Origin of the sequence: Frankia sp. BMG5.23 (genome assembly GCF_000685765.2) — a bacterium.
Classification (GTDB): domain Bacteria; phylum Actinomycetota; class Actinomycetes; order Frankiales; family Frankiaceae; genus Frankia; species Frankia casuarinae.
The window spans coordinates 1-57671 of the sequence record NZ_JDWE01000031.1; the positions used below are offsets into that span (position 1 = coordinate 1).

Consider the following 57671-nt stretch of genomic DNA (forward strand, 5'->3'; position numbering starts at 1 on the left):
TTTCACGGACGGCCGCAGCGGCGCCACACCTCATTTCCCCATTCCGGGGGCGCGGCATTGTCTATCGAATGGAGAACCTGTCAAGGGCACTACGTGAACGCCCTTGACAGAACCACCATTCGACAGTTTCTAAAAGCGCCCGGAACGGAGAAAAAAATGGTAGGGGAAGGAAAAGGCCCATCGGCTAGGAATGCCCGCGCGTGTAGTGGCGAGATAGAGCGTCAGCCGCCGCGCATGAGGGGCGCCGCACCAGGTACGGACGTGAGGAGTTGCCGAGCCTCACCCACCGCAACGGGCAGGGCACCCCGAGCGTTCCAGGATGCACACAACAGGCGAACAACCGTTCGGCGTGGTCCCCGGGGTGGCGCGGTCAGGTCGGAGGGGGAGCCCCGCCCGACCGCATACCCACACGGAGCGTCGCGCGCCGCTCAGTCGCCGTAAAAAACGATCTCTGGCATGTCCGTGGCGTACCGTCCGCCGTCCGCCGTGTGTTCCAGTGGCAACGACGTCGAGTCCACCCCGGGATCGTGTCATCTCTCGCCCAGCGCCACGGCCAGCGCGCAATGGAGGGGGTTGGAGGCCACCGGCGTATCGCTTTGAGCGCGGCCGAGGGTCCTCTCATCGGGTCCGGTGGCGCCGGACAGCCAGGGTGGTGCCGAGACCATGGCAGGACGAGCAGTTCCGTGGACGCTCACCCATGCAGGCACGGCACTGCCGGTAGGTGTTCCCGGAGTTGATGTTACGGCGAGGCATGGTGGTTCCCTTCCTAATCGAGCCCCATTGGGATACCCGAGGTTCCGTTGGTGGCATGGCGACGCTGATAGTCAGCGGAAAACACCGCCCATTCCGGGGATAGCTCCCCGTCGCCCAGACGGGCGGGGGTGGGAATGTCGGCTGCAATGTCAAGGCCGGATTCGGTGTGTTGACCGAGTAGCGGGACCGGCATGCTAGCCGGAGCCGGGTAGTCACGGGCAAGCCCGTCGATCACATCATCGTCGATGTATTCCGCGCGGACCCGAAACGGGTCTCGAGTGCCTTCCAGTTTGACGTAGCCGACCCCGGGAAGGCTTTCCGGGATCAGGTCACAGTAGGCGCCCCGGGTACGCATCTTGTCCCCGAGGACCATATCGACCTGCTGCGGTTCATCGAGCCGCATCGCGATGCGGCTCGGGAACAGATTCCGGTAAGGAACCACCTCCTTGGATGGATCTTGCAACGCGACCATCAGACCCACACCCGGAGCCCGTCCCTGAGAAGCGAGGATCTGCACCGCGTTATCCGCCCGTCCCTGGAGTTTCTTGTCTGTCACATACGCTGTGATGAACGCGAATTCGTCGACGAGGACCAGCACAAACGGCATGTCCACCGTCGGAGTCAACCGGCGGGTCACGCCTTTCAACCGGGCAGCACGATCCCGGGTGAACTCCGCCGCATCCTCCAGAAGCTGAACCATCGCGCCCAGGTGACTGTCCTCGTAGCGGGTGAACAGCGCACGCCCCGGGAACAGTTCCATCCCGCCCTTCGGGTCGATCGCCCACACCTGCACCAGACCGGCAGCGATAGCCGGACCCAGCCGGAGCAGGGTCGACCAGATGACCGACCCCTTCCCCGCACCGGTCGCACCCGCGACGAACACGTGCGTGCCGAGCAGACGCAGCAGCCACAGCGCGCCGTCCTCCCGCCGGCCAATCGGCAACGCGGTCAGGTCCACCGCGCCAGCCGAGGCAGGAACCGGCAACCTCGACATCGGCCGGGTGAACGGATCCCGGCGGGTCACGTCCAACCACACGTAACCCGGCCTGTGGGTCCGTACCCGCACGGCCTGACTTCCCAGCGCGTGCGCCAGCGACTCGGAGGCATCCGCCAGATGATCCGGTTTCTGGCCAGCGCGCAGCTTGACCAGCAGCGCATCACGGTAGTCGCTTGATCGGACTTTCCGCAGACCAGGCCAGACCAGCACATCCCCATCCACCACGGCCAGGTCGTGACGGGTCATGAGCCCCCGCCAGCGCGGAGCGTAGCGAACCCAACGCGCCCACCACGAGCGCAGCGGACGCCCCAACCATCGGGCGTAGCTAGACGGGCAGGCCAGCCGCCAGACCAGCGCGGCCACGGTCAGCACCGCCAGCGCCAGCGCGGGCAGCACCCAGCCCACCCGATCGACCAGCAGCAGCGCGGCAAACAGACTGAACGACGTACGAGGGAAACGGGCGATCACCCGGGCGACCGTGACCCCCACCCGGCCCACCAGACGCAGACCAACCCGCCCGGCCGTATCACCCGGACGCACCAGCGGATGCCTACGCGTGTCCCGGTTCACCGGAACGGACCGCGACAAGTCCCCGAGCCGTACCCTCATGATCCACCTCCCTCCCAGCACACCTTGTGAACAGCGACACCATCCGGAGAACGGCACAGAGCCGGACGCCGGCACAGCACACACGGCTCCGGATCCCCCACATCACCGCGAGGGAAATACCTACCCGTTCCCCAATCCAAAAGCGGCATCAGCCCCGACGTCGACGCCGACGCGGCTCAAGCGGGATAGGGTCAGCCGCTTCCCGGGCACGCACCAGCGGAATCGAGAACGGCCCAGGAACCGGCGGAACCGGCGGAACCTCCCCACCGAACGGTAACGGCATCTGATCAGACGACTGCCGACGAGACCGCCGGGCCATCAGCTACCACCCCGCTCACGGCGCGCGGCACGCACGCTTCCATTCCGGGTGACATGGCCATGCGCCACCCGATCATGCGTTTCCTTCTGCCCGCGCATGTCCGCCCGAGAACGAGTCGGCCGCGAGCTCAGCCCGCACACCTCACACGTGTAGGAATACAACTCGGTCATCACCGGGAACCCTTCCGATAGACAGGACGCTGCACCCGACGAGCCGGCACCGTGCACGACGGGCAACGAGAATGCCGACACGCCATCATCGGCCCACACGGGCAGATGAACATACGGTGGCAAGAAGAACAGGTACGAGAAGCCATCGGACATGCACCCTTCCGAAAGCAACCAGCGCACCGGCCGGTTGCAACAGCCGGATAGTCGGCTAGGAATCAGCGTTAAGAGCGGACCGGCAGGCATCGTAAGCCGCCTCATAGTCCGCGTACCGGGCGTGCGCGGCAGCAGCCAGACGCTGATACTCATCGAACGCCTCAGCCGCACGATCACGGGCAGCCGCGTACACGAGCCACGCCCGATCCTCCGCCCGGCACAAGTCGTCCACGGACAGGGTTCCACGAAGCGATCGTGTGGTAGACATGAGAGTGTCCCATTCCTGTCGCAGGGAGATGGACAACAGACATACCCGGGGTGCGGGAGGAGCGGGCAAACTCAGACCCGCACCCCGGGTACGTCGACCCGTACCAGCTAGGAAAGACGCCGGTACTCAGACCACGCCGCATGCTCCACATCCCGAGAGACACGGACCCCCGCCTCAGCGCAGCCCTTCCGACGACGCGCGTCCGCGTCCGCGCGAGCCCGATTCGACCGGGCCAACGCCGCCGCCCGCTGAATATCCCTATTCGAATGCATGCGAAATACACCTTCCTATCGCAGGAGTTACAGAAAACCCGGCCTAAAGTAGGCCATCGAAATGAAGAATAAAACGAGCCTGCCGACGCCACTCCAGTTCCGCCGGGACGCCGGAAATACGAATGATCAGTTGGATCTACCTACGAGAGTTCAGATAAGGAGCGACGCATTCCGCGTGCAGCCACACGCCGTCGGCGTGTGCGGTGGTGTGCTCACCGCAGTGGGCGCAGTTCCCGCCGTTGGAGACGACAGGGATATTCCCGGATCCGACCCGGTTGTTGCCACCGGACTTCTTCTTAGCCATGGGGCTACTCCTTTCGTTGCAGGTCACCGCCGAGGCATGCGGCGCCGTTGCATTAACGGGCCGCCCACCGGCCCGTTAACAGGCTCACCGCAAGCCGCATCCCAGGTGAACTCCGCCGCAATCCAGCGAAGAAGCCAGCCCATCAGTCGCATCCGCCGATGCACACGGCTTTGCCGCGTTTGACCGTGAGAGGCCGTTCCCGTCCGCACCTTTCGCATTTCGGCATCGATGCGCGGGCAGTGGTGCCACCCGGAGTGAGAGTCCGTGCCGCACGATCCTCAGCACGGCGAGCAGCACGGCGATCGCGGTTCTGCCGATTTCTCTCACGTACCTTCTGCTGATCTCTCAGCGCGACCGCCATATCATGGGGAGAGGTTTGCACGAGCCGGGCCAAGAGACCGACACAACTACGGCACCACCGGCCGTCCGGCTGAGTCCGAGTTCCGTTGCACTGCCCGCATGTGGCCATGTCAGCCTCTCACCGGACAGCCACCGGAAGGGAAACTCTTATTCGGACGCATGCGAAATACACCTTTCTGTCGCGAGAAATGCAGAACAGCTCAGGCGCGCGTAGGAACGGGCAGATCAGAGCACGCGCCCAGAACGAGAACGTCAGAGACCGCGACGCCGCCGCTCAGCCCTGACATCAGTGGCAATATCGTCGTACCACTCCTCAAGAGCGTAATCCCCACAATCCCCCGCACGGTCGCCACGCCGCCGCGCTACCCGCTCAACCGCAACCAGATCATCGGCGCTCATGTCCCGCAGAACAGCCGGAGCATCATCCGAGCTCCAATCAGCGATCGCGTCACGGCGCATCTCCGACCGGGATGTATTCTGTCCACCCGGATTCATAACCTCGGAATTAACCCTCCAAGAATTGAACGGCATGGCTACGCCGCCGCCTTCCCGGACCGCGCGCTCGCCACCATCGGGGCGCGCATCCCCCGAGCACGCAGGCTGTAACCCACCCGGGGCGTCTTCCGCGACTGGTCTACATACGCGGTGACCGTCAGCCCGTCGAACTCCACCGGACGAAACGGCGTACCCGCGAGCGTGTCCGGTGGGACCGGCTGCACCTCAGCCGCAAGCTTCACCTTCACCTCAGCCTGACCGGCCCGCAGATCCGGCGCCGCGTCCAGCACCCGCACCAGCCACACCTTCAGTCCTGTCTCCTTGTCCCGCACCTGTGGATCGGACAGACCCGCCTTCACCGCATCGAAGTCACGGTCAGCCTCCACGCCCAGCACAAACGCCCCGTGCGGGAACACATCCCCGAAGCTCACGGGAATCCTCATCGGCACAGCCATGATCGAGAACCCTCCTGTCGATTGGAGGCTCATCCCTCCTGACAGAGATAACTGTACTAGAACAGCTAGGACAGTGCAAGCCCCCCGAGCCTAGGCGCCCGAAAGTGCTGGTGAGGACCCCTATAGCTGAGCTGGGTATGCCACTAGACTGGAGATGTCATCTACTCGGCGTCTACCAGTGAGGAGGTGGACACTTACCGTGAGTATCAATCCTGGGAGTCCAATCCCCGTCTACCAGCAAATTGCCGCAGATTTGAGGGATGCGATCAACGGAGGAGTGTTGGCTGACGGTGACCGTCTGCCCTCCCTGCGGGAGCTCCGAGAGCGCTATTCCAGCGCGGCGGGAACGATCAAAAGCGCGCTTGACGAGCTTGAGAATGAAGGACTTGTCATCGTCCTTCAGGGGCGCGGAACATTCGTTCGATCGCCGAAGCGCCTACGTCGCTATGGATCCCGCAGGCACATCCTCGCTGACCGCCCAGGAGAAAAAGGACCACTCGAAGTAGAGGCAGAGCGCCAGGGTTCCAAGCGAGAGCAGAACGTCACAGACGTTTCCACTAGCGCCGCTAGCGCCGAAATCGCTAAGCGCCTCCACCTTGACCCCGGACATAGTATCGTTACCCGCGAGACGCTGATCAGTGTTGATAGATTCCCAAGTCAAATCGCAACGAGCTTTTTCCCTTTGGAGATTGCGTCCGGCTCGATACTCGAGCGAAACGAGAAGGTGCCGGGAGGTGTACACCGATTTCTCGTGGAAGAGCTGGGAATTCAACTCAACCCCTTCGCGGTCGAAGAGCTTCTAGCGCGCATGCCGACACCGACTGAAAGGCGCACGCTGGCCCTGTCTGCGGGTGCCCCGATCATAGAGCTATGGCGGACCTTCTTTGATCGGAACGAAAGGCCAGTCGAGGTCACACAGTTTCTGCTTGCTGCCGATCGGAACATTCTCGTCTATGAAGTGCCCCTGGAGTAGCTCCGTGCCAACTTTCTTTACTTGTTCAAGGCGGGGGGCTTCGCCCCCCGCAGAGCCTCGCGCCGCGCACGCCACGCCGAACAGGGCCCCCGGCGATCCCGCCGCGCGGCATGGGGCCCCGCCTCCCTCCGGTCGGCACCCCATGGCGCGTCGGCCGCCGCCCCATTCGGCGTGTCGGAGCGTCGCAGGCCGCCCAGGAACGAGACCACCGGAGTACAGCACGGAAGTACAGCAACCCGACCGACCGCGATCACCTCAGGCTGGCCACGACCAGCGAGGCGATGCCCTATTCACCCGCTTATGACCCGTATGCGGGTAGTTCGGGACGAAGAGGTCGTGGGTTCGAATCCCGCCACCCCGACCAGATGACGCGTTGCAGCCCCGTCTCCCCAGCAGGGAGGCGGGGTTTTTGCCGCCCAGGGGGTCGGCCGTTCCTGAACGTCCTACCCGGTTGCCCGTCCACCCCACGGCCGCTCTCCCTTACCCGCGTATCTTCCTCGGCCGCGGGCACCGAGCCGGCAGCCGGGCGCTGGCAGGGCACCGATCGGCCTGCCGTCTTCGGTCGATCGCCGCCCTGCCGCGTTGCGCGGCTAGGATTCGGCGGTCTGATCGAGGCGAAGGCCGAAAGGCTCCCCACGGAAGGCGCATTGTTCAGTTGATCAAATTACCGCAACGGGCCGTGGACTGCAGCGGTACGAAATGACTGCCGTCGCCGCTGATGCGCATGAAATAATAGCAGTTGCCGAGTTGGCCGCGGTTTTTCGCGAGATCAACCGGCTTGGGGAGCAGGCCAGTGCCGTCGTAGTCGTGCACGGAGTGCAGACCCTGTAGGAACGACTGGTGGGTCGGGCAGGCGCCGGCGGCTTGCAGGCCGTGCAGGAACAGATCGGCGGACAACCAACCGAAGACCGCGCTTTCCTGCTCCGGCGGCTGGGTCTGCGGAGAGTAGCGGGTCATCGCGGCGAGCAGCCGCTGATGCGCGGGGGTGTTCAGCTCGAACGGGACGAAGCTGATGTAGATGTTGGTGCCGGCCAGGGCCGGGCCGAGATCGGTCAGCAGGGCCCGATCGTAGCCGAGCGAGAGGAGCACCGTCTTGAGGTTCACGCCGGCGGCACGGGCCGCGGGGAGGATCTGAGTGAGGACGTCCGGGGTGATGACGCCGGTAAGGGTGTCGATGTTAGCCGCCTTCATTTGCCTGGCCAACGCCTCGAAGCTGGTCGTCTCCGCGGTCACCTCGAAGTTTATGTCCACGCTGACACCGGCCGCTTGCAGGCTGTCAACGAGCTGCCGATGATAGTCGTGCACGGCAGCGTTCAACGCTACGTCGACCATGGCGCTCCGGGTTCCCCCCTCACCGCGAATGAAATCCCCCCAGACGGTGGACGACCCGGCCGGGACTGTATAGTGATGCCACGAGACCATGTTCTCGTGCGCGGCCCAGACGGGTTCGGCTCCCAGTCCGACGATCGGCACGTTCAGATCCGCGAGGTACTGGGCTGAGCCGGAGACCGCACCCAGTCCTTCTATGATGCCGAAGACCTCTTCCTTCTGGACGAGCTCGCGGGCCGCGGCGAGGTTCAACTGGGGGTCGGAGACATCATCCCGCCAGCTGTAGACAATCTTCCGCCCGTTGACGCCGCCTGCGGCGTTGGCTTCGCCGAAACGTGCATCGATTCCGGCCCGGAACGCGCGCATACTGTGCGCGAACGGCCCGGTGTCAGGGAAAAGAACGCCGGCCTTGATCTCGGTCTCAGTTATGCCCGGTGTGGCGCAGGCAGCTGTTCCGGTGCGTCCGGTGGAATCCTCCGAAGCGGTGCACGCAACCAGTCCGATCAGGCTAATCAGGATAGAGATCAGTGCAGTCGACCGTAATAACGACGGCCTTCCGGGTAAGAACATCGCAACAGTGCTCCTCTGCGGTATCGGATCCGTCGCGCCACTCACCGTCGACGGCCTCGGCTCGAGCATATCCAGTATTCTCCTGCCGGGCTCCGGCAAAGTTGTCTGTCGGTAATCCAGATTCGTGATCGCGTGGAGCGGTCGTTCGGGTCGGCGGGAGTGGCGGCGTAGTCCTTGGGCGATGTTGATGGTGCCGGCCGGGCGCGGGATGCTGATCCATCGCCGCCGCCTCGTCCCCGCCGCCTGGTCCCCGCCGCCGGCGTCCACGCACCGCCGGGCCCGACCTCCGGCTGCCCGGAGTCGGATAACGGTGGATCGCGACGGCGGTCGTCGGTGCCCGGCCGGCGAAAGGTGCTGCGGGTACGGTCCGCCGTCGGCGGAATCTCTCGGGCGCGCCCGTCGTGCGACGTGCCCGGGAGCCGGGTGCTCTACCGTGTACCCGAGGGGTCATGGGCTCATGATCGATCATTGCCCGCCTACGTTAAGATCGCACCATGGAAAAGGGGAAGCGGGAGACAGTGACGAGATACCGCCGAGTGGTCGTCAAACTGAGCGGTCGCGCGATCGCCGGTTCCGCCGAATTCGGCTTCGATTCCAACGCGCTGGAGCACCTCGCCCGAGAAATCATCGCGGTCCGCCAGTCCGGCGTGGAGGTGGCGATCGTCGTCGGCGGCGGGAACCTCTTCCGTGGTAACCAGTCGGACCGGTGGGGTATTGACCGGGTCGAAGCCGACAATATCGGCATGCTGAGTACGGTCATCAACAGTCTGCTGCTCCGGGGGAAGCTCACCGCGCTGGGTGAGGACAATCTGCGGGTGATGACGGCGGTGCCCGTTCCAGCGGTGGCCGAGCCCTACATCCGGCTGCGGGCGGTGCACCTGCTGGAGAAGGGGGCGACGGTCATCCTCGCCTGCGGCAATGGCCAGCCCTTCCTCACCACCGACTACCCGGCGGTGCAGCGGGCGCTGGAGCTCAATGCCGACGCGGTGCTGGCCGCCAAGGACGGCGTGGACGGCGTCTACGACAGCGATCCGAAGATCAATCCAGGGGCCAGGCTCTTCTCGCACCTCAGTTATGACGAGGTGATCAGCCGCGGGCTCCGGGTGATGGATCAGTCGGCCTTCATCCTGGCCCGTGACTTCGGTATGCCGCTGCATATCTTCGATATCGAACAGCGGGGCGCGATGACGGCGATCTGCCGTGGTGAGCACCGGGGGACGGTTATCTCCTCCTCGCCGGAGAAGTCCGAAGAGTTCGGGAACGAGGTGCTGGCCAGCCCCGCCGAATCGACGGCCTGATCCCGAGGCGCCGGCCATACAATCGATCTCGACGTCGGTCCCGATCTGCCTCTGAGGGGCACGTCGAGGGAGATCGAACCCGCTTCTCGAAGGACGGGCGCGGTTTGTCCGCGCGGCGGCGGACTCACCGCGGTACGCATTACGCCACGTTTCGTGGACGAAGACGACGACCCCTAACCCGGTCCCATCATTCAAGCTTCGTGAAGATACGTTCGTGAAGATACGACCGACCTGGGTTTCCACGGTCGCCGCCGACCGGTCCCCGTCTGCGCGGCTGATCGTCTCTGCCCCGGACGGCTACCACGCCAGGGATCTTGGACGTCAGTAGGAGCGGGCGATCAGGCAGACGAGGTCGTCGGCGTCGCTGCCGGCCTCGGGGATCCCGCCGTCCGGTGTCTGGATGCACCGCACGGTGAGCGCCTCCTCGGCGAGCTCGGCCTCGCCCTCCTCGCCGACAAGGCGCCAGGGGATCCGGGCGAAGCCGGCCTGGGCGGCCCGGGCGGCCTCGGCAACGGTGGCGACGTCCGTCGTCCGGCTCTCGCGTAGGGCCAGCGCCTCGGCGTACAGGTCGGCCTGCACCTCGCCCAGCAGCACCGGCACCCGCGTGGCGACCTCGGCCAGCGGCACCGGCACCTTCTCGGAGGTGTCCCGGCGCACCAGGGTGACGTTGCCCGCGGCCAGGTCCCGCGGACCCACCTCAACCCGTACCGGGATGCCCTTGATCTCCGCGTCGGTGACCCGCCGGCCGAAGGACAACCCGGGACGGGCGTCGACCTGCACCCGAAGACCGGCGTCGGTCAGGGCGGCGGCGATCTGGCGGGCCTTCGCGACGACGGTCTCCTCGTCGCGCACCGGCAGGACCACGACCTGCGTCGGCGCCAACCGGGGCGGGACACGCAGGCCGTTGTCGTCGCCATGTGCCATGATCAGCCCGCCGACCATCCGGGTCGAGCAGCCCCACGACGTCGTCCACGCCAGATGCCGGGCTCCGTCGGCGCCGAGGAAGTCAATGTCGAAGGCACGGGCGAAGTTCTGGCCGAGCTCGTGACTGGTCGCCATCTGCAGAGCCTTGCCGTCGCCCATCATGCCCTCGCAGGTCATGGTGTTGGTCGCGCCGGCGAACCGTTCCCGGCGCGTCTTCACTCCGACGAACACCGGGACCGCCAGCACCTGCGTCATAAAGTCGCGGTAGACCTCGAGCGCGATCCGACGGGCGTAGGCCGCGGCATCGGCCTCGTCGGCGTGCGCGGTGTGGCCCTCCTGCCAGAGGAACTCGCTGCTGCGCAGGAACAGCCGGGGACGCAGCTCCCACCGGACCACGTTCGCCCACTGGTTGAGCAGCAGGGGCAGGTCACGGTAGCTCTGGGTCCACTTCGCCAGGTATTCGCCGATCACGGTCTCGCTGGTGGGCCGGACGACTACGGGCTCCTCCAGCTCCTTGCCGCCACCGATGGTGACCACCGCCAGCTCCGGGCTGAAGCCCTCGACGTGCTCGGCCTCCCGGCGCAGGTAGCTTTCGGGGATGAACAGGGGGAAGTAGGCATTGACGGCCCCGGCGGCCTTGATTCGGGAGTCCACCTCGGCCTGCATGCGTTCCCAGATCGCGTAGCCGTACGGTCGGATGACCATCGTCCCGCGGACGGGGCCGTTGTCGGCCAGCTCGGCCTTGGCGAGCACGTCCTGATACCAGCGCGGAAAGTCGGTCGAGCGGGAGGTGAGTACAGCCACCCCGCCACGATATTGCCTCGACCACGGCTCGTGGCCCCGGGGACCGGCACCTGTTGGGTCCGCCGCCCCGGCGGGCGCCTCGCGCCGGTCGCGGTCGTCTCGGCTGACGGCCCGTCGCCAGAGTGGACGGTCGCTGAGGGGACGGTCGCCAGAGTGGACGGTTCAGGTCCGGCCCGGATCGCCGCCGCGTCCGACTGGCTGCCCGTCGACCCCGCGCCGAGCATCCCGCGAAACCTCCTGGAATACCAGTGAGACGTCCACGTCGCCGTGATGGCTGACCAGCGCGGCCGTGGGGGGGACGAGGATCATCGCGGTGGTCAGGTCGGCAGCGGTGGCTCCCGGGGCGAGGAGCAGCTCGTGTTGGACGAGTAAGCCATCGTTGACGGTGACCACCTCGGCCAGTGACCGTGGCCGTCCCCCGATGACCGGACGGGGTTCTGGTAGAAGATCGTCGTTATCGACGGTGTTCATGTTCTGGTCGTCCTCCGTTGTCGTGTCGCATGTCGTGCCGCGTCTGGTTGGTGCCGCCGGCACGGGGTGCGCAGCGCCGGCCCCGGGTCGTCCGGCCAACCGGACGCGGCGGTACCCGCGGGCCCCGCGCCATGCGGTCTGCGGCTTGCCGGACCCCGCCGATCCGCCGCGTGACGGGACATCGTCGTCCCGCCACGCGGCGGTGGCTGGCCGTGGCGCGCTTCATCGCCGGGCGGGACGGCTCCCGGTGGGCGGGCGCAGGCGGATGCGCTGGTCGGGTGGACTGGTCGGGTGGAACGGACGGGTCGTGGTGCTCTTCGGCTACGCCGTTGCTTCGGCTACGCCGTTGCTTCGGCTACGCCGTTGATGCTGTCAGCCACATCGATGTTGCTTTACAGCAAAGCACGAGAACGCGGGGTTGGCTACCGGCGATCTGTGCTCAGAGTGGACGTCTGGTAACAGAGGACGAAGGTCCTGATCAGCTGCGTAGCGCGGCGCGCGGGTTGGCCGCTTCGCCGGCTCCGTCCCACTGCGTCACAGGGCGCGGCCCCCCGGGCCGGACATGACGCGCGTCGGTGAACTTTCGATGCTTGCTGCGTCGGAAGGTTGACAGCGACGATGCCGCTCGATGACCGTGAATGATCAAGTTCCGGGCGGCTCGGCGTTCTTCCTGTCGGACTCTCGCCTGTTCCTGTCCGTTCTCATTAGGCTCCCGTCCGTTCTTGTCCGCTTCCATCCGTTCTCGTAACGCTCCCGTCCGTGACCGAGGGTCACTTGTCCACGGTGTTCCGGGCGTGGCGTGATGTTCGGGACGATGGGCGAGAGTGACTATCTGCCGATCATTTGATGCGCACAGTCATGATCGGATTGGCCATTGGCTGGCTAACCAACCGCGAAGCCGGTGATATGGATGTGTTCCGGTTGGTGATGGGTCCGCGTTCGCGGACGTTCACCTTGCGTTCATTCGAGGTGGCTTCGATTCTCGTCGGCGCCCCAGTCCAGGGGGCGGACGATTCGGCGCCGTAGCGCGCGAGAACGAAGGGCTGCTCGTGAACCGAGGCAAGCGTCAGGCCGCCATCGGGGCTGCAATGGTGGCACTGCTCACTGTGGCGGCGTGTGGCACCGACGACAACAGTGACTCCGGCGGCACCGCGGCGAAGCCGTCGAACGGGGCGAGCGCGATCGCCTGCGAGAAGGGCTCCATTACCGGATCGGGTTCCTCCGCGCAGAAGAACGCGATGGACGAATGGGTCAAGGCGTACCAGAACGCCTGCGACGGAGCAAAGATCAACTATCAGTCGACGGGGTCCTCGACCGGTCGGCAGCAGTTCGTCGCCAAGCAGGTTTCCTTCGCCGGTTCCGACTCGGCGCTGAAGGACCAGCAGAAGACCGACGCGGACAAGCGCTGTACCCCCGGTACGGCTGTCGACCTGCCGATGGTGGTCGGCCCGGTGGCGCTTATATACCACCTCTCGGGTGTCGACAAGCTCCAGCTGTCTGCCCCGACGATAGCGAAGATCTTCTCCGGCGCCATCACCAAGTGGAACGACCCGGCGATCACCGCGGAGAACAGCGGGGTTACTCTGCCTGACGCGCCGATTGCCTCGGTGCACCGGTCCGACGGTTCCGGCACCACCGACAACTTCACCAAGTTCCTGAAGGGCGCGGCCGGCGCCGCTTGGACCTTCGACTCCGGCTCGGACTGGAAGGCCCCGGGCGGCCAGGGTGCCAAGGGCAGCGACGGGGTGACTGCGACCGTGAAGTCCACCGAGAACTCGATCGGTTATACGGAGCTCTCCTACGCGGAGAACGCCGGGCTGTCCACGGTCGCGGTCAAGAACGGTGCCGGAGAGTACGTCAAGGCGAGCACGGATGGTGCCTCCCTCGGCCTGAGCACCGCGAAGGTTGCCAGCGGTGACGATCTGAAGCTCACCTTCGACTACACCGCGGCGACCAAGGGGGCCTACCCGATCTACTTGGTCACCTACGAGATCGCCTGCACCACGGGTCTCCCGGCCGACCAGGCCAAGCTGGTCAAGTCCTTCCTGACTTACACCGCGTCGGACGCGGGCCAGTCCTCGATCGCCGACCTTGGTTACGCGCCGCTGCCGGACTCGGTAGCGACTCGGGTCCGCGCGGTGGTTGACAAGCTGTCCTGACGTCGATCTGACGCAGCTCCGATCGGACTAGCCGGTGCCCGCGGTGGGGTGAACAGCCCCATCGCGGGCCCGTCGTTCGTTGACGACGACGGTGAGAGCAGCCGGGAACGGCCAGCGCATTCAGACCAGACCAGCAGCACCAGACCAGCAGCACCAGACCAGCCAAGACGGTGACGGCCAGGGCATTTCACGAGCGGGAAGTCGAGTTCGGAGCACCAGGGGAAGAGGACCCATGACGACGGAGCCGGACAGCTCGGCGGACGCCGAGTCTCGGGGTGCCGCTTCGGCGACGGCCCCATCGGGAGGTGATCGGCCGGCCGGCGGGCTGGCGGACACCTCGACAGGCAAGGCCAAGGTCGGCGTCGCTGACCTGATCTTCAAGAATGCCACCCGCACGGCCGGGGTCGGGCTGCTGGTACTGATCGCCGCGATCGCGGCCTTCCTGGTATTGCGCGCCACCGATGCCCTCGGCGCCAATACCGGGAACTTCTTCACCACGGAGGAGTGGTTCCCCAACGCCACGCCGCCGGTTTTCGGCATCGCCGCACTGCTGTTCGGCACGATGATCACCGCTGCCATCGCAATGATTATCGCTGTTCCGGTCGCGGTGGGTATCGCTCTGTTCATCACGGTGTACGCGCCGCGCCGGATGGCCTCCGCCCTCGGCTACATCGTCGATCTGCTGGCGGCCGTGCCGAGCGTCGTCTACGGCCTGTGGGGACTGCTCGTGCTCGCGCCGCACATGAAGGGCATCCAGAGCTGGCTGACCGACTACTTCGGGTGGATTCCGCTGTTCGAGACCGATCGCGGGGTCGGTCGGTCGATCTTCGTTGCCAGTGTCGTCCTCGCGATCATGATTCTGCCGATCGTCGCCGCGCTGTCCCGCGAGGTGTTCCTGCAGGTGCCCAGTGCGCATCGGGAGGCGGCGATGGCGCTGGGCGCGACCCGCTGGGAGATGATCAGAACCGCCGTCCTGCCCTACGGCAAGCCGGGCGTCATCAGCGCCTCGATGCTGGGCCTCGGGCGGGCGATGGGCGAGACCATCGCGGTTGCCCTGGTCCTGCCGGCGTCGTTCAACATCTCCTGGCAGATCCTCGCGCCGGCCGGTAACACCATCGCCGCGAACGTGGCGAACGGATGGGGCGAGGCCAACGACATCGGCCGCGGTGCGCTTATCGCGTCCGGTCTCGTGCTCTTCATCGTCACCATGCTGGTCAACATCATCGCTCGCGCCATCATCGCGCGGCGGCGTGAGTTCTTGGGGAGTGCCGCATGAAAACCGCGACCGTTCCCGGCAGCGCCGTCGCGGGCGGTGAGGACCGGCTGCAGCTGCGGGGCCGGGTCCTGCCCCGCTGGGTACCGCTCGCCGCCGCTGCCGGTGCCGTCGTCCTGACGGTCCTGATCTATCTGGTGACCTCGATCTCCAGCAGGATCCAGTTCCTCCTGCTGGTCGCCGTCTTCTTCATCCTCGCGATGACCGTGGCCTCGACGCTGGTCGAGGGCGCCCGCCGGGCCCGGGACCGGTTCGCGACGAACCTGGTCTACGCCGCCTTCCTGCTAGCGGTCATCCCCCTGCTCGCGGTGCTCGTGAATGTGATCGAGAAGGGTGCGAGGCGGCTGCGCCCCGGATTCTTCACTCACTCGATGAACGGCATCGGTGCCCGTGACGTCGGCGGTGGCATCTACCACGCGATCATCGGCACAGTGGAGCAGGTCGCGTTGGCGAGCCTGCTGGCCGTGCCGTTCGGTCTGCTGGTGGCCATCTACCTGGTGGAATATGGCCGCGGCCGGGTCAGCCGGGTGATCAGTTTCTTTGTCGACGTGCTCACCGGTCTTCCCTCGATCATCGCGGGTCTGTTCATCCTGGCGTTCTGGATCCTCGCCCTTCACCAGGGCTTCTCCGGATTCGCGGGTGCCCTGGCCCTCACGGTGCTCATGATTCCGATCGTGGTGCGCTCCGCCGAGGAAATGCTGAAGCTCGTTCCGGACGAGCTGCGGGAGGCCAGCTACGCCCTCGGGGTGGCGCGTTGGCGGACCATCCTCAAGGTGGTCGTCCCCACCGCGTTGCCCGGGATCGTGACCGGCGTCATGCTCGCGGTCGCCCGCGTTGCCGGCGAGACCGCGCCGCTGCTGCTGACCGTCTTCGGCACGAACCTCATCAACGCCAACCCGTTCTCCGGGGAGCAGTCCGCACTGCCGCTGTACATCTACTCGCAGGCCGGCCAGCCGCAGCAGGCGGCGGTGGACCGGGCCTGGGCCGCCGCCCTGGTACTCATCGTCATCATCATGCTGCTCAACTTCATCGCTCGTCTGATCGCCGGACGCTCGCGGCTGTGATGACCCTGGCTCGGGACGGCGGCATGGCACAGATCACGCCCTATTCCATTCTCACGTCCTATCCCATCCCATCTGATCCGATCATCTGAAACAGCATCCAGGAAGATCGTGAGTCGAGGTAGCCATGGCCACCCGCATCGACGTTTCCGGGCTGACGGCGTACTATGGGAAGTTCAAAGCCGTAGCCGACGTGAACCTGACCATCGAGCCGAAGAACGTCACCGCATTCATCGGGCCGTCCGGATGCGGAAAGTCGACGGTGCTGCGCACGCTCAACCGGATGCACGAGGTGCTTCCGGGGGCCCGGGTCGAGGGGCAGGTACTCCTCGACGGTGAGGATCTGTACGGGCCCGGGATGGACCCGGTGGCCGTCCGCCGCACCGTCGGGATGGTCTTCCAGCGACCGAACCCGTTCCCGACCATGTCCATCTACGAGAACGTCATCGCCGGGCTCAAGCTGAACGGGGTCCGCAAGAAGGCGCTCCTCGACGAGCGGGTCGAGGAGTCACTGCGGGGCGCGAACCTCTGGGAGGAGGTCAAGGACCGGCTGGGCCGGCCGGGCGCGGGCCTGTCCGGCGGGCAGCAGCAGCGGCTCTGCATTGCCCGGGCGATCGCGGTGGAGCCGCAGGTCCTGCTGATGGACGAGCCGTGCTCCGCGCTCGACCCGATCTCCACTCTTGCGATCGAGGATCTGATCGCGAAGTTGAAGTCGAGCTTCACCATCGTCATCGTCACCCACAACATGCAGCAGGCGTCGCGGGTCAGCGACTCGACCGCCTTCTTCTCGTTGGAGAAGACCGGCGACCCCGGCCGCCTCGTCGAGTACGACAAGACCTCGCAGATCTTCAGCAACCCCAAGGAAAAGCGGACCGAGGACTACATCTCCGGACGGTTCGGCTGACGGCCGGCGGGATTGGCGGACAGGACGCGCGGATGCTCCCGGTACCGCGTGGGGCCGGTCAACCGGGGGGGCAAGACCGTGGCTCGGCAGACGAGGACCCGGCGGTTTCGGTAGGCCCGGCGGTCGCGGCGGTAGACCCGTCAGCCGACGGACGTCGGTACCGCGGCCCGTCCGGTGGGCCGCGGAGACGGACGACGGGCACCGGGCCGGGGAGCTGCCCGGCGCTGTTGATCGCGGACGAGGACGTCGACGACGGCATGCTCGACGCCTTCGTCGAGAACGGTGTCGAGGTCAGCGTGGTGGCCGACGGGGCGCTGGCCCTGTTGGAGATCGGTCTGCGACATCCGGCCGCGCTGCTGATCAGTGCCCGGCTGCCCGTGGTGGACGGGGTGACCGTCGTGCGGACGGTGCGTAGCGTGCCCGGTCACGACGACGTGCCGATTCTCCTCGCGGTCGGCCCCGATGACCGGCCGCGAGCCGCCGCCGGACTCGACGCGGGGGCCAGCGCCTGCGTCGGCAAGCCGTACCGGGTTCCCGAGGTCCTCGCGATGGTGGGGTTCATCGGAATCGGACGGGCCGGAACGTATCCGCCTCGGATGCGCGAGCCGGAGGTGCTGCGCGGCGGACGGGTGCAGCTGGACCGCGCGGCACACGAGGTCCGCCTCGACGGGGCCGTGGTCCCGGTCCCGCCGCGGGAGTTCCGGCTGCTCGCGCTGCTCCTGGAACAGGCGGGCCGGGTCGTCCCGCGCGAGACGCTGCTGCGGGAGGTCTGGGGTTCGGCGCAGACGGAGACGAACACGCTCGCCGTGCACGTGCGGCGGCTGCGGCGGCGGCTGGGCGAGACGGCCGGCCAGCCGACGGTCATCGAGAGCATCCGCGGGGTCGGCTACCGCTTCCGCGCCGTTCCCGATCCGGGTTGAGCCCTTCCGCAGGGACGTCAGCTGGGCAGCGCGTAGACGCCCGGCGCCACCCGTACCACGAGACCGTCGTCGATCAGCCCGGCGAGGGCGCGGGTCCGCTGCACCGGATCGTCCCAGACCTGGTCAAGGATCTCCTGACCCACCGCCGGACTGGCGTCACGCAGGACGGCGAGCAGCCGGCCGCGGACCTGGCGGTCGGTGCCGGCGTACCCCTGGGGCCGGCGTGCGGGTCCCGCGCTCGGCGGGCTGCCCGCGGACACCCACGCACACCGTCCCAGCAGGGGGCAGGCGGCGCAGCGAGGCGCCCGGGCAACGCAGACCAGCGCGCCGAGCTCCATGAACGCGGCGCTGGCCCGGGCGGCCGTCTCGGTGTCCGGCGGCAGCAGCTCCGCGATCTCGACCAGGTCGCGGCGGCTGACCGTGGCCGGCGGGTCGGCTCTTCCCTCGACGGCCCGGGCGAACAGCCGGCGCACGTTGACGTCAACGACCGGATGACGCTGGCGGAAGGCGAAGGCGGCAACCGCCCGCGCGGTGTACGTCCCGATGCCGGGCAGCGCGAGGAGATCGTCGAGGTGTTGGGGGATCTCGCCGTCGTGCCGTTCGACGACGACGGTCGCCGCCTGGTGCAGCCGCAGGGCGCGCCGGGGGTAGCCCAACCGGCCCCACGCCCGGACGGCCTCCCCGGCCGGCTCGGCGGCGAGCGCGGCGGGCGTCGGCCACCGGTCCAGCCACGCCTCCCAGACCGGCAGCACCCGGCTGACCGGGGTCTGCTGCAGCATCACCTCGCTGACCATGATTGCCCAGGGGCTCGTCAGGGGACGGCGCCACGGTAGGTCTCGGCCACAGACGGCGAACCAGCCCAGGACGAGATCGGCCAGTGGTCCGGACGCGCTGCTGATTCCGGCTGGGCTGGCTGGGCCGGCTGGGCTGGCTGGGCCGGCTGTGCTGGCTGTGCTGGCTGGGCTGGTCATTCCCGCCATCGTGCCAGGCGACCAGGCCGGCCGGAGGCGGCAGGCGGCCTCCCGTCGCCTTCGGCTACCACACGTAGCATTACCGTGTGTAGCGTTACTATACGTAGCGTTCGAGAATGCTTGACTCGGCGAGCCGGGAGAGGCCCTCGCGGACCGCTCGGGCGCGGGTCTCCCCGACGCCGTCAACGGCCTGCAGATCGTCGACCCCGGCGGCGAGCAGTTTCTGCAGGGTGCCGAAATGGTCGACGAGCCGGTCGACCACCATCCGTGGCAGCCGGGGCACCTTCGCCAGCATGCGGTAGCCGCGTGGACTGATCTGCCGGTCCAGGATGTCCGCCCCGCCGGAGAATCCGATCACCCGGGCGAGGACGGTGAGATCGAGCAGGTCGGTCGGAGACATCGCGGACAGCTCACCCAGGACCTGCGCGGGCGTCCCCGCCTTCGACCCGATCGGCAGATAGTCGCGGACGGTGAGTTCACGCTCGGTCTCGACCCCGGCCATCAGCTCCTCGAGCTGCAGGGACAGCAGCCGGCCGTCGGTGCCGAGTTCGACGACGTAGCCTTCGATCTCGTCGGCTATGCGGCGCACCATCTCCAGCCGCTGGCTCACCGAGATCGCGTCGCGGACCGTGACGAGGTCCTCGATCTCCAGCGCGGACAGGGTGCCCGCGACCTCGTCTAGCCGCAGCTTGTAACGCTCGAGGGTAGCCAGGGCCTGGTTCGCCCGGGACAGGATGGCGGCCGAGCCGTCCAGCACGTACCGCCGCCCGGCGACGTACAGCGCGATGATGTGCATCGACTGGCTGACCGAGATGACGGGGAACTCGGCCTGCTTGGCGACCCGCTCGGCGGTTCGGTGCCGCGTGCCGGACTCCTCTGTCGGCACCGTCGGATCCGGCACCAGATGCACCGCCGCGCGGACGATGCGCTGCAGGTCGGACGACAGCACGATCGCGCCGTCCATCTTGGCCAGCTCGCGCAGCCGGGTCGCCGAGAACTCCACGTCGAGCTCGAAGCCGCCGGTGCACAGACCCTCGACGACCTTGTCGTGGCCGAGGACGATCAGTGCGCCGGTGTGCCCGCGCAGGATGCGTTCCAGGCCGTCGCGAAAGGGGGTTCCGGGCGCGACCGCGGCCAGTGTCGCCCGGAAGATGTCGTCTCCGGGTGGTCCTGCCATCAGGCTCCCTCAGCTCCTTGGCTTCCCCCACCGTCTCCCATTACCACTGTCGTGATGCTATCGGGGCGACGGGAGCCGGTGGGGTCCACCTCATCGTGAAGTACCGATATGGTTAGAAAAATACACACTTTCTATGTTTCATGCATTTTGCTGATCGCGCCGATCAGGTCGGGTACCTCGGTGACTTTCATGCCGTCCGGAGCCGGGCCGGGGTCCGCCGGAACGAGCGCCCGGCGAAAGCCGAGCCGGGCCGCGGCGGCGAGCCGTTGGCGTACCGAGCCCACCGCGCGGACCTCCCCGGCCAGGCCGACCTCGCCGATGGCGACGAGATCGGCCGGCAACGGACGGTCCCTGGCCGCGCTGACGATCGCCAAGGCCGTCGCGAGGTCCGCCGCGGGCTCGGCCAACCGAACCCCGCCGACGGTCGCGGCGTACACGTCGGCCCGGCCGAAGCGCACCTTCGCCCGGCGCTCGACCACGGCGAGAATCATCGCCACCCGGGCCGGATCGAGCCCGGACACGGCGCGCCGGGGGATCTGCGCCGAGGTTTCCGCCACCAGGGCCTGAACCTCGGCGACGAGTGGCCGTCGGCCCTCAACCGTTACGGTGACACAGGTTCCCGGCACCGCCTCCAGCCCCGCGCCGCTGGACCGGGACAGGAACAGCCCGCTCGGGTCGGCGATGCCATGGATACCGGAATCGTCCATCTCGAAACAGCCGACCTCGTCGGCTGGTCCGTACCGATTCTTGCCCGCGCGGACCAGGCGCAGTGCGGAGTGCCGCTCGCCCTCGAAGTGCAGCACCACGTCGACCAGATGTTCCAGGAGGCGTGGTCCGGCGACCAGGCCATCCTTCGTGACATGGCCGACAAGCACCGTCACGAGTCCCAGCGCCTTGGCCGTCCGGATCAGGGCCGCGGTGACCTCACGGACCTGGGTGACCCCGCCCGCGGCTCCGTCCACCCCGGCCGCGGAGATGGTCTGCACCGAATCGACCACCAGCAGGGCCGGTGAGACCTCCTCGACGTGACGCAGGACGGCGCCGAGGTCCGTCTCGGCGGCGATCCACAGGTCCTCGTGCAGCGCACCCGTCCGACCCGCCCGCAGCCTGACCTGCGCCGCGGATTCCTCCCCGGTGACGACCAGGGCGCGGGCACCGGCGGCGGCGCTGCGGGCCGCGACCTCCAGTAATAGGGTGGACTTGCCGACCCCCGGTTCCCCGGCGAGCAGGATCACGGCGCCGGGAACGAGGCCGCCGCCCAGCACGCGGTCGAGTTCGTCGATCCCGGTCGGACGACGCCGCGTCGCGGTCACGTCAACGGACATGACCGGCAGAGCCGGTGCCGTCACTGCGGCGGACGAGGCGGAACGACCCCCCGCGACCAGGCCGGCCCCCCGGCGTGGGGCGGGGGCCTGGGCCTCCAGCGTGCCCCACTCCTGGCAGCGCGAGCATCGTCCCGCCCACCGCACGGACTCCGAGCCGCAGCTGTTACACCGGAACCCGCCTGAGGCCGCACGACTCGACGGGCGACCGCCGGCCGACGGGCGAGTGGATGCCATGGACGCAACGTTAGTCCGCTGGTCCGACATGTCGGCGACAGCGGCGCGCGGAATGGGTTCCCGGGCGTCGGGTACCCGCGAATGGGGATACCCCGGCCGGATCCCGCTGGGCGGGTCAGCCCAGCGGCGGGTCAGCCCGCGGTGGTGGCGCCGGCCGCAGGGCTCGCGGCGGGGGCCGACGTGACCCGGGAAGCGGCAGTCGACGAGGTCGTGCCGACCGTCGAGGCCGGCGTGGCGCCGGCCGACGGCGAGGCGGACTGCCCTGCCCGCGGCGTCCCGGTGACCGCGCCCGGAGCCGCCGAGGCGCCGGGCGCGGGCTGCTCTACCGGGACGTCCAGGGTGATGCTGCCGGCCTTGGCGAAGGTGATGGTGACGGGCACCTGGGACCCGATCAACAGGTTCTGCTGGACGTTCTGCAGGGTCGGCGCGGAGCCGTCGGCAATGAAGATCTTTCCGGAACCGGGTGGCAGCTCGGCGGGGCTCGGGACCCTGCCGCCCGCCGCCAGGGGGGAGGACACGCCGATGATGGTGTCAGGCTCGGTGCCCGCGTTGAAGAACGCCGAGACGATCTGTGCGGAGTCTCCCCGGGACAGCGGGCCTGCCACATAGACATTGCGTAGCGTGATGCTGCCGACGGCGCTCGAGACGCTGTTGGTCGTGGTCCGGGCGAGGTTTGTCACCGCGTCGTTGCCGGAAGCGCAGCTTGCCAGGCCAGCGGACCCGACCACCGAGGCCAGGAGCGCGACACCGATCCGGTGGGAGGCGATGCGCCGCCTGAAGGTGGACTGTCGGCCGGCGTCGTGGCCCGACTCCGGGGCGGCGGACGCCCCGCCGACGGCGGGTGTGGCTGACGTGAAACGGGCACCCAGACGGCGGCTCACAGCTCGGTGGCTCCTCCTGCGCGAGACCGGTGCCTCGGGTGCGCACCGGTGCTGGTTGACGGTCGCCCCGGGGAGCGACCACCGGTGGCGCCGCCTCCACCGCCGGCCGTCGTAACCGGTGCGGAGGGGTCACCCCCGGTGCCCGGATGATTCGGTCTAAGACGGTCCGTCTCCCGACTCACCCGTGCGGGGCTAACACTAGCCATCCCCCGGCATCACGTGCGGCGGCTGTGGGCGGTACGAGACCCGCGGATCCGGCCCAGGAGCACGCTCGGGCCGGATTTCGGCGCCCTATCCGGGCCGGCTGGCCTGGGCGATCGGTCCGAGCGACCCCGGACGTGGGCAGCATCACGGCGTGGGGGGAGTCACGACCTGTCGGGCGACCCGGCGAGCGCCGTCCGTTCCGTGGCGATAGCCCATTTTCATGACGAGATGACCGTTACATAGCGATGTGTCGCGATGTGTCCGGTGTGCCGCGGCGGGACCGGTCGGGTGGATCGGGTGGATCGGGTGGGCCGGGGCCCGGGCGGGACCCCGTGCCGGCCCGCGCCGGGGGTTCGCCATGCGGCCCGCGCTCAACGTACAGCCAACATCCGCCGGATCGTCACCCATTTTACCTGGTAGGACATCTTCGATGTCGGTGCGCGGCGATCTGACGGGTGGCTGGGCGGATCTGTAGTCCCTGGGTGTCCGTCCTCCGGAGCGGGTGGCCGGAAGGCGGCGCCGGGTCCCTCACCCTGGCGTTGCTGGTCTTGAGTACCTGCAGCGTGCGTCTGACCTGCGGCGATGCGTGCGTGTTACGCTGGTAGAGGCGGAAGGGGCACGTGACACATGGCGTTCCAAGTCGGCGAGACCGTTGTTTACCCGCATCATGGTGCTGCTCTGATTGACGCGATTGAAACTCGCGTCATCAAGGGCGAGGAAAAACTCTATCTCGTGCTGAAGGTCGCTCAAGGCGATCTGACTGTCCGAGTTCCGGCCGACAACGTCGGCATGGTCGGGGTGCGTGACGTCGTCGGGCAGGACGGGCTGGAACGGGTGTTCGAGGTGCTCCGCGCCCCGCACACCGAGGAGCCCACCAACTGGTCACGACGGTACAAGGCAAATCTTGAGAAGCTCGCCTCCGGCGATGTGAACAAGGTGGCTGAAGTCGTCCGTGACCTGTGGCGACGCGATCGCGAACGCGGTCTTTCCGCGGGCGAGAAGCGAATGTTGAGCAAGGCCCGGCAAATCCTCGTCAGCGAGCTTGCGCTCGCCGAGGGCACCAACGAGGACAAGGCGGAGGCCATGCTCGACGAGGTTCTCGCCGGATGATCGTAGGCTCGTTGGCGCAGGCGTAATTCGTCCGGCCGACAGGCGATCTATTCGGCACGGCATGATAATCCGGAAAGGCATTCTCTTTCCGGGAGACCGCCGTCCCGAGCGCGTTGCCGACTCAGGTTCCGGCTGAGTGGGCGTCGAGACGGTGGTGGGCGGTGTTGCGCCCACCGGCGGCTCGCGCCGAGCCGGCTGGATCGGCCAGGCCCTCGTGGCGGATGGCACACGGGAGGTCCTGTGGTGGGCGAAGGTCACCGGTTGCCGGTGGCGAGCCCCCGGGTGGCGGCGATCGTGCCGGCTGCCGGCCGGGGTGAGCGGCTGGGGGGAGGTACTCCCAAGGCGCTGCGAGCCCTCGGGGGCAGGCCCATGCTGGTGCGCACGGTGGAATCGTTGCGTCGCTCCAGGCTGGTGACGCAGATTGTCGTCGCGGCGCCACCGACGCTGGTCGATGCCGTGGCCCAGTTGCTTGGCGGGGACGTGTATGTGATCGCCGGAGGCGCCGAGCGGGTGGATTCGGTCCGCCGCGCCCTGCGAGCCGTGGACGACGACGTCTCCGTGGTACTGGTCCACGACGCCGCCCGGCCGCTGACGCCCCCCGAGCTGGTCGACGCGGTGGCGGCTGCGGTGCTCGACGGACATCCCGCGGTGATTCCCGTCGTGCCGCTGGCCGACACGGTCAAGGAGGTGGACGCCGACGGGCGGGTGGTGCGTACCCCGCCGCGGGACGGTTTGCGAGCCGTGCAGACCCCGCAGGGATTCCGCCGCGACGTGCTGAGCGCCGCGTATGCGCTCGAGGACATCGCTGTGACCGACGATGCGGGCCTGGTGGAGGCTCTGGGAGTGCCGGTGACGACCATTCCCGGCGCGCAGGAGGCATTCAAGGTGACTCGACCGGCGGATCTCGTGCTCGCCGAGGCGCTACTCGCCCGCTGCGACCCCGCGGACGACGCCCGGTCCGCGGAGGCCCGGTCCGCGGAGGCCCGGTCCGAGGAGCCTCAGTTCGCGGGTGCCCGGTCCGCGGACGCCCGGTCCGAGGAGCCTCAGTTCGCGGGTGCCCGGTCCACGGACGCCCGGAGTGGCGGATGACCGGCGGCCCGCGGTGGGACGAGCCCGTCGTGGACGCCGCGCCCATCAGCCGGCAGGCCCCCGCGTCCAGCTTGGTGAACACGGTGATCCTGCCCCGGGTCGGCGTCGGGGTCGATGTGCATCCGTTCGCCGCCGGCCGGCCGTGCTGGGTGGCCTGCCTGGAATGGCCGGGGGAGACCGGGCTCGCCGGACACTCCGACGGGGACGTCGCCGCACACGCGGCCTGTGACGCACTTCTCACCGCCTCGTGCCTCGGTGATCTGGGTCGGGTGTTCGGCACGGACCGACCGGAGTACGCGGGTGCGTCGGGCGCGGTCCTGCTGGCTGAGACGGCTCGGCTTCTCGGTGCCGCCGGTTGGGCGATCGGCAACGTCTCGGTCCAGGTCATCGGGAACCGGCCCAGGATGGCCGGGCGTCGCGAGGATGCGCAGAAGGCGATGTCCGTGGCCTTGGGCGCATCGGTGAGCCTGTCGGCCACCACCACCGACGGACTCGGCCTCACCGGGCGGGGCGAAGGCTTGGCCGCCATCGCGACCGCGCTCGTCATCCGCGCCTGACGGCGGGCCCGTCAGGCGGTGATATGCCGTTTTGTCATCGACTGACTGCGTGCCGGCGCGGAGATGAGAGGGTGGGCCGACCCTGGCCCCTCCCCGAGGAGTCTGATGGCTGACCGCCTTCCCGAGCCGGTGAGGGCCCTTGCCGACGCCCGGACCTACGTCGTTCTGGCGACGATCCAGCCCGACGGCTCGCCGCGGATGACCGTGCTGTGGGTGGACCGCGACGAGGACGAACTGCTGCTGTCCACGGTGCGGGGACGTGCGAAGGAACGCGACATCGCAAGGGATCCGCGGGTCGGACTGATGTTCCTCGACCAGGGCGATCCCTACGGTTACGTCGAGGTCCGCGGGACCGCGACCCTGACCGAGGAGGGCGGCCGGGAACTGATCGACCGGCTGTCGGTGAAGTACACCGGAGACGTGTACCGGTGGGATGATCCGGATGAGGTCAGGGTGGTCGTCCGGGTCGTGGCGGACCGGGTACTGACGGTCGGCTGACCCTCCCCTTGGGTCCCGTCGATCGAGCGGGGGCCGTACCCTTGACAGATGGGTCTCCACCTCTACGACACGCGCAGGCGGCGTGTGCGGCCATTCGAGCCGCTACGCCCCGGTCACGTGGGCGTCTACGTGTGTGGGCCCACCGTGCAGGCGGCCCCGCACGTGGGCCACATCCGCACGGCGCTGCCCTTCGACCTGCTGCGCCGGTGGCTGGTGCAGTCCGGCCGTTCGGTGACCTTCGTGCAGAACGTCACCGACATCGACGACAAAATCATCATCAACGCGGATCGGGACGGCACCTCGGTCTGGGAGCTCGCCACCCGGCAGACCCGCGCGTTCGACGACGCCTACCGCACTCTCGGGATCCTGCCCCCGACGATCCAGCCGCGCGCCACCGGTCACATCCCCGAGATGATCGCGCTGGTGTCGGCCCTCGTGGAGGGGGGCTACGCGTACGCCAGCGGCGGTTCGGTCTGGTTCCGGGTGGGTGCGTTCGCCGACTACGGAGCACTGTCCCACCAGCGACCCGACGCGATGCAACCGTCCGTGGAAGCCGAGCCCGGCAAGGCCGACCCCCGCGACTTCGCGTTGTGGAAGGCAGCCAGGCCCGGTGAACCGTTCTGGTCGTCCCCCTGGGGTGACGGCCGGCCGGGCTGGCATCTGGAATGCTCTGCGATGGCCGGAAAATACCTCGGCCCGGTCTTCGACATCCACGGCGGCGGACTCGACCTGGTTTTCCCGCACCACGAGAACGAACGGGCCCAGACGGTCTGCGCCGCCACGGCCCGCCCGGCGTCGAACGCGGCTTCGGCCGATTCGCCCGGCCCCGGTGGTGGCGAGCCCGGTGGTGGCGAGCCCAGTAGCGGCGAGATGGCGCGCTACTGGATGCACGTCGGCCTGCTGACGACCGGCGGGACGAAGATGTCGAAGTCGTTGGGAAATTCCGTCCTGGTGGCCGACGCCCTCGACGCGGTCCGTCCGCAGGTTCTGCGTTATCACCTGCTTTCCGCGCACTACCGGTCCACGCTCGAGTACAGCGCCGAGGCACTGGCGGAATCCACCGCGGCCCACGACCGGGTGGAGACCTTTGTCCGCAACGCGTTGGACATCCTCGGCGGGCCCGGGGAGGCGGCGGCACTGGCGGCCGACGAGGTCGTCTCGTCGGTGGCAGGGGCGCAGCCGACGGTGGCCGGAGCCCGGCCGGTGCCGGTTCCCGGGCCGGGTGGTGAGTCGAGGCTCACTCCGCGGCGGGCCTGGTCCGATTTCACCATCGCCATGGACGATGATCTCGCCGTCGGGCGTGCGCTGGCGGCCCTGTTCGGCGCGGTGAGTCAGGGAAACCAGGTGCTGTCGAAGGCCCACAGCCGGGAGCTGGCCGGGTGGGTGGACGTGACCCGCCGGATGCTGAACATCTTCGGTCTCGACCCGCATGAGCAGTGGCCCACCGCAGGTGCCGAGTTCAGGCCGGCGCTGGACGGCGCGATGCAGGTCGTGCTGGATCTGAGGTCCGCGGCCCGGGCCCGACGGGACTACGCGGAAGCCGACGCCATCCGGTCGAGACTGGCAGCCGCCGGCCTGATCGTGGAGGACACTCCAGAGGGCCAGCGCTGGCATCTGGCCTGATCCGATCGGCGGGTCGCCTGCCGCCCCGGACAGCGGCAGGCGACCTGGTAGATCAGCGGGCGCGCAATGTGATGCGCGTCCAGGCGCCCAGGTAGACCCGGTCCCCGTCACGAAGCGGAACGGGCTGGCCGGGCTCGATGGGGTCCGGTTCGTCGTTCAGTCGGGTGCCGTTGGTGGAGCCCGGGTCGCGGACCGCGTAACCGCCGTCGGGCAGCAGTTCGAACAGGGCGTGGCTGCGGGAGATCCCTGGGTCCTCCGGCGCTCCGGACAGGTCGATGTCGGGATGGATGCCACGGGACTCGCTGCGCCGTCCCACGAGCATCTGAGAGCCGGCCAGGGCGAAGACCCGACGAGGGTAGAAGGTCGGGAACGGGACCCGGTGGTCGTCGCCGCTGTCGTAGTACTCGCGCTCCGCCTCGACGATGGCCTCCCAGACGGTGCTGCCCGCCGACGCGCGGTCCCGGTCCCATCCGGCACCACGCCCGGCGCCGGCCCGCGGGTCGTCGAGGACCGCGTCACGGGGGTCGACGTGGCCGCCGCGGGTGCCGCCGAGTTCCGGATCGCCCAGTCGCGGATCGCCCAGTCGCGGATCGCCCAGCCGCGGATCACTCAGCCGCGGATCACTCAGTCGCGGATCACTCAGCCGCGGGTCGGCGCCGGGCCGAGCGTGCCGCGGGTCGGTCGTGTGCCGCGGGTCGGTTGTGTGCCGCGGGTTGCCGCCCCGGCTCTGGGTGACCCGGTCGCCGGCTGGCGCGGGCGGGGCGGAGGCGTCCATGCCCAGCGGGTCCGCACCGTAGCCGTACTCGGCGTCGCGCCGGCTCCGGCGGTGCGTGTCCGACTCGCGATCAAGGTCGCCCCGCGGATCCGGATATCCACCCGGCGTCCGGCTGTCGCGGCCGGTGGGGTAGCCGCCGCGGTCGGCCCGGTCGTCATGGCCGCGGCTGTAGGGGTCGCGGTCGTAGGGATCGCGGGGATCATCGCGGGGATCGAGGTCGGGGTAGCCGCCCGGGACGCGCTCCTCGCGGCTGTCGCGGCCGACGGGGTAACCGCCACGGTTCTCCGGCGTGCCCCAGTCCCGGCCGTAGGGATCGCGCCCGTGGTCGATCCGGTCGTCGGGGGCCGGCCGCTCGTCACGCCCGCGTGGGTAGGGGGCACGATCATAGCCACCGGGCGGGCCGTAGGGGTCCTCCTGATAACCGCGGCCCCCCCGGGACTGGTCGGGGTAGCCGTCGCGGCCATACCCGCCATACGCGTCGCCGCCGCGCGGGTCGCCGCCGCGCGGCGGGTCCGTCACCCCGGGCAGGTCGGCTGGCGAACGGCGGATGCCCAACGGGTCGTAGCCATCTGGACCGTCCGCATCCGGGCCGGTCTGCTCGGCTGGCCCACGCCGGCGGTTCCCGTCAGCCGAGCGGCCGGGGGCATCTGCTCCGTAGGGAGCTCGCCCGCCGTCCTCCGGACGGTATTCGTACCTCTCCTGACCACTCATGATCCCAATTCCGCACCGATCGCAGTAGTCGGGTCGTGAGACAGGTGCCCCGTAGGGCATCGTGCCCTCACCTGATCACCGGTTCACCCGGAGGGTCCTCGTCGACCGTGTGTCAAGGACCATCTCATCGATCTCATCGATCTTCTTGACGTTCTTCTTCAACCGAACCGTACCTGTTGTGGCATTGTCGACGTGAACCACCTTCTGTAGGAGGCGGTAGGTGTCTCCGTTGCCGGAGGCGAGCGCCAGCTGAGCGCCGCGTCCGAGCAACAGTGTCGCAGTCGCCTCGTCGTCGGCCCGACGCGCCTCCAGACCCCGTAGCACCGCGGCCGCGAGTTCCGCCTGGTCGGTGTAGTGGGCGACCGGGTCGTTGATCCGGCTCCACTGGGTCTCATCGTCCGTCCAAACCGCTCGGACCAGCGCCTTTGACGTCACCCGGCCGTCGACGACGAGGCTGACCCGCGCCGCCAGCGCCTCGGTTCCCAGCGCGCGGGCGGGCACCTGGACATTCAAATGGTAGTCGCGCGACTCGATTCCCCACGCGCCGGTACGGTACCGGAAGGTACTCGTTCTGGTAGACCTCCGCGGCGAAGGCGCTCATCAGTCCTCCACCCGGGCGGCCACCACCGTGATGTTGTCGTGTCCCCCGGAGTTGATGGCGAAGTCGACGAGGTGGCGGGCGACGTCGATGGCCTCGCAGTGGGGTGGGAGCTGGTTGACGAGCGCGGCCATCACGTCTGGCCGGGACGCGTAGTTCCACAGCCCGTCGCTGCAAACCAGTACCGTGGCCGGCGCCTCGATCGGGAACATCTCGGTGTGCGGCGCGACGTCCTCGACGTCGCCGCCCAGCCAGCGGGTGAGGGTGTGCGCCCGCCGGTGCGTCTCGGCCTCGTTGGCCGGGATGAGCCCCGCGCGCGCGGCCTCGGCCGCCCAGGTGTCGTCGGCGGTCAGCCGCTCGCACCAGCGCGGACCGAGCAGGTAGACCCGGCTGTCGCCGACCCAGCCGACTGTGACCATGCCCGGCCCGTCCGGGGTCGGCGGGGTGACGATGGCCGCGGCGAACGTGCACGACGGCGCCATCCGCCCCTCGGCCGCGCTGAGTTGGGCGATGGTCGCCTGGGCCGCGTCGACGGCGGCGTGCAGCGCGGCCTCGGCGTCCTCCGGGGAGAACCCGCCGACAACCGCGCGGGGCGATGTTCGCGGCTTCTTGTAGTCGGCATACGACGGTTCGAGGATGTCGAGCATCTCCTCGGCCCGGCTGACGCCGCGCGACGGGCGGGTGCCGTGGTGGACGGGGCGCCCCGGGCCGTGGGCACGCACCGCATCCGCGAGGACGGCCATGGCCGCGGCCGCCGCGGCGGCCGAGGCCTGCCCGGAGCCCGGAGTGGTCGATACGCCGTCACACACCACCGCGATCAGCGTGCCGTACACGACGGCCAGGCCCATGGCGTCCTCGTTGGTGGTGTGCCGGACGCCGCGGTCGCACACGCCGGCGAGCTGGCCGAGGTCGACCTCGCTGTGGTCGGCGTCGCCGTGGCCGGGGTGCGGACCCTCCAGCCCGTGACCACAGACCTCGCAGTACCGGTCGTCGGCATACACCGGTGCCGCGCACACCGGGCAGCGACCCAGGTCGTCGTCGAGTTCGAACGGCCCGCTCCCGGTGATCTGGTAGGCGACCGTGGGGGCGTCGTCATGCGGGTTGAGGTCCACCGTCATGCCGCCGGGAGAAATCGGACGCGGCCGGAAACAGCCGGGAGAACGCATGCGGGCGGTGTGCGCAGAGCCATGTGCTGGGTGCCTCCTGCCCCTGACGATCGGGTCGTCGATGCTCGCCGTGGCCGTCTCGGGACACCGACGGCGCGCGCCCGATGATCGACCGAAGTGGTCGCACTCGTCGAGCTGGTCATCACACATTCATGGAGATGTATTCTCCCAGCTTCCCCCACGGCACGTCGAGGGTGTAAATCGCCGTGCCGGCGACCTGATCCGACGCGCCCGCCATCGTCGGCGGGCGACTCTAAAAGAGCGTAAAGGCCGGGGGTGGATGGTGGCAGGGCCCCCGCATCCCGGGGAACCCCGGGCCTGCCGATCGGCGTGGTCACGCGGCCGCCGCTCATGACCCGCACCTCCGCTCGCGTCGTCACGTCGTCTCCCCGGGTCCGCCTGGGCCGCCGGGCCGGGAGGTGGCGCTCAACGTTCTATGCCGGGCATTCTCCAGGAATGTCACCGCCGCGGCGGTGACACCGCCAGGTCGGGGAGCACACCCGCCGAACGCCCGCGACGGCGTGCCGCGCGGCCCGGCAGCCGTGACGAGCGCGGTACCGTAGGCCTCCACTCCGCCGAGCATGGTGAGACTGGCATCGAGATCGTCGATGTTGATCAGGTGGCTCCCCGCCTTCGCCATGGGGCACCAGCGGTCTTCGGCCCGCGACCACCCGGCGGCGGGTGGAAGAACGATGCGCACCTGACCCTCCTGACGCCGGTGAGGAGCGGCCGGACCACATCAGGTCGGGCCGTGGGCCTGCCGGCCCTCAGGATAGGGCGCCGGGTCCCCGGAAACGGCCATGTCGAGGTATGCCCATGGCAGAGCTCCTCCGCCGAGTTCCCGCCGAGCTCTCGCCGAGCGCGCCCCGACACGCCGGTGTCGTCCGCCGTATACCGTGGTCACATGGTCATTCCCCGGGCGTGTACTGGTCGGTGGTCCTGATGGCCGGCGCCGCTCGCCGGGACAGCGGGATCGCCCGCGGCGGTCAGGGCGGTCGGGCCGCCAAGGCCGGTTCCCACCGCAAGGGGGCCTCCACGGGCAGCGGCGGTCACGGCCGCAAGGCGCTGGAGGGCCGTGGGGCCACTCCGCCCGCGCAGCTGCGCCCCGGCCATCCCGCCCAGCGTCGTGCGGCGGCGGCTGCGGCGGCCCGTTCCGCCTCGGCCGGAGCCGAGCGGGGTCGAGCGGCCGCCGGCCGGCGCGGGGATGGTGGCCGCGCCGTCGCAGCTGCGGCCACCACCGGGCCGAGCGCCGTGGGGGGTTCCGCGGGGGCCGGGCGCCCACGGCGGACCGAGGGCGACGAGCTGGTGGTCGGGCGCAACGCGGTGGTCGAGGCGCTGCGGGCCGGGGTACCGTCGTCGACCCTTTTCATCGCCGGCGGGCTGGACTTCGACGAGCGGCTCGCCGACGCCCGCCGGCTCGCCGGGCGGGCCGGGATCGCCGTGGCCGACGTCGGCCGCACGGATCTCGACCGGATGTGTGGCACCGCTCCGCATCAGGGTCTCGCCCTCGTGGTACCGCCGTTCCGGTATGCCCATCCGGATGATCTCCTCGCCCGCGCGCGCTCGTCCCCTCCGGGTCTGCTGGTGGCGTTGGACGGGGTCACCGATCCTCGCAACCTCGGGGCCGTGGTGCGCTCGGCCGCCGCCTTCGGTGCCCACGGCGTCGTCGTTCCGGAGCGTAGGGCCGCCGGCGTGACCGCCGCGGCCTGGAAGACCTCGGCGGGGGCTGCCGCCCGGCTGCCGGTGGCGCGCGCCACCAACCTCGCCCGCACGCTCGTCTCCTACGCGGCGGGCGGCCAGTTCGTTGTCGGTCTGGCCGCGGACAGTGAAGTGAGCATCGACGAGCTCACGATGGCGACCGACCCCCTCGTCCTGGTGATCGGTTCCGAGGGACGCGGGTTGTCCAGGCTGGTCGAGCAGCGCTGCGACGTGAGGGTCCGGATCCCCATGGCGGGTGCGGTGGAGTCCCTCAACGCGGGGGTGGCCGCCGGGATCACGCTGGCCGAGATCGCCCGCCGCCGTCGGATCGGCTGAGCCGGCCGATCGGTGGGTCCGCCGGGTCTCCGCCGGGCGGGGCCGCGGAAGTTGAGCTGGCCGACGTCGCCGTGACCGGGAAACCGTGACCGGGAAACGTAGCGCGCAGCCCCGTGTCCCGGACGGGACACGGGGCTGCTGACCGCGCGCCGATCAGTACCGGCCGGGCGCGGACGGTGAAGGCTGGCGCGGGAAGTCGGGCAGCTCAGATCTTGTGACCCCAGCACGGCTTCGAGGCGTACCAGGGGCTCGTCCCCTGCTGGGCGTACAGGATGCGGGCGCGCTGCCACTGCTCGGCGACGCTGGCGTGCTGCGGCAGACCCTTGCCGCCGACCCCGTGCCAGGTGCTGGGCAGAAACTGGAACAACCCGCCGGCGCCGATGGAGTTGACCGCGCGGGGGTTCCCCCCGGACTCACAAGGGATCACCTTGGAGAGGAAGTGGTCGGCGTTCGTCGACGCGCTGGCCGGTTGGGACAGCGCGAGGCCACCGCCGATCGAGGCCGCGAGAGTGGTGGCGGCGATCAAGGCCCGGGAACCGAGCCTGATGCGGTTGAGACCACGAGCGAGCGAACGAGCGTTGGACATTGAGTTGCCCTTCCCCACGCCTGCGAGGTGAGCTGTCGGGTTCGGGCTGGGAATGCCCGGCCGCGCATCGCGGCTTCACCCCGAGGACGTCTTTTATCGGCGCCCGGAATTGGTTCCCCCGCTCCTGCCAAAGGTTTGATTCTCGTCGAGCGGGGGCAGGATTCGGCGTGCCGCCCGACGCATGCCATCAGGTGACGGCACGGCAACGAACATAGCTGAGAGTGACCCGGGAAAAACAAGAGTACGTGAGGATGCACACAGTGCACCCCACTTACTTGTCCCGATCTTTTTAATGGTGTTTCGCGCCCGCGTGCGCGCCCGATCCTAGAGGTTGTTCAGTGGGCTGAAAATCCCCAGTTCGTGGCTGGGTCGTCACGCTGACGGTAAACAATACGCGATGCGTGGGGAATCTGTTCCGCCGCGTGGCGATCGAGCCTCCACTACCCGCTGCCGGCAGTCTCTAACCAGGTTCCGAAAAAATCTGTGTCGACGTTCCGGCGGACCCGCACCTATCGCCTGCTTTCCGGACTATACGGCACGAGGGAACCATGTCATATGTCGGATCTAACAGTCCGTGTCGGACACCCGGTCCCGGCGCTGCGCCGTCGGCACGTCGGCACGTGGGCACGTCGGCATGCCGACGTGCCGCCCGCGGGGCGGGTGCGTTCGGGTTGGTCAGCGGTTGTAGGACCAGGCCGAGCCGGTACCCCGGTACTGCTCCACCGGGATCGGTGTGGTTCCGGCCCGCATCCGATCCGTGTAGAGCTGACCGTGCAGGTGATCGATCTCGTGAGCGACGAGCCGCGCCAGCCCCTGCCGATAGACGGTGATGTGCCGGTTGCCATCGATATCGGTGTGTTCGACGTGCAGCTCCAGCGGCCGGGGGACGAGGCCACGGACGTCGAAGAAGCTCAGGCAGCCCTCGTACTGCTCGTCGGTCTCTCGGGAGGTCTCGATGACGCTGGGGTTGAGCAGCGTGAGCGTGTCGCCGCCCGCGGTACGCACGATCGCCGCGGCGCGGTTGATGCCGACCTGCGGCGCGGCGATGCCCAGGCCCTTGCCGAAGGTGTGCAGGGCGGACACCCGTTCGAGGGCGGAGGACAGTTCGGCGACGACCCGGCGCGCGTCTTCGGCCTCGTTGGGCAGAGCGAACGGGCGGGCCGGCTGCCGCAGGATCGCCTCACCCTCCTGCACGATGCCGACGGCCGCCATCTGATCGCTGGGACGTGTTCCGGTCTCCGTGGCCGGATCACGTTCCGGCACGGTGGCCCGGAAGTTCCATTCCAGCCGGTAGCGGGCGTGCAGCGGCGGCTCGGTGGTCGACCAGGTGAAGATCCGCCGGTCGCCGGAGTCGGTGCGGGCGACTGCGGTCCGCAACGGGAAGGCATCGGCGGTCATCGACGTCTCCATGCCCCAGACCACGGGATCCAGCTCGGCCGGAAAGTCCAGCCGCACCGAGAGGAAACTCGTCGGTACCCGCACGGCACGCTGGAACCACGGCCCCCACTTCTCCCTGCTTACCTGGTAGCTGTAGTTGATCCACGCCGATTCGCCGGGATAGAGCGGAAATCGTCCTCGGCTGTTCTCGAAGAGCAGCCAGACCTCCTTGAGCGCGTCCCAGTCGGTCTTGACCTGCCAGGCCATCTGCTCGCCGCCACAGTGCGCGCTGAGCTGGAGGTCCTCCCAGCGCAGCGGATCGGATCGGTACAACCGCGCGGAGCGTTCCGGATCTCCCGGGAACCGGTCGACCGATATCCGCATCAGATACCGGGTTACCGGTTCGCTGCCGGCGTTGAGAAGACGTCTTCGCTGGTGGGCGACGTACATGCTGTCGTCGTAGCGGAGTTCGGCCCGGTCCTCCTCGACGACCAGGCCCCCCGGTCCGGGGGGGAGCCGGCCCGGGCTCTCGGCGACGACGGGGCCGGGGGCCGGGGCCGGGTCGACGGAGGGGGTCGCGACGTGGGCTACCGGCGTCGGGCCGGATCCGGCCGGAACCGTTGGCGGCCCGGGCGGCTCGCGCACGTCCCGTGCCGCCTCCCACGGCCGTGCGGCCAGGTGGAAATAACTGCCCGGGATGCGCAGCGCGTCGGTGATGCGTTCGATCAGGGAGAGCCGGGCGATGTGGTCCTCGCCCTGCATGATCCGGCTGACCCTGCTCTGGCTGAGCCCTTCCACCGGAGATGCGATGCGATTCTGGCTGGCACCGTCGTACTTCTTCATCAGCCGGAACACCGTGCGGAAGTCCCGCGTCGCGCACGCCGCCCGGAAGTCCTCCCGGGCCAGCAGCCTGGGCGATACCCGGTAAGGTCCAGATTCGTACGACATCGAAACGGCCTTCCATGTCGGTACGGTCGGTGAAGGCCGGAGTGAAATCGGGCGATCAGTCCTCCGTCAGTCGACACATCAGGATAACGACGCCATGTCAAACGGGCACAGATGTCCGGCTGAATGCTCGACTGTCGGGTATCCGATAGCGCGGGATCGGCGGTTTCCCCGATCTTTCCGGGTTTTTGTGGTAAGGCGGATGTCGTGTCTGACTCCTTGCGGACAGCGACGGCTGCTGGTGGCGTGCTGTCGCCGCCGGCCGGGGTGACAGGAGGCGCACCCGCCGCCTGGAAAGAGCTCGTTCCACCCAAGGAACTAGGTCTTCGTCCCGTGGCGATCCGGGCTGCCCTAGCGGCGCGATCCGGGCCTGATGCCCACCGATGCCGCCTCGCTCCTCGATGTCCGACGGCCCGTCGCGGCGGACAACTGTGGAGGGTTAGGCACGGTTTGGCGGCCGTAAACCGGTTCGCCTCCCAATATCTTCGCTTTCGGCCATCTATTCGCGATCTTCGGCGTTTCGCGCCGGGACATCCTCGGCCAAGGCCGTGCGGATGCGACCGCCGAGACGGCCGGGTAGTTCGGTCAACGGGGTCCAGCGGTAGTCAGGGAGCGACCCAACCACAACTGATCAACCAGATGTGGGGGGTCAAGTTTCCGAGACTCGTGGCCCATACGAGAAAGGCATGCCTGACTGACGTTTCCGGATCCCGGTCGCCTGCGTCAGTCTTGGTGGCAGGCCGGTCCCGCCCCGCGTCGAGCCGCGACCTCCGCCGGGCGGGGCCGGCGTGATGCCGAGCCGCGGCCGGGCGCGACGCCCAAGACCTCCGTCGGGGGGCTATGGACAGGTGGCCCTGCCCTGCCCAAGCAGGGCCACCCTCGGCCTCCGTTCAGCCCTCGCCGGTGAAGTGCAGAGTGACGCGATGCCGGTCCGACGGCCAGGCGGGCACCTGGAGAACGCTCCGGTGGGCTGTCTTTCCCCGCGGCGTCATCGCGACTTCGACCGAGCGCTCACCCGCCGGGATGAACACATCTACGCCGGTGATGAAGCCGATCCCGAAATACGCCGGAATCGGCATTGTGAGGTGGGTGACGCCGTCGGAATTCCGGTCGAACAGGTAGACGCCCAGGGCCAGTTTGGACCGGGGCGCGTCGGCGGCGTTCAGCACGTTCTTCCCGTCGATGCTGAGGACGTCGTCGGCGTTCCCCTGGTCCCCCCACCATTCGAGCGGGCGTTCGACGACCAGATCGGTGTGCCCGGGACCGGTCTCCATCCCGCCGCCGATCTCCTGGCCCGGCTGGCTCGTCAGCAGACGTACGAGGTGATCGTCGCGGCGGAACGGCTGGTAGTAGAAGTGGTGGTCGGGTTCCCCGCCGCGTACGATCACGAACTCGTAGGTGGAGGCGCCGTCACCTCGGAACGGACCCCAGGATCCGTCGCCGGAGAGGTGGAAATAACCTTTGAGGCTGTTCGCCCCCCGCCGACCCGTCCGTGGGTCGACCCGGTGAACCTCCAGCCTGGCGTCCCGCACACCGACATTCATCGGATAGCGCAGGGCCCGGCCGGAGATCTCGATCGGGCCCTGCTTCGGCACCACGTCGGTCGTGTGCGGAGTGGTTCCGGTGAGAAACCGGTACATCTCCCTGAAGGTGGCCGTCGAGGTCAGGAGCTGGGCGCGGTCCTGGTCGACGAACCGCACGTTGACGGCCCCCTCGACGCGCCGGGTCGGATCGTTCTCGCCCCAGACCGCCAGGGTGGGCACTCCGGCCGGGGGTCTACCCGCGAGCGAGCCTCCGACGGTGACGTAGTGCGCGACCCGGTTCGCCCGGTCGGATGAGCTGGTCAGGTACCGCTCGCTTAGCGCGGCGCCCTCGAGATGTGCCACCAGATCGAGCTTCTTCGCCCCGGTTGCCTTGAGGATACTAGCGATCTTCGCATCGAGGTCCGGAAGGACCTCCTCGACGGAGTTGGCCGAGGACGACGCATCGTAGTCGAAGGCCTCGACGTAGTCGACGGGATAGCCGTTTGCGGTGAATCGTTGCGCCGGTGTCTCGAAGAGGCTGCCCGACCCAAGGCTGCCGTGCACGAACAGGATCGGGAGGCGAGAGGCGTCCGGGGCGGCGACCGCGGCCTCCGCCAGCTCCCGCGCGAGCGCCGGGGAGCGTCCCGCGCCGGACTCCGTGCCACCAGCGCCGGAACAGGCGACCGCCAGTCCGGCGATGGCAAGCGCGCTCAGCAGGTGGAAGTAACGGCGGCGAGCCACTCGACGTCCCTTTCCCTCGGGATATCCGACGGCCACGCACCGGGCCACCGTCAGCATTTCTCCTGTCGGTTACACCTCGGTAGCGGCGCACCACTGGATCGGACGTTCTGCGCGTCCGACACGTCTCGTGCCAGAGCACAGTACATCGGGCCGGCGCATGTGACGGCCAGGCCCTCGTGAGCTTCGGTGCGGACGCGGCCGTTCCCCTGGTCAAAAACAAGGTGCGGGCCCGGCCGGTCGCCTGTCATCATCTCGGCATGGACAGCGTGGCCGGCGGGGTTCCGCATCAGGAGATACGGTCGCCTGGCATCGGTTCCCGTGGCGCCGGTCAAAACGGCACCGGCCTGGACGATGTCGGCACCGCCGTGGACAACCTCGTTTCCCGCCGGGTGGAGCGGCATGCCGCCCTGCGTTCCTATCTGCGTTTCGTCGCGACCTTCAAGGGGCCGGCTCTCCTGGTCGTCGGTGTCTTCGTCCTGTCCAACAGCCTGCTCGCCGTGATACCGGTCCTCATCGGCCTTCTCGTGCAGGCTCTCGCCAGCGCCCCGGTACAGACCCACGACGCGTACCTGTACGCCGGCGTCCTTCTCGCGTGCAACATCGGCCATGACCTGACCTGGCGTGGTGCCGAGGTGCTGTATCTCCGGCTACTCAACCACCGGGGCTACGAATACGAGAACATTCTCTTTGGAAATGTCATAAACGAGCGATATCCATACTTCGTCGGCAAGTTCACCGGAAAGATCAGCAGCTATGTGAGCACGCTCGGCCGCGAGTTCCGAGAGATCCTCGAGACGGCGTGCTTCACGTACGTTGAACAGCTGGTCAAGGTTCCGGCGATCCTAATGATCATGTTTTCGGTTAACCTTTACTCGGGCCTGACCTTCCTGGGTTCCGTCGCGATCATGCTTCTTGTTGGCAGGCACACCGTCCGTCGTTCGGCCCGCGCGGAGAAGCGGCTCGCGGACGAGGTCTCGGAGATGGACGGTTACGTGATCGACGTCATCTCGAACTTCGTGAGCGTGAAGTCGTTCCTCCAGGAGGAGGCCGAGTACGAGCGGGTCCGCCGGCGTCGTCGCCAGGTCATCGCCGCCGCGTATCGCTCGTCCTTCTGGAGCATTGTGTTCTGGACCTCGATGAGCCTCGTGGTCCGGTACCTCGTCTGGCCGGTGTCGATCGTCCTCAACCTGTATCTATTCCTCCACGGTGAGATGAGCCTGGCCCAGTTCACGACCTTTCTCTCCGCGCTGGTCCTCTTCTCCGACTTTATCTGGGGGACGGTGTGGGAGATTGCGCAGCTCAATCTCCGACTCGCCCGCATCGAGGAGGCCTACCACTACCTCTTCGCCGGTCGGAACATCCTGTCAGCCGGTCCGGATAATTCGGCCAGTCCGGATAATTCAGCCGGTTCAGCTGGTTCAGGCCGTCCTGCGGTTCTTCCCGCGGTTTCCGGTCGGCTGCAGTTCCAGGGCCTGTCGTTCGCCTATCCCGAGAACGACCGGAACCTCGTGCTCGCGGGCATCGACCTGGCCATCGAGCGGGGCGAAAAGATCGGCATCGTGGGTCGCAGCGGAAGCGGCAAGACGACGTTCATCAAGCTGTTGCTAGGCTACTACCCGCTCCCACCGGGCATGGTCGCCGTGGACGGTGTTCCGGTGTCCAACCGCCAGCTCGCTCGGGGTATCTCCTACGTTCCGCAGGACACCACCCTCTTCCACCGGTCCATCCGGGACAACATCGTCTACGGGACCGCGGGCCCGGTGACCCAGGCGCAGGTGGAGGCGGCGGCGCTGCGGGCCCACGCGCACAGCTTCATCTCGCGGGCGCCCGACGGTTACGACACCGTCGTCGGGGAACGTGGCATCAAACTCTCGACCGGGCAACGGCAGCGGATCGCCATTGCCCGCGCCTTCCTGGACGACAAACCCATCCTCATTCTGGACGAGGCGACGAGCGCGCTGGACAGCGAGAGCGAGGTACTCGTCCAGAACGCACTCGAGAACCTGTGGCGAGACAAGACGGTGATCGCCGTCGCGCACCGGCTGTCGACCCTGCTGCACATGGACCGCATCGTCGTCCTCGACGACGGCCGCGTCGTGGAGCAGGGGTCCCATCGCGAGCTGCTCGAGCGGCGGGGGCGCTACCACCGGCTGTGGCAGCGGCAGAGCGGAGGAATGATCCCGGTCGAGTAGTCGCCGGATGATGGTGACCACCCGACCACGACGAGCGGGTATCCTCTCCTGCCCCCTACAGAACCGTTGACGGAGCCCGCGCAGGGCTGTTAGCTTGCCCAAACGAAACGAAAATCGTTTTCGTTTCGTTTGAGTCAACGGGGGCATCCGCTGTCCATCGATCAACCTACGTCGGTACGTGCCACGCCGACGCCATCCGTGGGTGCCGCGGACGCGGTACGGCTGCGGGCGGTGGCGGCGCTTCGACCCGCCCGCGGGATGCCCGCGGTCACTGCCTGCGCCGTGCTGCCGCGCACGGCGCGCGGCGCGCGCGGCAGATTCTTGATCACTCTGCTCGCCCTGGTGCTGGCGACACCGATCGTTGTTGGGGCAGCGATCGGCGTGGGTTCGGTATCGGTGCCTCCCGGTGAGGTGTGGTCCAGCGTCGTGGCTCATCTGACCGGCAACGGTGCTCAGTCCTCGATGATCAACGATCAGATTATCTGGCAGGTGCGGACGCCGCGGGTGTTGCTGGCGTTCGTGGTGGGTGCGGGCCTGGCCGTGGCCGGAGCCGTGCTGCAGGCGGTGGTGCGTAACCCCCTCGCCGATCCGTATGTGCTGGGCGTGTCCTCGGGTGCCTCCGTCGCCGCGGTCGCTGTCCTCACCCTGGGAGGGGTCTCGTCGTCGGGGCTTGCCGCGGCGGTGGGGGTGTCGGGGGCGGCGTTCATCGGTGCCGTTCTCACCCTGGCTCTCGTGATCGCGTTAGGGCGTAGGCGCGGTTACCTGGACCCGCAACGGCTGCTGCTCGCGGGGGTGGCGCTGACCTATCTGTTCCAGGCTGGCACCAGCTACCTGCAGTTGCGGGTCGGCTCGAACCAACTCGCCGCGGTGCTGTTCTGGCTGCTGGGAACGGTGTCGGGGGCCGAGTGGGACACACTGGGGCTGCCCGCGTGCATCGTCGTGGCCGCGACGCTGTGGCTGCTGGCGCAGGCCCGGTCGTTGAATGCCTTGCTGCTCGGTGATGAGGCCGCCGCCTCGCTGGGGATCCCGGTCAGCCGGCTGCGGACCCAGCTGCTGATCGTCACCGCCGCTCTGACAGCGTCCGTCATCTCCGTCGCCGGCGGTGTCGCGTTCGTCGGCCTCATTGCGCCGCACTGCGTGCGGATGCTTATCGGGTCGGACCACCGGCGGCTGCTCCCGGTAACGGCGCTGCTGGGCGGAACGTTCCTCGTGCTGGCCGATCTCCTCGGCCGGGTCGTGGCCCGGCCGTTGGAGCTGCCGTTGAGCATTATCACCGCGGTCGCCGGGGTGCCCTTCTTCCTCGTGCTGCTGCGCCGGTCGGGACGGGCGAGTGGTGCCTCGTGACGGGCCTTCGCCTGGAAGGTCTGGGTGTCGTCGCCGACGGGGTACAGATCGTGCGCGACCTGACGGTCGGCTGTCCCCCCGGCGCCTTCGTCGGCCTGGTCGGTCCGAACGGCAGCGGGAAGTCGACCGTGCTGAAGACGGTCTACCGGGTGGTGCGGCCGACGTCCGGTGCGGTGCTGCTCGACGGAACTGACCTGGTCAGGGACCTCACCCCGCGCCAGTCGGCGCGGCGGGTCGCGGCCCTGGCGCAGGAAAGCCCCGATGGCTTTGACTTCACCGTCCTTGAGGTGGTCGCGACCGGGCGGACCCCCCACCAGAGCGCGTGGAGCCCGACCTCGACCGGGGATCATGAGATCATCTCGGCCGCGCTCGACACCGTGGGCATGGCCGCGCACGCCGGGCGGGCGTTCGCGTCGCTGTCCGGCGGCGAGAAGCAGCGGGTCCTGCTGGCGCGCGCCCTCGTGCAGGCACCGTCGGTGCTGATCCTGGACGAGCCGACCAACCATCTGGATATCAGCACCCAGCTGAGCCTGCTGGAGTTGGTGCGCTCACTCGGGATCACCGTGCTCGCCGCGTTACATGACCTCAACCTCGCGACGGCCTTCTGTGACCGGCTCTATGTCCTGCACGACGGCGCGGTGATCTGTTCGGGCAAACCGGAGGACGTCCTGACCGCCGACCTCATCGGCCGCGTGTTCGGGGTGCGCGCCGACCGGAGCGTCCACCCGGTGACCGGCCGCCTCCAGCTCGCTTTCTCCAGTCTTCCCTTCCCCAGCCTGCCTTCTTCCAGCCTGCCCGGAACAGACGAGCCGGCCCCGGTGGTAGCTGGCGCGGAAATCCCGATAAAGCAATGACCCGATGAAGCAATGGAAGGAGACAGAACCCGATGAAGAAACTCGGCGCCGGCGTCGCGGTCGCTGCCCTGCTCGTTGTTACCGCCGGTCTCACCGGCTGCGGGTCCGGTTCGACCACCGGCGCGGGCAGTGCGAGCGCGGCCGATGCCCGGTCGGCCCCGGCCGGTACCCGCTATCCCGTTGAGGTGGCGAACTGCGGCCGGACCCTGCACTTCGACGAGGCCCCGGCGCGGGTCGTCTCCGGGTGGACCACCAGTACCGAGCTCCTCATCGAACTGGGCCTGACGGACCGGATTGTTGGCCAGTACAACACCAGCAGCGGCACACCGGCGGCGAAGTACGCCAGTGTGGAGGCGAAGCTACCCGCCCTCGGTACCGGCGCACCGACCCGGGAGGCGCTGCTCGCCGCCCGGCCCGACCTGATCTGGGCGGATGGCAGCTATCTGTTTGACGGCCGGCAGCTCCCCACGATCGCCGAGCTGGCCGCCCAGGGCACCCAGGTGATGATTCTCAGCGGGTTCTGCACCGACGACGCCACCAAGGCGACGGTCCGTGACGTCGATACCGACCTGACCGCGCTCGGCATGATCTTCGGCATTCCGGGCCGGGCCAGGCAGGTCCAGGCCGACATCAACGAACGGCTCCGCCAGGTCGCGACGAAGATCCAGGGCAGGGACCCCGTCCCGGTCGCGGTGGTCGCCACCTACCAGGGAACCGTCTACACCTACGACGGCGTCTACACCGACATCGCGCGGCTCGCCGGGGCGCGGAACATCTACGCGGGCACCCTGCCCAAGGGCAAATACTTCAGTGAGCTGTCGGTGGAGGACCTCATCAGCAAGAATCCCGGCACCCTCGTCTATCTGCTCAGCGGCAGCGAAACCGAGGCCGAGGCCCGCAAGTTCCTCACCTCCCGGCTCCCGACCGTGGCGGCAGTCCGCAACAACCGTGTGTTCTTCCTCCCGCAGTCGGACTCGGCCAACCTCGCCGGCGTGGAAGGCGTGACAAAGCTGGCCGCCGCGCTGCACGCCTGAGCCGCAGACCCAAAAATGTGGAATGTGGGACGACCTGAGATGAGTAACAACCTGAGATGAGTACGGTACCCGCCTTCCGGCTTTTCCTGGCGAGCCGGGCTGTCTCCTGGGCGGGTTCGGCGATGACGCTCGTCGCGCTCCCGGTGCTGCTTTTCCAGCGCACCGGGAGCGGCACGCTCGCGGGCGTGCTGGTCGGTCTCGAAGCGGTGCCCTACCTCGTGCTCGGACTGCCCGCTGGTGCCCTGGTCGACCGCTGGGATCACCGGCGCACGATGGTGGTCACCAGTTGCCTCAGCGGCCTGACGATGGCCAGCATCCCCGTGGCCAACTGGGCGGGTGTCCTCACCACACCCCATCTGCTGATCTCCGCGGTGCTTGTCGCATCGGTCTTCGTGTTCTTCGATGCGGCCAGCTTCGGCGCAGTCCCGGCGATCGTGGGACGGGACGCGGTGGCCGCGGCGACCGGGGCGATGGTGTCGGTGAGCACCGTTGTCAACCTGGTCGGGCCGGCCGTCGGCGGGGTGGCCGCGGCCACGGTGGGCGCAGCCAGTGTGCTCGCCCTCGATGCGCTCAGCTACCTGGTCGGTGCCATCCTGCTCTCCCGGGCGCGCTGGGCCGTGCCGGCCGCAGCCGACCGGAGCAGGGCCGACCGGAGCGGGCCGGCTGGCAGCCGGGTGAGCCGGACCCGTCGCGACATCGCCGAGGGCCTGGGTTACATCCGGGGGCATCGCCTCATCCGGACTCTGACCCTGCTCGGGGCCGGCAGCAGCCTGTCCGGGGGCGCGGTCACCGGCCTGGTCGTCGTCGTCGCGGTACGGCAGTTCGGCCTTCCCGACGACGACCCGCGGATCGGTCTCCTCTACGTCGCCGCCGCGCTCGGAACGCTGATCGTCAGCCAGCTGCTCAGCCGCGTGCACCGACACGTCCCCACCGGAACGATCACACTCGGTGCGCTCGGAGCCAGCACGCTCGCCCTGATCGGCTGGTCTCTGAACACGGCGTGGCTGCCAGGGATGGGCATCCTGCTGCTCTGGCAGGCCAGCACCTCCCTGGTCATCCTAAACGGCATCGTCGTCCGGCAAGCCGTCACCCCCCTACGCCTGCAGGCCCGGGTCAACACCACCGCGAGGATGATCGCCTGGGGCGGAACGCCGCTGGGTGCCGTGCTCGCCGGCATCCTCGCCGATGCCTGGGGCACCCGGGCCGCTCTGCTGACCGCCTCGGCCGGCGTCGGCCTGGCGCTGGTAGCGGGCCTGATGGCAGGCCTCGGCCACACCGGCAGGCTTCAGGACCTGATCAGGGCCGACGAGGCACCGGCCAACCCGCCGCAGGCCGGGCCCGGTGGGCCGGACGCCGCGGTCCGGGCGGTGACAGCCGCCGAATGAGCCCCCGAACGAGCCGCCCGGCGGATGTGTGGATATCAGCCCATCCCCACGTCGCTCGTGCTAGCGTTCCTTTTGAAAACGAAAACCGTTTTATTGCGAAGGAGGTGAAGCATGGCGGAGATCTCGTTCGAGGAGCTGGCCGAGGCGCCGGTCCTCGCTGCCCCGCAGGACCCGACCACGCACGCGCTCGTCCAGAGCCCGTTCGCGTGGGACGACGAGGAGTAGTGCCGCCGGTTCACTGAAGGCGCCGAGCGCACCTTGGTGAGCCAGTGCAAGCCGTGACCGTCGGTGCCGTCAGTTTCTCGGACGTCCTCGACGGTCACGGTCTCTACCGGGTTCATCCCGGCCCGCGCGCGACCCGTGCCGGCCATGACCCCTGCCGGCCGCAACCAGCCCATCACGACCAGCCCATCACGACCAGCCCATCACGACCAGCCCATCACGACCGCGACACACCCGATGAGGAAAGCCGACGTGTTCTCTCCTGGCCACCATCTCTACCGGGCCGCCGACGGGAGTTGGCGTTACAGCGCCCCCGGGGACGTCTTCGTCCGAATTGGCGGCGAGGACCGCCTGCTCGCCCTCGTGCGGAACGTCGCGGCCGGGGCCACCCAGCTGCCCCTGCCCGATGCGGACCGACCCGCCGTCGAGCGCATGACCGCCGCGCTCACCGATCGCGGCGTGTTCGTCGGCCCGGGGCGTGCGGGGACCGTTCCGGCTGGCTGGAAGGTGCACCTCGACGGCGACAGTCCGGTCGTCGGGAAGCTCACCGAACTCCTGGGCGACATCATCGATGACGTCGAGTGCACCGTGGGCCCGGCGGACGAGGCCGCGGTAGCCGGCTCGGACGCCGTCGTCAGCTGCGCCCGGTGGCTGCCGGACTCGCACTGGTGCCGGCTCGATCAGTGGTGCGCGGCGCACCACACGCCATGGCACGGCTGCTACGCCGAGGGCGACACGTTCGTCGTGGGACCCCTGTCGATGCCGGGCCGTACGGCGTGCTACCGGGACACCAGAGGACGTCGGCTCGCCGCGGCCGCTCTCCCCGACGAGCTGATCGCCCACTGGGCTTACCTCGATTCCGACGCGGTCAAGCCGCCGGCACCGTTCACCCCGGCAGCCACCGCGGTGCTGGCGGGGCTGCTCGCCGCCGACCTGCGGGCGCTGGCGGCGGGAAGCACCGTGCCCAGCGAGGGGCACCAGCTCGTCGTCGATCCGACCACGGCGTCGATCAGCCGGCATCCGGTGCTTCCTCTTCCCAACCTCGCGGTCAACCCGGTCTAGGCGCCGGGGCATGCACGCCATCGACGCGAACCAGGCCGTACCGGCGGCGGACGGCGTCCTGCTGGCGACCGACGTCTACCGTCCCGACCGGCTACCCGCCCCGGCGGTGGTCACTCGCACCCCGTACGGTCGCGGTTCGCTGCTGGCAAACGGCGTCGGGTGGGCGCGGAACGGACTGGCCTACGTTGCCCAGGACGTGCGGGGGCGCTATGGGTCGGGCGGAACCTGGACCCCGTATCAAGGGGAGCGCGCCGATGGCCGGGCGTTGGTCGAATGGGTCCACCGCCAGCCCTGGTGCGATGGGAACGTGATCCTCGCCGGAGCCTCCTACGGCTCGTTCACCGCGTGGGCAGCCGCCGTCACCGTTCCCGAGCTCGTGCGCGCAGTGATCAGCGAGGTACCCGCCGCGGGTCTGCGGCCCGCCAACGTGGACCCGTCGGGGATCCTGCGGCTGGCCGAGTACGCCGGCTGGTGGGCCGAGCACGCCGAGAGCCGCACCAGCAGGAACGGGCTGTCCGCGCAGATGCTGGGCTGTGAGCCGGACCTGCTGCGGCACCTGCCGGTAGCTGACCTCGGCCGGCACCTCTGGGCACGGGTGCCACGCTGGTGGAGCGCCATAGCCCCGGCTCTGTCAGCCCCGGCTCTGTCAGCCCCGGCTCCGTTGACGACCGGCGACAGCCCGGCACCGCATGACCGTACTGGCGACGACCTCGGGGAGGGCATCAGCACGCAGGAACTGGCCCGCTGCTCGCTGCCGTCCCTGCACATCGGCGGCTGGTACGATCTCTTCCTGCCACAGACGCTGTGGCAGTGGGAAACCGCGGGCCGCGACCGCGCTCCGAACAGGCCCGCCCGGGGCCTGGTGATCGGGCCGTGGGGGCACGAGCTGTCGACCCCCGCTTCCAGCTCGGCGGGTGGGCGGGAGCACGGGCCCGCCTCGCAACTGCCGCTGGGACGCCTCCAGGTCGCGTGGATCTTTGACGTGCTGGCCGGCCGGGATGCGTCGATCACCAAGGTGTTCCTCGTCGAGGGCGGACGCTGGCTGGATCGGTGGCCGGCGTCCACCGCCACCCTGGGCCTGCAGGCCAGCGCTGACGGGTCACTCCTGCCGAACCCGCCCGAGCGGCCCGCCGAGCACCGGTTCACCTACGACCCGCTCGACCCCTTCCCCAGCCTCCCGCGGGACTGCGACCGTGCCCCCCTGGACGCCCGCGCCGACGCCGTGGCATTCCGGACCCCGCCACTGACGACGCCGACTGCCATCGTCGGCGCACCCACCGTCACGATGGCCGCAGACACCACGGGCCCCGGCACCGACTGGATAGTCCGGCTGGTGGAGCGGCTCGGTGACGGCCGGGCCTTGGAGGTCACCAGCGGCGCCGCTGCCGTCGGGCCCGGCGCGGCCACGGTGTCGATCCCGCTCGGCGCCACGGCCCTGCTGCTCCACCCCGGCAGCCGGCTGGAGCTGCAGGTCACCAGCAGCGACTTCCCGCGGCTGGCCCGCACCCCCAACACCGGCCAGGACCGGTACACCACCAGCGCCACCCGGATCGCCACCCAGACCATCCACACCGGTCCAACCCGCGGCTGCCGGGTCGACCTGCCCGTGCTGGAGCACCCGTGAGATCAACCACCCCCGCGCCGGCCGAACGGCGTCTCGTCGACCGCCGACTCGGCGTCCTCACCCAGATCGTTCCCTACCAGCCGAGCCCCGCCATGCCGCGTTGCTGGGTCGGCTGGAGCGCCCGTGCCGCCGACACCCGTGCGTTCGCCACCTGGTCGGCCGAGCGGTTTGGCTTCGGTGCCGCCCTGGGCGATCACGACCGGGCGCGCCGTGCCGCGGTCGGGGAGGCCGTGGAACGGTACTGCGGCAACGCCGTTCCCGACGCCCTGGAGATCGCCTGCTACGACGATCTCGCCAGGGCCGGGCGGCCGGCTCTCGACCCGGCGACCCTGGCGCTCTATTCCGACCGGCAGTACCGCGCCCGCGGGTTCCCCTTCCGGCCCTTCACCCGCCAGACACCGGTGGCCTGGGTGCCCGGCCGCGACCTGTACGCCGGGGGTCCGGTGCTGGTGCCCGCGTCGATGGCCTACCTGAACTACTTCCGCGGCGCGCACGCCGACGAGGTGGCCACCCACGCCATGCTGTACGCCGGCATCGCCACTGGCGAGAACCGTGAGCACGCCGAGCGTTTTGCGTTGGAAGAGCTCTTCGAACGCGACGCGAACACCATCTGGTGGGCCAGCGGCGCCGCCGGCTGGGCCGTCGCCGATGCGGCTGAGCTCCTCGACCGGCACGACATCGCCCACGGAGAGGGCACCGGTCGCACCATCCGGTTGTTCCAGGTGCCAAGCCAGTTCCCGGTTCCGGTGCTCGCCGCCTTCCTTGAAGAACCGGGACGGGGGCTGATCGCGTACGGCACGGCATGCCGGGCGGACCCGCGGGAAGCGGCGACGAAGGCGCTCGTCGAAGCCTTCGCCATGCTGGAACTGACCGCCGAGCTCGCGGACGGTGACAGCGCGCACTGGCGAGCCGTCGCCCGCGGCGAGATACCCCCGCACACGTACCTGCCCTACCGCGCCGACCGGCGGTACGCGGATGACATCCGGCCGGATTTCCGCGACCTCGTCGACCTGCCCGCGGTCGCCCAGCTCTATCTGGATCCACGAATGCAGGGCCGGCCCCTCGACCGGCTCCGCGACGACACCCGCACCACCCGGCTCGCCGACATCCCCCGGGCCGACGGGGACGCCAACGGGGGCACAGCCCATCGACGCTACCTCGACATGCTCGCGACGCAGGGCCTGTCCGCCGTGTCAGTGGACGTCACCACCCCGGACGTGCGGGCGGCCGGCCTCACCGTCGTGCGGGTCATCGTCCCCGGGCTCTACGGCAACCCGCCCGCGGCCTTCCCGTTCCTCGGCGGCGAGCGGCTCTACGACGTACCCGCCCAGCTGGGCCTGGCTGCCGGAAAGATCACCGAAGACGCCCTTTATCCGTACCCGATCCCGCACGTCTGAGGAGCACCCATGGACCTCGCCGCGATCCTCGCCCCCCGAACCGGGATCATCCGCCGGATCGAACGCAACGCCATTCCCGCCACCCTGCCGCCCGAATTCACCATGTACACCGCCGTTCTCTCCGACACCACCAGGTTCTCCGCCTGGGCCAGTGACTTCGCCGGAGCCGGCTACGCCCTGCTCGACGACGACGCCGCCCTCGGGCCCGCCGTCGGCGAGGCCGTCGAACGCTACTGCGGGAACCTCGTCCCCGCCGGACTGCGCCGCGCCACCCACAAAGAGCTCACGGCGGACCGCGCCACCGTGCTTGACCCGCGCTCGGTAGTGCTGTACTCACCCGCCCAGTACGCCGGGCCCTACTTCCCGTTCACCGAGTACCGCGAGGATCTCGAGCTGGAATGGACGTCCGGCACCGACCTGCTTGCTGGCACCCCCGTCTGGGTACCCGCGCAGCTCGTCTGGGTGTCCTACGCCCACCAGGCCCAGGCCCGCGGGTTCCCCTACCTCAGCCCGGTCCTCAGCGCCGGCCTGGCCGCCGGTATGGACCAGCGCTCGGCGCAATGGTCGGCGATCTGCCAGATGATCGAACGTGACACGCTGACCATGGCCTGGCACGGCCGCCGGCCGCTGCGGGCCATCACCCCGCCCCCCTGGATCGCGCAGCTTGCCATGGGCGCGTACGGAAGCATGACGACCCGGTTCGTCGAATTCCCGAACGAGTTCGGCCTCGTCGTCGTCGGCGCCCTGGTGCACGACACGGCGACCGGCTACCTGACCATGGGAGCAGCGTGCCGGACCACCACCACGCCGGCGCTGCGCAAGGCCCTTGCCGAAGCCTTCCAGCTGCAGATGTTCGTCGCCGACCTCGACGACCCCGACGGCCCCTACATGCGCGCCGCACGCAACCCGCACAGCCCCCTCAAGCCGTGGCGAGCTGACCGACGGTACCTCGACGACTGCCGAGACGACCTGGCGGACGTCGTCGAGTACTGCACCCACCTCCAGCTCTTCCTCGACTCTCGCCTGCAGGACCGGCTGGAGGCCGAACTCGCCGAGGCCCTCACCGGCACGATCGGCTGGGAGACCCTCGACCGGGACGCCCGGCACGCCGGAGTCGACGACCCGACGGTGCTCGCGCGCACGCTCGCCGACGCCGGCCACCCGGTGACATCGGTCGACGTCACCACCGAAGACGTGCGCCCCACCGGCATGCGGGTCGTGCACACCTTGGCCCCCGGCCTGTACTCGAACACCTCTGTCGGCCTTCCGTTCCTCGGCGGCGCCCGGCTGGCCAGGCAACTCGCCGCGGCGGGCACCACCCGGCGCGACCTCCCGCTGCCGCATTAGCGCATTAGCGACGTAACCGAAGGGACGAGTGTGGCCGAGGACGTCACCGCGCTGGAGCGTATCCGGCGGGTCCAACAGGTCCTCAATGGTCCGCCGACCCGGCAGGTGATGCTCGACGGACTGCGCGCCGCCACCTGCCGGATTCCGCTGCCGGCACCGCGCGCGGACCTGCCGGTCGAGTTCGGCCAGGTGCTCGCGGCACGCAGGTCCTGGTACCGGTTCGATGCCGAGGCGCCGACCGCCGAGAATGTCTCCTCGCTCCTACGCTGGGCGGTGGGTCCGCAGCGGGATGTCCGACTGCCCGACGGCAGTCAGCACCGGATGTGGATGGCGCCGTCGGCAGGTGGCCTGCATTCACTGTCCATCTATCTCGTCATTGCGCGCGGTGCGCAGCTGCCCGGCGGCGTGTTCCGGTACGACGCCGAGGACCACTGCCTGCAGACGTTGCGGTCCGGCGAGCCGACGGCGGCGTTGCGTTCGGTGCTGGTCCAACCCGAGTTCGCCGAACGGGCGCCCATGGCGGTCGTCGTAGTCGCCCGGCTCGACACGACTCTCGTGAAGTACCCGGCACGCCATTACCGCACCCTGCACCTCGACGCGGGAATCGCCGTGCAGAACCTCTACCTGGTCGCGGCCGCACTCGGGCTGGCCGGATGCGCCGTGACGGCCTTCGACGACCAGGCCCTCGCCGAGTTGCTGCGTCTGCCCGACACGATGTTCCCGACCGTCGTGTTCCCCGTCGGCCGCCAGCCGGTCCGACCGCCAACCAGGCATGCGAGCTGACTACATTTCACTATCGCCGGCCGCGCCGGCCGCCGCGGCCGGACGTGGGCGGACGTGGGCGGACGAGGTGCCCAGGCCCGTGGGGCCGCCGAAGGGCCGTACTCCCGCCGCTGGGTGGTACCGCAGTTCGGACTCCTCGTACCGATGCGTGCCCTCATGCCAGCGGAGGATCCCGGCCAGCCAGTTCTGGAGTTCCCGCGCGTAGCCCAGCAGCGCCTGCCGCGCCGACGCGTCCAGGGCGAAGCTGTCGAACAGCGCCGGAAGCTCGTGCGCCACGATGTGCTCGAACTGGCGTATCCGGGAGGTCATCAGATCGTTGACCACCGCGAGGGCACGCTCCCGGTCGCAGTCGAGGAAGTTCTCGACGACGAGGACACAGTTGTGGATCTCACCCTCGAACTGGATCTCCTTCTGATAGGAGAAGACGTCGTTGAGGAGACAGGCGTAGTCCGCGGCCGCGTTCTCCAAGGCCTGGATCGGCCGGGTGCGGTAGATCTCGGGTGGCACGGTCTGTTCCTGGGCCAGCCGGGCCAGCCGGGCCAGGCTCATCGTCAGATCCGAACCGAAGGTCGCCCGGCGCATCTCAATGTAGTCGATCGGGTCGGGAATGCGATTCTGGGCCTGGTTTGCCAGCTCCCACAGCCAGCTGTCGATCATAACCTCGACGGTGCCGCGGAACGTCTCGCGCGCGCCTGGCGCCATGGTCTCGGTGGTGCGCGTCCACAGGTCGGCCAGACCGCGTTCCAACGCGTTGGCCGGCACCGCGGTGACGGGGGAGTCCAGCGGCATGAACTCCGACAGCCGGGCGTTGCACACCTTGGCCCCGAGGATGTCCCGGGTGCGGCCGAAGATTACCGGGTAGTAGTCGTCGGCGTAGGTCCCCCAGGTGAGCCAGTCCGTCGTCAGATTCAGTTCCGGCAGGGTCGCGTCCGGATGGATTCCGGCCGAGCACAGCGCGAAGTCGAACGCCCGCAGTTTGTGTTCGTCCCAGATGCCCGGAATCGGGTCCAGCATCCCTACCGCCCGGGCCCAGATGATGTTTTCCCGGCGGGAGGCGTCCAGATGTGGGCTCTGCCCGGTCGAGAAGGGCATGCAGAAGTCGGGATGGCGCAGCGGCCCGACGATCTGGTGCGGGATGTGCGTGAAGGAGCGGATCCGGCGCGGTGTGGTGGTGACGAGGGACGGCACAATCCGGGCCGCCGAGGTACCGAGACCGGTGAGTCCGAGGAGTCCGCTGAGCTCGCCGCTCTCAGGCGCCACGGCCCGGTTCATGTACCGGCTCGAGCGCAGGTGCCATTCGTGGCCCCCTGACTGCCAGTCCTGCAGACCCTTCACGTACGCCAGGACCTCCAGCCGGCTCCCCGGGTCGACACCGTGCTCCTCGAGGACCGCCGGCAGTTCGGTGACCGCGGTGTGCTCGAACTGGTGCAGCCGCGAGGTGAGCAGGTCGTTGACCGTGTCGGCGGCCTCCTGGGTTCCACAGCCGAGGAAACGTTCGATGACGAGCACGCCGTTGCTGAGCTCGCCCTCCTCTTCGACCTCGCGCTGGTAGGAGAACAGGTCGTTGCGCAGATGCACGGCGTCGGCGAAGGTGTCCCGCAGTACCTGCAGCGGCCGGGTCGCCGCGACCTGGGCCGGCACCTCGGCGTCGGCGGCGTGCTCGACGAGGTTCGCCGACCAGGGCGCGCCGCCGACCTTGCGCCGCATCTCGACGTATTCGATCGGGTTGGCGAGCCTGCCGGCGTTGATGTTGGCTAGTTCCCACAGGGACTCGTCCAGCAGGTTCTTGGTGCTGACCGCGAACCGCCGCCGCCAGTCGGCGGAACGCTCCGGGACGGTCCGGGTCCACAGGTCGGCGAGTCCGCGTTCCACCGGGTTGGTCGGCGTCTCGGTGATCTCACCGTCGACGGGCATGAAGGCGGGCAGGCGGTCGAGGTAGGCCCGGGCGCCGGCCATGTCGTGGGACCGCTTGTACAGCTCCAGGAAGTGGTCGTCGAAGTAGAAAACCCAGACATACCAGTCGGTGACCAGATCGAGTTTTCGGCTGACGGAGTCCGGATGGGTGTATGCACAGAGCAGGGCGTAGTCGTGTGCGTCGAAGTCGGCCTCGGTCCAGATCGCGGTTCCGTGCTGCGGAGAGTCGATCATCTCCATCTCGTCGGCCCAAGCCCTGCTGTGCACGCGGGCCTGTTCCAGGTTCGGATTGAGCCGTGCCGGATAGGGCACGTAGAACTCCGGTAGCGTGAAAGGCTGCATGACCCGCTGGTGAACCCTTCTCGGTCACGGGCTGGACGGCCGGCCCCGAAAGTCGGCCGGATACGGATCCTTATCCGTATCCGGCACCGGTGCACCTTCCCCGGGGAACCGGCCCCGGGGAAGGTGCACCGGGTCTGCCGAGGTGGCAGCGGAGAAGTGAACGTTCGGGGCGGCCGGGAGAGATCGGGCCGGGATGCCGCGGAGCCCCGCGGAACCCTTCCGGAACCCAGCGTGATCTCATGTGATCTCATGTGATCTCGCGTAATTCCGCGTAATTCCGCGGGTTCCGGGTGGTCCCAGCGGCTCGCGCGGCCGGGTGTCACCGACCGATCTCGACGTTCTCCAGGATACCGAGCGCGTCGGGGACGAGCACCGCCGCGGAGTAGTACGTGGTCACCAGGTACGAGATGATGGCCTTGTCGCTGATACCCGCGAATCTCACGGACAGGCCGGGCTCGTATTCGTCCGGCAGGCCGGCGTGGTGCAGGCCGATCACCCCCTGGTTCTCCTCACCGGTGCGCAGCGCGAGGATGGACGTGGTACCGGTCCCGCTGATCGGAATCTTGTTCAACGGGAGCAGGGGAACGCCACGCCAGGCCGGCACGTGCTGGTCGTGGAGGAGGACGGTGGCCGGGTAGATGCCACGGGCGGTGCATTCCCGGCCGAACGCGGCGATGGTCCGCGGGTGGGCGAGCAGGAAATGTGTGCTGCGTCGGCGGCTCAGCAGGTCGTCGAGATCATCCGGGGTAGGCGGACCGCTCCGGGTGTGAATACGCTGACGGAGGTCGGCGTTGTGCAGCAGCCCGAAGTCGGGGTTGTTCACCAGTTCGTGCTCCTGGCGTTCGCGCAGGGCCTCGACGGTGAGCCGGATCTGGTGCTCCAGCTGGTTGTGCGGTTCGTTGTAGAGGTCCGCCACCCGGCTGTGGATGCGTAGCACGGTCTGGGCGACGCTGAGCTCGTACTCGCGGGGGGCCAGTTCGTAGTCGACGAACGTCCCCGGCAGGTCCGGTTCCCCGGTGTGCCCGGCGGCGATCGCGATCTCCGCTTCGCCCAGGCGGTTGCTCGGGGGCTGGAGCCGGGTCCGGTACTCGTCGAGGTGACGCCGCAGCTCGTCGGAGGAGTCGGCGAGTTCGGAGAACTGCTGGCGCGACAGGACGAGGGCCGTCGTACCGGTGAGTGCGCGGGCCGTGAACTCCCAGGTCAGGTCCTCCTCGACCAGCGCCTCGTCACCGAAGTACTCGCCGTCGGCGAGTACGCCGAGTTCCCGCTCGTCGCCGTACTCTCCGAGGCCGAACCTGCCGACCTTACCGTGCGCGATCAGGAACACCTGGTCGGCGGCCTGACCGCTCTCCACCAGCACGTCTCCGGCAGCGAATTCCCGTTGGGCGAAGCGGTCCGCGAGCGCATCGAGCACCTCGCCGTCGAAGCCCCGCAGGGCGGGCAGCTCGCCGAGTTCGCGCGGAACGACCCGGACCTCGGATCCGGTGGTGGTGAACGTGAGGAGTCCGTCCCCGAGTACGTAGGTCAGACGGCGGTTGACCCGGTACACGCCGCCGGACGCCTGGACCCATGGCAGTATCCGCAGCAGCCACCGGGAGGTGATCTCCTGCATCTGCGGAACGGACTTGGTGGTCGTCGCGAGATTGCGCGCGGCCGCCGTGCTCAGACTCAGCCGGGGCTCTTCGCCGCCGGCATCCGTACCGGCCTGCACGGGTTCGGTCATGACAGACTCCACCTATCTCTGGTTTTCGCAGGGGCAGTTTTCCCACTGGGAGTGGGGGTTTACACTGGGGGTATGGGGGTTTTCCCGGAGTGCGGTTTCTATTGACCCGACGCACATGTAGAAGGCGCGGCCTGTGCACGGTCATAGGAATGTGCGGGCGTGACGGATCCCGGCGGCTGGCCGCCGACCGCAGGTACATCGAACCGACACGAAATGCGGGACGTCGAAGTTCCGATGCTGCGCTGGGTGAGTCCCGCCTTCCCTGAGTAGCGATGACATCTATGGGCGCTCCGTTGGTGTAACCCCCCCCATGGCGTCGAGTCAACAGGAGACCTGCGCTTGTCTCGAACGGAACGCGCGTCGTCTCGCCGCGCATGGGAAGCCTCCCGCATCGATCCCACGGGCGGCAAGCACTTTGCGGAACCAATCAGATCTGGTCCGGGCAGACCGGCCTGCTCTAGTCCTCGGCCCGGCCCGGCGACCACGCACCGTAAAGGGCGGCCAGGCGTTTTCTCGATCGTTTTCCCGGTGTCCCGGACGAACTGTCGGTACGCGGCGGACAGGAGTACCGTCCTCCTTTTCCGCTGGTTGATCCAGTCCGCCGGTGGATCAAGCGCCGATCGGCGCCCGTGTCCCGACCGTGGTGATATCGGGTCGAAATCTGGTCCGGCTGGCGGTCGGAGCGTTCGCGGAGTCCGCGCGCAAAATTCCTTCGGTGATATTCGTTCGCGCCGCGGAACATAGCCAATTTCCGGGGAACCCGGGTGGGAGCGCCGTCGTCTCCCTCGAGTGCGGCGTGCGGGTATTTCTTCACCCCCTGCGGTGGGCCGGAAACGTCACGGCGACGGGGACGGAGACGGCGCGTGGCGTCCCACCCGGTCCAGACCTGCCGCGCCGGCCCGTCCGCGGCAGATCCGGACCGGTTGCGGACTTCTCACGACACGCCGTAGACGCTGACCGCTTCTCCTGGTCAGGGCCTCGGCCCGAGTGCCCGTCCCGGGCCCGCAACCGCGGCCTGGTCCGATCATCCGCCGGATGCGGCGGCCCAGCGGCCCAGCGGCCCAGCGGCCCAGCGGCCCAGCGGCCCCGGCGGGGCCAAAGGCCTGGAGATTGCGGGACCTGTGGCCATTGCGGGACCTGTGGCTATGGCCGAAAAGGGGTATCCGTCCGCCCGGCACGGCTGGTCGGATGATCGACCCGAGGCGCATCGTATCGAGCCGGTCCTGCCGACCGAGGGAGCCATTGCCTCCCGGCAACGGCGCCGGCCGAATCCCGCGATGCGAGGGGCATGCCTCGGCCGGTCGCCTTCGGTTCAAGCTTCGACTCAAGCCTGGACGCCAGGAATTATCACTATACGTGTCTTTGGGAGGGTATCGGCGTTATTCCGTCGTACGCGCCGGTCGGCGTGACCGGTGCGGCGTGACCGGACGGCGCAGGTGCTCCCAGGCATCAACTCACCGTCATCGCGCCGACGGGTTACTAGGAATTATGAGCTACTCATGGGGCCGTTTAGGTGGCTACTTCGTACTGGCCCTGATTGGGGACGTCGGTAGGCGGCGAGCTGCCCCGGCCGGATCGGGGCACTCTCGGTACCCCGATCCGGCCGGGGCAGGTTGACGAGCCCAACGTGCCGGTTGGGCCCCGCCGGTCGGGCGTCCTCGATGCCGCGCGATTTCGAGTGCCGTCTCGGGGCACGCCGACATCGAGGTCTCGATGGGCGGACCGTGATGAGGAGGACATCATGCCGATCAATGACGCTGGGTTCGACGGCGGCCGAGCGGCGCAGTTCTCCCACGACGACGTCGTGGGAGTCCTGCTCGAACAGCACGCCCGCATCCGCGAGCTGTTCGCGGACGTGAAGTCGGCGGCGGGCGAGCACAAGCGCCGGGCGTTCGACGAGCTGCGGGCGTTGCTCGCCGCGCACGAGACCGCCGAGGAGATGGTCGTGCGGCCGGTTACGAAGAAGATCGACAGCCGGGTGGCCGAGGCGCGCAACCACGAGGAGGACGAGGCCACCCGCGTGCTGCTGGCGCTGGAGAAGATGGATGTCGGTAGCGCCGAGTTCGATGCGAAGCTGGCGGACTTCGAACGGGCCGTTGTCGACCATGCCGAGCATGAGGAAAACGAGGAGTTCCCCCGGGTGCACGCGGCCCGCGACGCCAGGCAGCTGGAAAGCATGGGCCGTCGGCTTCGGACGGCGGAGAAGTTCGCTCCCACCCATCCGCACCCGTCAGCCGCCGGTTCGACCGCCAAGCAGTGGACGGTAGGTCCGATCGCCTCGGTCATCGACCATGTCCGGGATGCCGTGACGCGGCGGGGTGCCGTGGACTGACGCCGTGCTCCTGCCACCCGCGTCGCGGTGTCGTCGTCGCCACGGACCCCCGGGTCGGGGCCGGCGGCGGACGGTCGCGCGGCGTCCGGGACCATCCGCGGTTCGGTGGCCCCGGGCGTCAGCGCCGGCACGGCAACCCCTCCGGAACAG

Annotated in this window: 43 protein-coding genes, 1 pseudogene and 1 riboswitch; of the genes and pseudogenes, 25 read left to right on the plus strand and 19 right to left on the minus strand. The window is 68.8% G+C overall.

The genetic code is table 11. From position 1 onward, the window contains the following. Positions 1 to 766: 766 nt before the first annotated feature. The 3 genes from BMG523DRAFT_RS14440 to BMG523DRAFT_RS14445 all read right to left on the minus strand — a co-directional run bounded on the left by BMG523DRAFT_RS14440 (position 767) and on the right by BMG523DRAFT_RS14445 (position 5155). Positions 767 to 2290 (minus strand): FtsK/SpoIIIE domain-containing protein, encoded by a 1524-nt coding sequence (locus BMG523DRAFT_RS14440; RefSeq protein ID WP_160323718.1) that lies wholly within the window; start codon positions 2288 to 2290, stop codon positions 767 to 769. Between the two features lie 1387 nt (positions 2291 to 3677). Beyond that, positions 3678 to 3845, minus strand: coding sequence for a hypothetical protein (locus BMG523DRAFT_RS25345; protein WP_160323719.1), 168 nt, complete (start codon positions 3843 to 3845; stop codon positions 3678 to 3680). Between the two features lie 893 nt (positions 3846 to 4738). Next, positions 4739 to 5155 (minus strand): hypothetical protein, encoded by a 417-nt coding sequence (locus BMG523DRAFT_RS14445; protein ID WP_011438625.1) that lies wholly within the window; start codon positions 5153 to 5155, stop codon positions 4739 to 4741. A 199-nt stretch (positions 5156 to 5354) separates the two neighbouring features. Here BMG523DRAFT_RS14445 and BMG523DRAFT_RS23225 point away from each other — a divergent pair, with 199 nt between their 5' ends. After that, on the plus strand, positions 5355 to 6128 hold the full coding sequence (locus tag BMG523DRAFT_RS23225) for a GntR family transcriptional regulator (protein WP_160323720.1): 774 nt from the start codon (positions 5355 to 5357) through the stop codon (positions 6126 to 6128). Between the two features lie 651 nt (positions 6129 to 6779). Here BMG523DRAFT_RS23225 and BMG523DRAFT_RS14450 read toward each other — a convergent pair. Further along, on the minus strand, positions 6780 to 8072 hold the full coding sequence (locus tag BMG523DRAFT_RS14450) for an ABC transporter substrate-binding protein (RefSeq protein WP_235463155.1): 1293 nt from the start codon (positions 8070 to 8072) through the stop codon (positions 6780 to 6782). A 449-nt stretch (positions 8073 to 8521) separates the two neighbouring features. Between BMG523DRAFT_RS14450 and pyrH the strand changes: the two genes are divergently transcribed. Continuing rightward, entirely contained in the window at positions 8522 to 9325 is an 804-nt protein-coding gene (gene pyrH / locus BMG523DRAFT_RS14455) for a UMP kinase (RefSeq protein ID WP_023840711.1), read from the plus strand. Between the two features lie 321 nt (positions 9326 to 9646). On the opposite strand, the gene proS is transcribed toward pyrH, so the two are convergent. Continuing rightward, positions 9647 to 11053 (minus strand): proline--tRNA ligase, encoded by a 1407-nt coding sequence (gene proS, locus BMG523DRAFT_RS14460; RefSeq protein ID WP_011438621.1) that lies wholly within the window; start codon positions 11051 to 11053, stop codon positions 9647 to 9649. A 162-nt stretch (positions 11054 to 11215) separates the two neighbouring features. Then, on the minus strand, positions 11216 to 11524 hold the full coding sequence (locus BMG523DRAFT_RS14465) for a hypothetical protein (protein WP_023840709.1): 309 nt from the start codon (positions 11522 to 11524) through the stop codon (positions 11216 to 11218). Between the two features lie 1049 nt (positions 11525 to 12573). Here BMG523DRAFT_RS14465 and pstS point away from each other — a divergent pair. The 5 genes from pstS to BMG523DRAFT_RS14490 all read left to right on the plus strand — a co-directional run bounded on the left by pstS (position 12574) and on the right by BMG523DRAFT_RS14490 (position 17841). Continuing rightward, a complete protein-coding gene (gene pstS / locus BMG523DRAFT_RS14470; protein ID WP_011438619.1) occupies positions 12574 to 13683 on the plus strand; it encodes a phosphate ABC transporter substrate-binding protein PstS in 1110 nt (369 codons plus the stop codon). A 232-nt stretch (positions 13684 to 13915) separates the two neighbouring features. After that, positions 13916 to 14959, plus strand: a complete 1044-nt coding sequence (pstC, locus tag BMG523DRAFT_RS14475) for a phosphate ABC transporter permease subunit PstC (protein WP_011438618.1) — start codon at positions 13916 to 13918, stop codon at positions 14957 to 14959. After that, the gene (gene pstA / locus BMG523DRAFT_RS14480) at positions 14956 to 16020 is read left to right on the plus strand and encodes a phosphate ABC transporter permease PstA (RefSeq protein WP_043591392.1); all 1065 of its coding nucleotides are present in this window, start codon (positions 14956 to 14958) and stop codon (positions 16018 to 16020) included. Before pstC ends, pstA begins: the two co-directional genes overlap by 4 nt. A gap of 124 nt (positions 16021 to 16144) precedes the next feature. After that, entirely contained in the window at positions 16145 to 16921 is a 777-nt protein-coding gene (gene pstB / locus BMG523DRAFT_RS14485; protein ID WP_011438616.1) for a phosphate ABC transporter ATP-binding protein PstB, read from the plus strand. Between the two features lie 227 nt (positions 16922 to 17148). Continuing rightward, positions 17149 to 17841 carry a response regulator transcription factor gene (locus BMG523DRAFT_RS14490; RefSeq protein ID WP_308726834.1) on the plus strand — a complete coding sequence of 231 codons (693 nt, stop codon included), beginning with the start codon at positions 17149 to 17151 and terminating at the stop codon, positions 17839 to 17841. A gap of 17 nt (positions 17842 to 17858) precedes the next feature. Here the strand turns inward: BMG523DRAFT_RS14490 and BMG523DRAFT_RS14495 are convergent, their stop codons facing one another. The 4 genes from BMG523DRAFT_RS14495 to BMG523DRAFT_RS14510 all read right to left on the minus strand — a co-directional run bounded on the left by BMG523DRAFT_RS14495 (position 17859) and on the right by BMG523DRAFT_RS14510 (position 22429). Next, positions 17859 to 18821, minus strand: coding sequence for an A/G-specific adenine glycosylase (locus BMG523DRAFT_RS14495; protein WP_043591394.1), 963 nt, complete (start codon positions 18819 to 18821; stop codon positions 17859 to 17861). Between the two features lie 88 nt (positions 18822 to 18909). Then, complete coding sequence (gene disA / locus BMG523DRAFT_RS14500; RefSeq protein WP_011438613.1) at positions 18910 to 19989, minus strand: DNA integrity scanning diadenylate cyclase DisA; 1080 nt, start codon at positions 19987 to 19989, stop codon at positions 18910 to 18912. Between the two features lie 131 nt (positions 19990 to 20120). Beyond that, positions 20121 to 21548 (minus strand): DNA repair protein RadA, encoded by a 1428-nt coding sequence (radA, locus tag BMG523DRAFT_RS14505; protein ID WP_198030928.1) that lies wholly within the window; start codon positions 21546 to 21548, stop codon positions 20121 to 20123. Positions 21549 to 21679: 131 nt separating this feature from the next. Beyond that, positions 21680 to 22429: a hypothetical protein gene (locus tag BMG523DRAFT_RS14510; RefSeq protein ID WP_011438611.1), complete on the minus strand. Its 750-nt coding sequence runs from the start codon at positions 22427 to 22429 to the stop codon at positions 21680 to 21682. Between the two features lie 831 nt (positions 22430 to 23260). Here BMG523DRAFT_RS14510 and BMG523DRAFT_RS14515 point away from each other — a divergent pair. The 5 genes from BMG523DRAFT_RS14515 (at position 23261) to BMG523DRAFT_RS14535 (ending at position 27510) form a co-directional block, all read left to right on the plus strand. Beyond that, positions 23261 to 23743: a CarD family transcriptional regulator gene (locus BMG523DRAFT_RS14515; RefSeq protein WP_006545253.1), complete on the plus strand. Its 483-nt coding sequence runs from the start codon at positions 23261 to 23263 to the stop codon at positions 23741 to 23743. A 243-nt stretch (positions 23744 to 23986) separates the two neighbouring features. Then, positions 23987 to 24832, plus strand: a complete 846-nt coding sequence (gene ispD / locus BMG523DRAFT_RS14520) for a 2-C-methyl-D-erythritol 4-phosphate cytidylyltransferase (protein WP_051623887.1) — start codon at positions 23987 to 23989, stop codon at positions 24830 to 24832. Positions 24833 to 24906: 74 nt separating this feature from the next. Then, positions 24907 to 25389: a 2-C-methyl-D-erythritol 2,4-cyclodiphosphate synthase gene (gene ispF / locus BMG523DRAFT_RS14525; protein WP_035729408.1), complete on the plus strand. Its 483-nt coding sequence runs from the start codon at positions 24907 to 24909 to the stop codon at positions 25387 to 25389. A 105-nt stretch (positions 25390 to 25494) separates the two neighbouring features. Further along, complete coding sequence (locus BMG523DRAFT_RS14530; protein WP_011438607.1) at positions 25495 to 25887, plus strand: PPOX class F420-dependent oxidoreductase; 393 nt, start codon at positions 25495 to 25497, stop codon at positions 25885 to 25887. Between the two features lie 48 nt (positions 25888 to 25935). After that, a complete protein-coding gene (locus tag BMG523DRAFT_RS14535) occupies positions 25936 to 27510 on the plus strand; it encodes a cysteine--tRNA ligase (RefSeq protein WP_011438606.1) in 1575 nt (524 codons plus the stop codon). A gap of 52 nt (positions 27511 to 27562) precedes the next feature. Here BMG523DRAFT_RS14535 and BMG523DRAFT_RS14540 read toward each other — a convergent pair whose 3' ends face one another. The 4 genes and pseudogenes from BMG523DRAFT_RS14540 to BMG523DRAFT_RS14555 form a co-directional block, all read right to left on the minus strand. After that, positions 27563 to 28996, minus strand: coding sequence for an FHA domain-containing protein (locus BMG523DRAFT_RS14540; RefSeq protein WP_235463157.1), 1434 nt, complete (start codon positions 28994 to 28996; stop codon positions 27563 to 27565). A gap of 75 nt (positions 28997 to 29071) precedes the next feature. Then, positions 29072 to 29551 (minus strand): annotated as a pseudogene (locus BMG523DRAFT_RS14545) (hypothetical protein); the annotation flags it as partial. A 45-nt stretch (positions 29552 to 29596) separates the two neighbouring features. Next, positions 29597 to 30712, minus strand: a complete 1116-nt coding sequence (locus tag BMG523DRAFT_RS14550) for a PP2C family serine/threonine-protein phosphatase (protein WP_023840700.1) — start codon at positions 30710 to 30712, stop codon at positions 29597 to 29599. A 424-nt stretch (positions 30713 to 31136) separates the two neighbouring features. After that, positions 31137 to 31460, minus strand: a complete 324-nt coding sequence (locus BMG523DRAFT_RS14555) for a hypothetical protein (protein ID WP_133057045.1) — start codon at positions 31458 to 31460, stop codon at positions 31137 to 31139. A gap of 242 nt (positions 31461 to 31702) precedes the next feature. Between BMG523DRAFT_RS14555 and rlmB the strand changes: the two genes are divergently transcribed. Beyond that, complete coding sequence (gene rlmB, locus BMG523DRAFT_RS14560; protein ID WP_011438601.1) at positions 31703 to 32794, plus strand: 23S rRNA (guanosine(2251)-2'-O)-methyltransferase RlmB; 1092 nt, start codon at positions 31703 to 31705, stop codon at positions 32792 to 32794. Between the two features lie 205 nt (positions 32795 to 32999). Here rlmB and BMG523DRAFT_RS14565 read toward each other — a convergent pair whose 3' ends face one another. The 3 genes from BMG523DRAFT_RS14565 to BMG523DRAFT_RS14575 form a co-directional block, all read right to left on the minus strand. Beyond that, positions 33000 to 33380, minus strand: coding sequence for a transglycosylase family protein (locus BMG523DRAFT_RS14565; RefSeq protein ID WP_011438600.1), 381 nt, complete (start codon positions 33378 to 33380; stop codon positions 33000 to 33002). A 2-nt stretch (positions 33381 to 33382) separates the two neighbouring features. Next, a riboswitch (cyclic di-AMP (ydaO/yuaA leader) is annotated at positions 33383 to 33558 on the minus strand. Positions 33559 to 34055: 497 nt separating this feature from the next. Beyond that, on the minus strand, positions 34056 to 35705 hold the full coding sequence (locus BMG523DRAFT_RS14570; RefSeq protein ID WP_011438599.1) for a peptide deformylase: 1650 nt from the start codon (positions 35703 to 35705) through the stop codon (positions 34056 to 34058). An 887-nt stretch (positions 35706 to 36592) separates the two neighbouring features. Beyond that, positions 36593 to 37966, minus strand: a complete 1374-nt coding sequence (locus tag BMG523DRAFT_RS14575; RefSeq protein WP_035941453.1) for a lipase — start codon at positions 37964 to 37966, stop codon at positions 36593 to 36595. A 176-nt stretch (positions 37967 to 38142) separates the two neighbouring features. Here BMG523DRAFT_RS14575 and BMG523DRAFT_RS14580 point away from each other — a divergent pair, with 176 nt between their 5' ends. The 11 genes from BMG523DRAFT_RS14580 (at position 38143) to BMG523DRAFT_RS14625 (ending at position 51210) form a co-directional block, all read left to right on the plus strand. Beyond that, positions 38143 to 40158, plus strand: coding sequence for an ABC transporter ATP-binding protein (locus BMG523DRAFT_RS14580; RefSeq protein ID WP_023840696.1), 2016 nt, complete (start codon positions 38143 to 38145; stop codon positions 40156 to 40158). Between the two features lie 198 nt (positions 40159 to 40356). Beyond that, on the plus strand, positions 40357 to 41502 hold the full coding sequence (locus tag BMG523DRAFT_RS14585; RefSeq protein WP_011438596.1) for an iron ABC transporter permease: 1146 nt from the start codon (positions 40357 to 40359) through the stop codon (positions 41500 to 41502). Then, positions 41499 to 42356 carry an ABC transporter ATP-binding protein gene (locus tag BMG523DRAFT_RS14590; protein ID WP_011438595.1) on the plus strand — a complete coding sequence of 286 codons (858 nt, stop codon included), beginning with the start codon at positions 41499 to 41501 and terminating at the stop codon, positions 42354 to 42356. Before BMG523DRAFT_RS14585 ends, BMG523DRAFT_RS14590 begins: the two co-directional genes overlap by 4 nt. A gap of 32 nt (positions 42357 to 42388) precedes the next feature. Beyond that, positions 42389 to 43390 (plus strand): ABC transporter substrate-binding protein, encoded by a 1002-nt coding sequence (locus tag BMG523DRAFT_RS14595; RefSeq protein WP_011438594.1) that lies wholly within the window; start codon positions 42389 to 42391, stop codon positions 43388 to 43390. Between the two features lie 56 nt (positions 43391 to 43446). Continuing rightward, positions 43447 to 44775 (plus strand): MFS transporter, encoded by a 1329-nt coding sequence (locus BMG523DRAFT_RS14600; RefSeq protein ID WP_083282201.1) that lies wholly within the window; start codon positions 43447 to 43449, stop codon positions 44773 to 44775. A gap of 111 nt (positions 44776 to 44886) precedes the next feature. Beyond that, positions 44887 to 45000: a streptamidine-related RiPP repeat protein gene (locus tag BMG523DRAFT_RS27010; RefSeq protein ID WP_023840694.1), complete on the plus strand. Its 114-nt coding sequence runs from the start codon at positions 44887 to 44889 to the stop codon at positions 44998 to 45000. Between the two features lie 249 nt (positions 45001 to 45249). After that, entirely contained in the window at positions 45250 to 46059 is an 810-nt protein-coding gene (locus BMG523DRAFT_RS14605) for a TOMM precursor leader peptide-binding protein (protein WP_011438591.1), read from the plus strand. Positions 46060 to 46069: 10 nt separating this feature from the next. Then, positions 46070 to 47683 carry a CocE/NonD family hydrolase gene (locus tag BMG523DRAFT_RS14610; protein WP_011438590.1) on the plus strand — a complete coding sequence of 538 codons (1614 nt, stop codon included), beginning with the start codon at positions 46070 to 46072 and terminating at the stop codon, positions 47681 to 47683. Beyond that, positions 47680 to 49080 carry a YcaO-like family protein gene (locus BMG523DRAFT_RS14615; RefSeq protein ID WP_023840692.1) on the plus strand — a complete coding sequence of 467 codons (1401 nt, stop codon included), beginning with the start codon at positions 47680 to 47682 and terminating at the stop codon, positions 49078 to 49080. Before BMG523DRAFT_RS14610 ends, BMG523DRAFT_RS14615 begins: the two co-directional genes overlap by 4 nt. Positions 49081 to 49089: 9 nt before the next feature. Then, the gene (locus tag BMG523DRAFT_RS14620; RefSeq protein WP_043591397.1) at positions 49090 to 50427 is read left to right on the plus strand and encodes a YcaO-like family protein; all 1338 of its coding nucleotides are present in this window, start codon (positions 49090 to 49092) and stop codon (positions 50425 to 50427) included. A gap of 30 nt (positions 50428 to 50457) precedes the next feature. Further along, the gene (locus BMG523DRAFT_RS14625) at positions 50458 to 51210 is read left to right on the plus strand and encodes a SagB family peptide dehydrogenase (protein WP_011438587.1); all 753 of its coding nucleotides are present in this window, start codon (positions 50458 to 50460) and stop codon (positions 51208 to 51210) included. Here BMG523DRAFT_RS14625 and BMG523DRAFT_RS14630 read toward each other — a convergent pair whose 3' ends face one another. Further along, complete coding sequence (locus BMG523DRAFT_RS14630; RefSeq protein WP_011438586.1) at positions 51211 to 53466, minus strand: family 2 encapsulin nanocompartment cargo protein terpene cyclase; 2256 nt, start codon at positions 53464 to 53466, stop codon at positions 51211 to 51213. A gap of 319 nt (positions 53467 to 53785) precedes the next feature. Continuing rightward, positions 53786 to 55189, minus strand: coding sequence for a family 2B encapsulin nanocompartment shell protein (locus BMG523DRAFT_RS14635; protein ID WP_011438585.1), 1404 nt, complete (start codon positions 55187 to 55189; stop codon positions 53786 to 53788). Between the two features lie 1741 nt (positions 55190 to 56930). Here BMG523DRAFT_RS14635 and BMG523DRAFT_RS14640 point away from each other — a divergent pair. Beyond that, positions 56931 to 57521, plus strand: a complete 591-nt coding sequence (locus BMG523DRAFT_RS14640) for a hemerythrin domain-containing protein (RefSeq protein ID WP_011438583.1) — start codon at positions 56931 to 56933, stop codon at positions 57519 to 57521. The last annotated feature ends 150 nt before the right edge of the window (positions 57522 to 57671 follow it).

Coding starts and splice junctions, on each gene's coding strand:
- BMG523DRAFT_RS25345 (WP_160323719.1), bottom strand. CDS start 3,845: ATGGCTAAGAAGAAGTCCGGTGGCAACAACCGGGTCGGATCCGGGAAT.
- BMG523DRAFT_RS14445 (WP_011438625.1), bottom strand. CDS start 5,155: ATGGCTGTGCCGATGAGGATTCCCGTGAGCTTCGGGGATGTGTTCCCG.
- pyrH (WP_023840711.1), top strand. CDS start 8,522: ATGGAAAAGGGGAAGCGGGAGACAGTGACGAGATACCGCCGAGTGGTC.
- BMG523DRAFT_RS14465 (WP_023840709.1), bottom strand. CDS start 11,524: ATGAACACCGTCGATAACGACGATCTTCTACCAGAACCCCGTCCGGTC.
- pstC (WP_011438618.1), top strand. CDS start 13,916: ATGACGACGGAGCCGGACAGCTCGGCGGACGCCGAGTCTCGGGGTGCC.
- pstA (WP_043591392.1), top strand. CDS start 14,956: ATGAAAACCGCGACCGTTCCCGGCAGCGCCGTCGCGGGCGGTGAGGAC.
- pstB (WP_011438616.1), top strand. CDS start 16,145: ATGGCCACCCGCATCGACGTTTCCGGGCTGACGGCGTACTATGGGAAG.
- BMG523DRAFT_RS14495 (WP_043591394.1), bottom strand. CDS start 18,821: ATGGCGGGAATGACCAGCCCAGCCAGCACAGCCAGCACAGCCGGCCCA.
- disA (WP_011438613.1), bottom strand. CDS start 19,989: ATGGCAGGACCACCCGGAGACGACATCTTCCGGGCGACACTGGCCGCG.
- radA (WP_198030928.1), bottom strand. CDS start 21,548: ATGGCATCCACTCGCCCGTCGGCCGGCGGTCGCCCGTCGAGTCGTGCG.
- BMG523DRAFT_RS14515 (WP_006545253.1), top strand. CDS start 23,261: ATGGCGTTCCAAGTCGGCGAGACCGTTGTTTACCCGCATCATGGTGCT.
- BMG523DRAFT_RS14530 (WP_011438607.1), top strand. CDS start 25,495: ATGGCTGACCGCCTTCCCGAGCCGGTGAGGGCCCTTGCCGACGCCCGG.
- BMG523DRAFT_RS14535 (WP_011438606.1), top strand. CDS start 25,936: ATGGGTCTCCACCTCTACGACACGCGCAGGCGGCGTGTGCGGCCATTC.
- BMG523DRAFT_RS14540 (WP_235463157.1), bottom strand. CDS start 28,996: ATGAGTGGTCAGGAGAGGTACGAATACCGTCCGGAGGACGGCGGGCGA.
- BMG523DRAFT_RS14550 (WP_023840700.1), bottom strand. CDS start 30,712: ATGACGGTGGACCTCAACCCGCATGACGACGCCCCCACGGTCGCCTAC.
- rlmB (WP_011438601.1), top strand. CDS start 31,703: ATGGCCGGCGCCGCTCGCCGGGACAGCGGGATCGCCCGCGGCGGTCAG.
- BMG523DRAFT_RS14565 (WP_011438600.1), bottom strand. CDS start 33,380: ATGTCCAACGCTCGTTCGCTCGCTCGTGGTCTCAACCGCATCAGGCTC.
- BMG523DRAFT_RS14570 (WP_011438599.1), bottom strand. CDS start 35,705: ATGTCGTACGAATCTGGACCTTACCGGGTATCGCCCAGGCTGCTGGCC.
- BMG523DRAFT_RS14595 (WP_011438594.1), top strand. CDS start 42,389: ATGAAGAAACTCGGCGCCGGCGTCGCGGTCGCTGCCCTGCTCGTTGTT.
- BMG523DRAFT_RS14600 (WP_083282201.1), top strand. CDS start 43,447: ATGAGTACGGTACCCGCCTTCCGGCTTTTCCTGGCGAGCCGGGCTGTC.
- BMG523DRAFT_RS27010 (WP_023840694.1), top strand. CDS start 44,887: ATGGCGGAGATCTCGTTCGAGGAGCTGGCCGAGGCGCCGGTCCTCGCT.
- BMG523DRAFT_RS14610 (WP_011438590.1), top strand. CDS start 46,070: ATGCACGCCATCGACGCGAACCAGGCCGTACCGGCGGCGGACGGCGTC.
- BMG523DRAFT_RS14620 (WP_043591397.1), top strand. CDS start 49,090: ATGGACCTCGCCGCGATCCTCGCCCCCCGAACCGGGATCATCCGCCGG.
- BMG523DRAFT_RS14630 (WP_011438586.1), bottom strand. CDS start 53,466: ATGCAGCCTTTCACGCTACCGGAGTTCTACGTGCCCTATCCGGCACGG.
- BMG523DRAFT_RS14635 (WP_011438585.1), bottom strand. CDS start 55,189: ATGACCGAACCCGTGCAGGCCGGTACGGATGCCGGCGGCGAAGAGCCC.
- BMG523DRAFT_RS14640 (WP_011438583.1), top strand. CDS start 56,931: ATGCCGATCAATGACGCTGGGTTCGACGGCGGCCGAGCGGCGCAGTTC.